This is a genomic window from Eubacterium sp. AF22-8LB, from assembly GCF_003458715.1.
Lineage (GTDB): Bacteria > Bacillota_I > Bacilli_A > Erysipelotrichales > Erysipelotrichaceae > Holdemanella.
The window spans coordinates 1-57,671 of the sequence record NZ_QRVI01000002.1; the positions used below are offsets into that span (position 1 = coordinate 1).

The 57,671-nt window shown below is 34.5% G+C and carries 52 protein-coding genes and 1 tRNA gene (1 of these 53 running past the window's edge); 43 read left to right on the forward strand and 10 right to left on the reverse strand.

Annotation, left to right across the window (positions count from 1 at the left end):
* Nucleotides 1–116 precede the first annotated feature (116 nt).
* Complete coding sequence (gene cls, locus DWY01_RS00950) at nucleotides 117–1,652, forward strand: cardiolipin synthase (protein WP_117992591.1); 1,536 nt, start codon at nucleotides 117–119, stop codon at nucleotides 1,650–1,652.
* 18 nt (nucleotides 1,653–1,670) lie between these two features.
* On the opposite strand, the gene fumC is transcribed toward cls, so the two are convergent.
* Nucleotides 1,671–3,044 carry a class II fumarate hydratase gene (gene fumC / locus DWY01_RS00955; protein ID WP_117992482.1) on the reverse strand — a complete coding sequence of 458 codons (1,374 nt, stop codon included), beginning with the start codon at nucleotides 3,042–3,044 and terminating at the stop codon, nucleotides 1,671–1,673.
* Nucleotides 3,045–3,134: 90 nt separating this feature from the next.
* Between fumC and pulA the strand changes: the two genes are divergently transcribed.
* From pulA to DWY01_RS00990, 7 genes are all read left to right on the forward strand, one after another.
* Nucleotides 3,135–5,243 (forward strand): type I pullulanase, encoded by a 2,109-nt coding sequence (pulA, locus tag DWY01_RS00960; protein WP_199519815.1) that lies wholly within the window; start codon nucleotides 3,135–3,137, stop codon nucleotides 5,241–5,243.
* A 45-nt stretch (nucleotides 5,244–5,288) separates the two neighbouring features.
* Nucleotides 5,289–6,800, forward strand: a complete 1,512-nt coding sequence (locus DWY01_RS00965) for an IMP dehydrogenase (protein WP_117992483.1) — start codon at nucleotides 5,289–5,291, stop codon at nucleotides 6,798–6,800.
* 55 nt (nucleotides 6,801–6,855) lie between these two features.
* Complete coding sequence (locus tag DWY01_RS00970) at nucleotides 6,856–7,989, forward strand: anaerobic ribonucleoside-triphosphate reductase activating protein (RefSeq protein ID WP_117992484.1); 1,134 nt, start codon at nucleotides 6,856–6,858, stop codon at nucleotides 7,987–7,989.
* Nucleotides 7,990–7,995: 6 nt separating this feature from the next.
* Complete coding sequence (gene nrdD / locus DWY01_RS00975) at nucleotides 7,996–9,954, forward strand: anaerobic ribonucleoside-triphosphate reductase (RefSeq protein ID WP_117992485.1); 1,959 nt, start codon at nucleotides 7,996–7,998, stop codon at nucleotides 9,952–9,954.
* Between the two features lie 16 nt (nucleotides 9,955–9,970).
* On the forward strand, nucleotides 9,971–10,777 hold the full coding sequence (proC, locus tag DWY01_RS00980; RefSeq protein WP_199519816.1) for a pyrroline-5-carboxylate reductase: 807 nt from the start codon (nucleotides 9,971–9,973) through the stop codon (nucleotides 10,775–10,777).
* Entirely contained in the window at nucleotides 10,778–12,067 is a 1,290-nt protein-coding gene (locus DWY01_RS00985; protein WP_117992487.1) for a leucyl aminopeptidase family protein, read from the forward strand.
* A gap of 66 nt (nucleotides 12,068–12,133) precedes the next feature.
* Entirely contained in the window at nucleotides 12,134–13,195 is a 1,062-nt protein-coding gene (locus DWY01_RS00990; RefSeq protein ID WP_117992488.1) for a branched-chain amino acid aminotransferase, read from the forward strand.
* Nucleotides 13,196–13,261: 66 nt separating this feature from the next.
* Here the strand turns inward: DWY01_RS00990 and DWY01_RS00995 are convergent, their stop codons facing one another.
* Complete coding sequence (locus DWY01_RS00995) at nucleotides 13,262–13,750, reverse strand: DUF1836 domain-containing protein (protein WP_117992489.1); 489 nt, start codon at nucleotides 13,748–13,750, stop codon at nucleotides 13,262–13,264.
* A gap of 112 nt (nucleotides 13,751–13,862) precedes the next feature.
* Here DWY01_RS00995 and DWY01_RS01000 point away from each other — a divergent pair, with 112 nt between their 5' ends.
* Nucleotides 13,863–14,708 carry a DegV family protein gene (locus DWY01_RS01000; protein ID WP_117992490.1) on the forward strand — a complete coding sequence of 282 codons (846 nt, stop codon included), beginning with the start codon at nucleotides 13,863–13,865 and terminating at the stop codon, nucleotides 14,706–14,708.
* Between the two features lie 28 nt (nucleotides 14,709–14,736).
* Here the strand turns inward: DWY01_RS01000 and DWY01_RS01005 are convergent, their stop codons facing one another.
* Nucleotides 14,737–16,263, reverse strand: a complete 1,527-nt coding sequence (locus DWY01_RS01005; protein WP_117992491.1) for an L-lactate permease — start codon at nucleotides 16,261–16,263, stop codon at nucleotides 14,737–14,739.
* Nucleotides 16,264–16,500: 237 nt separating this feature from the next.
* On the opposite strand from DWY01_RS01005, the gene mraZ reads away from it, so the two are divergent.
* The 9 genes from mraZ (at nucleotide 16,501) to ftsZ (ending at nucleotide 26,280) form a co-directional block, all read left to right on the forward strand.
* Nucleotides 16,501–16,932 (forward strand): division/cell wall cluster transcriptional repressor MraZ, encoded by a 432-nt coding sequence (gene mraZ / locus DWY01_RS01010; protein ID WP_117992492.1) that lies wholly within the window; start codon nucleotides 16,501–16,503, stop codon nucleotides 16,930–16,932.
* A 6-nt stretch (nucleotides 16,933–16,938) separates the two neighbouring features.
* Nucleotides 16,939–17,865, forward strand: a complete 927-nt coding sequence (rsmH, locus tag DWY01_RS01015) for a 16S rRNA (cytosine(1402)-N(4))-methyltransferase RsmH (RefSeq protein ID WP_117992493.1) — start codon at nucleotides 16,939–16,941, stop codon at nucleotides 17,863–17,865.
* A 5-nt stretch (nucleotides 17,866–17,870) separates the two neighbouring features.
* A complete protein-coding gene (locus DWY01_RS01020; protein ID WP_147332140.1) occupies nucleotides 17,871–18,146 on the forward strand; it encodes a hypothetical protein in 276 nt (91 codons plus the stop codon).
* 17 nt (nucleotides 18,147–18,163) lie between these two features.
* The gene (locus DWY01_RS01025; RefSeq protein ID WP_117992495.1) at nucleotides 18,164–20,356 is read left to right on the forward strand and encodes a penicillin-binding protein; all 2,193 of its coding nucleotides are present in this window, start codon (nucleotides 18,164–18,166) and stop codon (nucleotides 20,354–20,356) included.
* A gap of 104 nt (nucleotides 20,357–20,460) precedes the next feature.
* Nucleotides 20,461–21,879 carry an APC family permease gene (locus DWY01_RS01030; protein ID WP_117992496.1) on the forward strand — a complete coding sequence of 473 codons (1,419 nt, stop codon included), beginning with the start codon at nucleotides 20,461–20,463 and terminating at the stop codon, nucleotides 21,877–21,879.
* Nucleotides 21,880–21,933: 54 nt separating this feature from the next.
* Nucleotides 21,934–23,256, forward strand: coding sequence for a M18 family aminopeptidase (locus DWY01_RS01035; protein ID WP_117992497.1), 1,323 nt, complete (start codon nucleotides 21,934–21,936; stop codon nucleotides 23,254–23,256).
* Complete coding sequence (locus tag DWY01_RS01040; RefSeq protein ID WP_117992498.1) at nucleotides 23,241–23,786, forward strand: hypothetical protein; 546 nt, start codon at nucleotides 23,241–23,243, stop codon at nucleotides 23,784–23,786. Before DWY01_RS01035 ends, DWY01_RS01040 begins: the two co-directional genes overlap by 16 nt.
* Before the next feature lie 103 nt (nucleotides 23,787–23,889).
* Nucleotides 23,890–25,149: a hypothetical protein gene (locus DWY01_RS01045; RefSeq protein WP_117992499.1), complete on the forward strand. Its 1,260-nt coding sequence runs from the start codon at nucleotides 23,890–23,892 to the stop codon at nucleotides 25,147–25,149.
* Nucleotides 25,150–25,170: 21 nt separating this feature from the next.
* The gene (ftsZ, locus tag DWY01_RS01050) at nucleotides 25,171–26,280 is read left to right on the forward strand and encodes a cell division protein FtsZ (RefSeq protein WP_117992500.1); all 1,110 of its coding nucleotides are present in this window, start codon (nucleotides 25,171–25,173) and stop codon (nucleotides 26,278–26,280) included.
* A gap of 107 nt (nucleotides 26,281–26,387) precedes the next feature.
* Here the strand turns inward: ftsZ and DWY01_RS01055 are convergent.
* Nucleotides 26,388–26,463: transfer RNA gene (locus tag DWY01_RS01055), tRNA-Gln, on the reverse strand.
* A gap of 189 nt (nucleotides 26,464–26,652) precedes the next feature.
* Here DWY01_RS01055 and DWY01_RS01060 point away from each other — a divergent pair.
* The 6 genes from DWY01_RS01060 to gltX are packed head-to-tail and all read left to right on the forward strand — an operon-like array spanning nucleotide 26,653 to nucleotide 33,864.
* Nucleotides 26,653–28,905, forward strand: a complete 2,253-nt coding sequence (locus DWY01_RS01060; protein ID WP_117992501.1) for a SpaA isopeptide-forming pilin-related protein — start codon at nucleotides 26,653–26,655, stop codon at nucleotides 28,903–28,905.
* A complete protein-coding gene (locus tag DWY01_RS01065) occupies nucleotides 28,898–30,469 on the forward strand; it encodes a SpaA isopeptide-forming pilin-related protein (RefSeq protein WP_117992502.1) in 1,572 nt (523 codons plus the stop codon). Before DWY01_RS01060 ends, DWY01_RS01065 begins: the two co-directional genes overlap by 8 nt.
* Complete coding sequence (locus DWY01_RS01070) at nucleotides 30,441–31,196, forward strand: class C sortase (RefSeq protein ID WP_117992503.1); 756 nt, start codon at nucleotides 30,441–30,443, stop codon at nucleotides 31,194–31,196. The genes DWY01_RS01065 and DWY01_RS01070 overlap by 29 nt, the downstream gene beginning before the upstream one ends.
* Nucleotides 31,193–32,056 carry a SpaA isopeptide-forming pilin-related protein gene (locus tag DWY01_RS01075; protein ID WP_117992504.1) on the forward strand — a complete coding sequence of 288 codons (864 nt, stop codon included), beginning with the start codon at nucleotides 31,193–31,195 and terminating at the stop codon, nucleotides 32,054–32,056. Before DWY01_RS01070 ends, DWY01_RS01075 begins: the two co-directional genes overlap by 4 nt.
* Before the next feature lie 39 nt (nucleotides 32,057–32,095).
* On the forward strand, nucleotides 32,096–32,359 hold the full coding sequence (locus tag DWY01_RS01080) for a GIY-YIG nuclease family protein (RefSeq protein ID WP_199519817.1): 264 nt from the start codon (nucleotides 32,096–32,098) through the stop codon (nucleotides 32,357–32,359).
* 41 nt (nucleotides 32,360–32,400) lie between these two features.
* Nucleotides 32,401–33,864, forward strand: coding sequence for a glutamate--tRNA ligase (gltX, locus tag DWY01_RS01085; RefSeq protein ID WP_117992505.1), 1,464 nt, complete (start codon nucleotides 32,401–32,403; stop codon nucleotides 33,862–33,864).
* Nucleotides 33,865–33,988: 124 nt separating this feature from the next.
* Here the strand turns inward: gltX and DWY01_RS01090 are convergent, their stop codons facing one another.
* The gene (locus DWY01_RS01090; RefSeq protein WP_117992506.1) at nucleotides 33,989–34,822 is read right to left on the reverse strand and encodes an HAD family hydrolase; all 834 of its coding nucleotides are present in this window, start codon (nucleotides 34,820–34,822) and stop codon (nucleotides 33,989–33,991) included.
* A 76-nt stretch (nucleotides 34,823–34,898) separates the two neighbouring features.
* On the opposite strand from DWY01_RS01090, the gene DWY01_RS01095 reads away from it, so the two are divergent.
* From DWY01_RS01095 to DWY01_RS01125, 7 genes are all read left to right on the forward strand, one after another.
* Nucleotides 34,899–35,597 (forward strand): hypothetical protein, encoded by a 699-nt coding sequence (locus DWY01_RS01095; protein ID WP_117992507.1) that lies wholly within the window; start codon nucleotides 34,899–34,901, stop codon nucleotides 35,595–35,597.
* A gap of 18 nt (nucleotides 35,598–35,615) precedes the next feature.
* The gene (locus tag DWY01_RS01100; protein ID WP_117992508.1) at nucleotides 35,616–37,394 is read left to right on the forward strand and encodes an aminopeptidase P family protein; all 1,779 of its coding nucleotides are present in this window, start codon (nucleotides 35,616–35,618) and stop codon (nucleotides 37,392–37,394) included.
* A gap of 11 nt (nucleotides 37,395–37,405) precedes the next feature.
* Nucleotides 37,406–37,876, forward strand: coding sequence for a CpXC domain-containing protein (locus DWY01_RS01105; protein WP_158553625.1), 471 nt, complete (start codon nucleotides 37,406–37,408; stop codon nucleotides 37,874–37,876).
* Between the two features lie 47 nt (nucleotides 37,877–37,923).
* Entirely contained in the window at nucleotides 37,924–38,925 is a 1,002-nt protein-coding gene (gene galE, locus DWY01_RS01110) for a UDP-glucose 4-epimerase GalE (RefSeq protein WP_117992510.1), read from the forward strand.
* Nucleotides 38,926–38,937: 12 nt separating this feature from the next.
* On the forward strand, nucleotides 38,938–39,996 hold the full coding sequence (trpS, locus tag DWY01_RS01115; RefSeq protein WP_117992511.1) for a tryptophan--tRNA ligase: 1,059 nt from the start codon (nucleotides 38,938–38,940) through the stop codon (nucleotides 39,994–39,996).
* Nucleotides 39,997–40,006: 10 nt separating this feature from the next.
* On the forward strand, nucleotides 40,007–40,351 hold the full coding sequence (locus tag DWY01_RS01120; RefSeq protein WP_117992512.1) for a cupin domain-containing protein: 345 nt from the start codon (nucleotides 40,007–40,009) through the stop codon (nucleotides 40,349–40,351).
* A gap of 370 nt (nucleotides 40,352–40,721) precedes the next feature.
* Entirely contained in the window at nucleotides 40,722–41,702 is a 981-nt protein-coding gene (locus DWY01_RS01125; protein WP_117992513.1) for a S66 peptidase family protein, read from the forward strand.
* A gap of 35 nt (nucleotides 41,703–41,737) precedes the next feature.
* Here the strand turns inward: DWY01_RS01125 and DWY01_RS01130 are convergent, their stop codons facing one another.
* Nucleotides 41,738–44,632, reverse strand: coding sequence for a glycoside hydrolase family 2 TIM barrel-domain containing protein (locus DWY01_RS01130; RefSeq protein ID WP_158553626.1), 2,895 nt, complete (start codon nucleotides 44,630–44,632; stop codon nucleotides 41,738–41,740).
* A 92-nt stretch (nucleotides 44,633–44,724) separates the two neighbouring features.
* Here DWY01_RS01130 and DWY01_RS11850 point away from each other — a divergent pair, with 92 nt between their 5' ends.
* Complete coding sequence (locus tag DWY01_RS11850; RefSeq protein WP_256372075.1) at nucleotides 44,725–44,859, forward strand: hypothetical protein; 135 nt, start codon at nucleotides 44,725–44,727, stop codon at nucleotides 44,857–44,859.
* Nucleotides 44,860–44,950: 91 nt separating this feature from the next.
* On the forward strand, nucleotides 44,951–45,265 hold the full coding sequence (locus tag DWY01_RS01135) for a DUF2871 family protein (protein WP_243001931.1): 315 nt from the start codon (nucleotides 44,951–44,953) through the stop codon (nucleotides 45,263–45,265).
* Between the two features lie 130 nt (nucleotides 45,266–45,395).
* On the opposite strand, the gene DWY01_RS01140 is transcribed toward DWY01_RS01135, so the two are convergent.
* On the reverse strand, nucleotides 45,396–47,084 hold the full coding sequence (locus DWY01_RS01140) for an IS1634 family transposase (RefSeq protein WP_117992515.1): 1,689 nt from the start codon (nucleotides 47,082–47,084) through the stop codon (nucleotides 45,396–45,398).
* 386 nt (nucleotides 47,085–47,470) lie between these two features.
* Between DWY01_RS01140 and rplM the strand changes: the two genes are divergently transcribed.
* Nucleotides 47,471–47,908: a 50S ribosomal protein L13 gene (gene rplM, locus DWY01_RS01150; protein WP_003864733.1), complete on the forward strand. Its 438-nt coding sequence runs from the start codon at nucleotides 47,471–47,473 to the stop codon at nucleotides 47,906–47,908.
* A 13-nt stretch (nucleotides 47,909–47,921) separates the two neighbouring features.
* The gene (rpsI, locus tag DWY01_RS01155) at nucleotides 47,922–48,323 is read left to right on the forward strand and encodes a 30S ribosomal protein S9 (RefSeq protein WP_117573786.1); all 402 of its coding nucleotides are present in this window, start codon (nucleotides 47,922–47,924) and stop codon (nucleotides 48,321–48,323) included.
* A 149-nt stretch (nucleotides 48,324–48,472) separates the two neighbouring features.
* On the opposite strand, the gene DWY01_RS01160 is transcribed toward rpsI, so the two are convergent.
* From DWY01_RS01160 to DWY01_RS01170, 3 genes are all read right to left on the reverse strand, one after another.
* The gene (locus DWY01_RS01160; protein ID WP_371412808.1) at nucleotides 48,473–48,664 is read right to left on the reverse strand and encodes a hypothetical protein; all 192 of its coding nucleotides are present in this window, start codon (nucleotides 48,662–48,664) and stop codon (nucleotides 48,473–48,475) included.
* 100 nt (nucleotides 48,665–48,764) lie between these two features.
* A complete protein-coding gene (locus tag DWY01_RS01165; RefSeq protein ID WP_158553627.1) occupies nucleotides 48,765–49,715 on the reverse strand; it encodes a nucleotidyl transferase AbiEii/AbiGii toxin family protein in 951 nt (316 codons plus the stop codon).
* Nucleotides 49,705–50,472 (reverse strand): type IV toxin-antitoxin system AbiEi family antitoxin, encoded by a 768-nt coding sequence (locus tag DWY01_RS01170; protein ID WP_117992517.1) that lies wholly within the window; start codon nucleotides 50,470–50,472, stop codon nucleotides 49,705–49,707. Before DWY01_RS01170 ends, DWY01_RS01165 begins: the two co-directional genes overlap by 11 nt.
* A 149-nt stretch (nucleotides 50,473–50,621) precedes the next feature.
* Here DWY01_RS01170 and DWY01_RS01175 point away from each other — a divergent pair, with 149 nt between their 5' ends.
* The 8 genes from DWY01_RS01175 to DWY01_RS01210 form a co-directional block, all read left to right on the forward strand.
* Complete coding sequence (locus tag DWY01_RS01175) at nucleotides 50,622–50,837, forward strand: hypothetical protein (RefSeq protein WP_371412809.1); 216 nt, start codon at nucleotides 50,622–50,624, stop codon at nucleotides 50,835–50,837.
* A 300-nt stretch (nucleotides 50,838–51,137) separates the two neighbouring features.
* Nucleotides 51,138–52,406 carry a helix-turn-helix transcriptional regulator gene (locus DWY01_RS01180; RefSeq protein WP_117992518.1) on the forward strand — a complete coding sequence of 423 codons (1,269 nt, stop codon included), beginning with the start codon at nucleotides 51,138–51,140 and terminating at the stop codon, nucleotides 52,404–52,406.
* Nucleotides 52,407–52,662: 256 nt separating this feature from the next.
* Nucleotides 52,663–52,878 (forward strand): hypothetical protein, encoded by a 216-nt coding sequence (locus tag DWY01_RS01185; RefSeq protein WP_117992519.1) that lies wholly within the window; start codon nucleotides 52,663–52,665, stop codon nucleotides 52,876–52,878.
* Nucleotides 52,879–53,017: 139 nt separating this feature from the next.
* The gene (locus tag DWY01_RS01190; RefSeq protein WP_243001932.1) at nucleotides 53,018–53,344 is read left to right on the forward strand and encodes a lysozyme family protein; all 327 of its coding nucleotides are present in this window, start codon (nucleotides 53,018–53,020) and stop codon (nucleotides 53,342–53,344) included.
* A 155-nt stretch (nucleotides 53,345–53,499) separates the two neighbouring features.
* Entirely contained in the window at nucleotides 53,500–54,771 is a 1,272-nt protein-coding gene (locus DWY01_RS01195; RefSeq protein ID WP_117992520.1) for a helix-turn-helix domain-containing protein, read from the forward strand.
* 627 nt (nucleotides 54,772–55,398) lie between these two features.
* Complete coding sequence (locus tag DWY01_RS01200) at nucleotides 55,399–56,277, forward strand: ABC transporter ATP-binding protein (RefSeq protein WP_117992521.1); 879 nt, start codon at nucleotides 55,399–55,401, stop codon at nucleotides 56,275–56,277.
* 4 nt (nucleotides 56,278–56,281) lie between these two features.
* The gene (locus DWY01_RS01205; protein WP_117992522.1) at nucleotides 56,282–57,289 is read left to right on the forward strand and encodes a hypothetical protein; all 1,008 of its coding nucleotides are present in this window, start codon (nucleotides 56,282–56,284) and stop codon (nucleotides 57,287–57,289) included.
* 4 nt (nucleotides 57,290–57,293) lie between these two features.
* Nucleotides 57,294–57,671: the start of a hypothetical protein gene (locus tag DWY01_RS01210; RefSeq protein WP_117992523.1), read on the forward strand. It continues 948 nt past the right edge of the window; 378 of the gene's 1,326 nt are visible here — the first part of the coding sequence; its start codon is at nucleotides 57,294–57,296; the stop codon falls past the right edge of the window.

Sequence of the window (57,671 nt, forward strand, 5' to 3'; positions counted from 1 at the left end):
CGGCGACAATAGTTGGGCTTGCCCCTGCGAAGATAGCTAGCTGCCGGGTCCTTTTTTTTACAAATACAGCGGCTTGTCTGCTTTTTTTTTATGTTTTTCTAGCGTATAATACCAATATGCATAAAATTTTGAAATATTGTAAATCAAAACCTATCTATATTATCTTAGCTGTATTACTCCAATTTTTAACACTGTTTTTTTTGGTGAGCTATTTTAGTCAAAAATTCTTTATTGTTTACTATATCTTGATTATATTTAGTCTATGCGTATGTATGCATATCATTAATCGTGACTCCGATTCTAGCTCTAAGCTTTTATGGGTACTGTTAATTATGGCTTTTCCTATTTTTGGAGGACTTGTTTATTTGTTAATTGGCAATCGTAAGATTCCAAAGGCTTTAATGATCAAAGACCGTCAGGCTTATTCTGACTATAAAAAATATGCTCTACAAAACATTGAAATTTTAAGTGATCTTCATGAAGATGATTATGTATTAGATAAAATGACATCTATGGCATGGTCAAACGGATACTTTCCTGTTTATGAAAACTGTGAAGTTACCTACTTTCCTTCAGGAGAAGATCAATATCAGTCTTTTATTGAAGAACTTATTAAAGCTGAAGATTTTATTTTTATGGAATTCTTTATTATCAATAAAGGTGTCATGTGGAATACTATTCTTCAGATATTAATGGATAAAGCCGCTATGGGAGTCGATGTTCGAGTTATCTATGATGATATGGGCTCTTTAACATATTTGCCTAGAGATTATGCCAAATGGTTAAATGATCGAGGCGTCAAAACTCACGTGTTTAATCCTTTAAGACCACAACTAGCCATGGCAATGAACAATCGTGATCACCGTAAGATTTTAGTCATTGATGGTAAGGTGGCCTTTACAGGAGGTTGCAACATTTCCGATGAATATATTAATACGAAAAAACGATTTGGACATTGGAAGGATATGGGGTGTTTGATCAAGGGAGCTGGTGTCGAAATGTTTACCATTTCTTTTTTACAGATTTGGAATTATCAGGCATCTCAATATACATCGTATTCTAGGTTTATAAAAGATCGAACTTTGTTTTCAAATCAAAAAACAAAAGGCTTTATTATTCCATTTTCAGATTCTCCGACTGACGAAAATAACACTGGCTTAAATATGCATCTAAATATGTTAGGATGTGCAAAGGATTATTTTTGGATCACAACACCATATTTAATATTGGATTCCGAAATGATTTCTAGTTTAAAGCTTGCCGTTTCCAATGGAGTTGATGTAAGAATCGTCGTACCAGGTATTCCGGATAAGAAGATGGTTTATCAGGTCACAAAGGCAAACTTTGATACATTAATTAAAGCGGGCGTAAAAATCTATGAATATACACCAGGCTTTATTCATGGAAAGGTTTGTATCATCGATGATTCTAGTGCATTGGTAGGAACAGTGAATATGGATTTTAGATCATACTATCAACATTATGAATGTGGTGTATGGATGCATGAAACGGATTGTTTAGTGGACATAAAAAAGGACTTTGAAGAAATATTCAAAGTCTGTCATGAAGTGACATTGGATGAGTGTGTAAACACCAATCCAGCACTTAAATTGTATCGAAATGTATTAAAGGTATTTAGTCCTATTATGTAGGATCAAATACCTTTTATTTTATTTATGAATCATTTTTGCAGGCTGTACATATTGATCAAATTCTTCACTTGTTAAGAATCCTAATTCTAAAATAGCTTCCTTTAAAGTTAAGTTATTTTTAAATGCATATTGGCTGGCATGACCTGCTTTTTCATAGCCAATCACTGGATTTAAACAAGTTACTAACATCAATGAGTTATGTAGATTTTTATCCATTGTTTCTTTATTCGCTTTTAATCCAACTAGACAATGAATAGTAAATGAATGGATTGCATCTGCCAATAATTGAATACTTTGATCCATATTGTAGGCAATTAATGGCATAAAGACATTTAATTCAAAATTTCCTTGACTTGCTCCAATACCAATGGCTGTATCATTTCCCATTACTTGAACAGCGACCATTGTCAAAGCTTCACATTGTGTTGGATTGACTTTACCTGGCATGATACTTGAGCCTGGTTCATTACTAGGAATATCGATTTCATGAATACCGCTTCTTGGACCACTCGCAAGCCATCTGACATCATTGGCAATCTTCATACAGTTAGCAGCAAGTCCTTTTAATGCTCCACTTGTATAAACCATCGCATCCTTACTTGTTAGGGCATGGAATTTATTTGGGTCTGGTACAAATGGAAGATTTGTCTTTTCTGAAATGATTTTAGTAACCACTTCATCAAAGCCTTCTGGACAATTGATACCTGTACCTACAGCTGTAGCCCCACAGGCAAGCTCATATACATATTTCAAGCTATCTAAGATTTGTTGCTTACTATGCTCAATCATAGAGCGATAGCCACTTAGTTCTTGTGAAAAATATAAAGGAGTCGCATCTTGAAGGTGGGTTCTACCAATTTTAATAATACCTTCATTTTCTTTTTCTAGCTTTTGAAGTTGTTCAATCATCATATCCAATTGAGGAATCAATTCAGCATTGATTTTTTGAGCAACCATAATATGCAAGGCAGCCGGGAAAGTATCATTTGAGCTTTGGGAAGCATTTACTGTATCATTTGGATGTAGAATGTTTTCATTTGCGAGTTCATTTCCTAACATGGAAATAACTTCATTGGCATTCATGTTGGTTTGTGTTCCTGAACCTGTTTGCCACACATGCAAAGGGAATTGATCTAAATACTGTCCATCCTCAATTTTTTGACATACTTCTACAATGGCTTCACATTGTTTCTCACTTATTTTATTAAAGTGTAGGTTGGCCTTTGCGCAAGCCTCCTTTAAAATCGCAAAGCTATGAATCAAAGATGTCGGCATAATTTCTTTACCAATCTTAAAATTTTCAAGGCTTCTTTGTGTTTGGGATTTCCAATATTTATCCGCTTCTACTTGAACCTGTCCTAAGCAGTCTTCTTCTATTCGATATGTACTCATTTTTGTTCACCTCTATGTAGTAGTGTAACATTTTTTATCTAAATTGTCTTTATACATGTTACAATAGATAAAGTGAAGGAGTTGTACCCTATGCGAATGAAAGAGCCTTATGAAGCTTATTTAGATGATTATAATTGTTTGGATGTATATATGTCCAAAAACTTCTTTGGAGGAGAAAGTCGCATCTTCCATATGAAGGATACGAAGAATCGTATTATACCTTTAACGATTCAATCGCGATGTGATCTATATAATGGATTTACCCATTATCAACTGTCTTTAAATGGAACACTCAATGTAGGTGAGGAATATTTAGTGTTTGATGAACATTGTAAGACATGTGTCGCAAAATATTCTCATATTGTAAAAACGGAACGTTTTGCGAAGGAATTTACCTACGATAAAGATGATTTAGGTGTTACTTACACACCGGAGCAGACTACATTTAAAGTTTGGGCGCCTACCGCATTATCTGTAAGCGTAGGCTATGTTTTAAATGGGCATAAGCAAGTTGTAGCTTTAAAGCGTGAAGAGCATGGTGTTTTTGCGTTAACTATTAAAAAGGATTTAAATGGAGTTCATTATTCTTATTTAGTACGAGTCAATGGAGAATATAAAGGGGTGACAGATCCTTATACTTGTTTCACGGGTGCCAATTCACAATATAGTGTGATTGTGGATCCTAAAACAGTAAAACTTCCAAAAAAAATAAAGATGAAGCCTATGGGAAGTGAATGTGATGCGATTATTTATGAAGCAAGTATTCGTGACATGACTTCACAAACAGGAATTGGGGTAAGTCATCCTAAAAAGTTTGTTGGGTTTACCGAAGAAAATGAAATCACCAAAGCCCACAATACAGGTTTCAGTTATTTAAAATCATTAGGAATTACCCACGTACAATTGATGCCTGTGTTTGATTTTGGAAGTGTGGATGAAATCTATCCCAATATATTCTATAACTGGGGTTATGATCCCGTGCAATATCGTTGCTTAGAAGGAGCATATTCTTTGGATCCGAATAACGCAAAGTTGCGTATTGAGGAATTCGCAAAGCTTGTACATGATTGTCATAAGGCGGGAATTCGTGTCAATTTGGATTTAGTATTTAACCATGTTTATGTTAAAGAATATTTTGCACTAGAAAATATGGTGCCTGATTATTATTTCTTGATGAATCGTGTAGGTGAATTCTCGAATGGAAGTTTCTGTGGAAATGATATTGATACACAGCCTTTTATGGCTCGCAAATATTTTATTGATACTTGTAAGCAGATTGTTGAGATGTTTGATGTCGATGGCTTCCGTTTTGATTTGATGGGAATTTTAGATTATAACTTAATGAATGAAATCAGTGCTGAATGTAAAAAAATCAAGCCAGACTTTATGATTTATGGCGAAGGCTGGAATATGCCTAGCTTTGTAGCCGAAGAAATTCGTGCATCGCAATTGAATCAGGCAAAAATGCCACATGTTGGACATTTCTCAGATCGTTTCCGTGAGGTGGTTCGTGGATCGAATCAAGAACTATCTCGTAAGGGGTTTGCGTCTGGACAAGCCGATTTATTTTATCAGGTACAATGCTGCATGGCGGCAAGCTGTTTAGATCATGTGTTTGATAGTCCAACCAAGGTTGTTAATTATGTAGAATGCCACGATAACCATACATTATGGGATAAGAACCGTGTATGTTGTCATGGAGAAAGTCGTGATTTAAGAGAGAAACGTCAAATTCTTGCGAATGCGATGGTTTTACTCGCACAGGGTATTCCTTTTATTCATTGTGGCCAGGAGTTTGGTCGTACAAAACAGAATTTAGGAAATACATACAATCGTTCGGATAACTATAATCGTGTGGATTATCAAAGAAGGGATCATCATATTGAAATTGTAGAAAGAACCAAGGAATTGATTGAAATTCGAAAGAAACATCCTTGTTTCCGTTTGAGCACAACAGAAGAAATTGAGGCGGGTGTTCAATTTGATTCGATTTATGATCAAGTCTTAGTGTATGCATGTCAAAAGGGGGATGATCATTGTGTAGCTTTTTTCAACCCAACTAATATTCCTTATGATTATCATTTAGACCAAGAGGCTACTGTCTTGTTTGATAATGGCACGTGCAACGCATTAAATACGTATGATATTCATATTGCAGCATTTAGTGTTGTTGTTTGTCAATTTGGCTTGACGGCTTAATGGTCAAAACATATAATAGATGTTAAATTGAGAAGGAGATAAACAATGGCAAAATTTTTTGAAGAACCATCTAGAACGTTCAGTGAGTATTTATTGATTCCAGGTTATACGGGTCCGGATTGTACACCGGATAAGGTAAGTTTAAAAACGCCTTTAGTAAAATTCAAAAAAGGTGAAGAGCCTGCACTTTCATTAAATATTCCAATGGTAAGTGCTGTTATGCAAGCTGTTAGTGGTGAAGAAATGGCTTGTGCACTTGCACGTGAGGGTGGAGTAAGTTTTATTTACGGTAGTCAAACAATTGAGTCTCAAGCCGCTATGGTTCGAAAAGTAAAATCGACTAAGGCTGGATTTGTTGGCAGCGATTCAAATATTAGCCCTGAAGCAACATTAGAGGATGTAATTGCTCTTCGTACAAAAACAGGACATTCAACAATGGCTGTTACAGACAATGGTAAGGCTGATGGAAAATTGGTCGGTATTGTAACAAGTCGTGATTATCGCGAAAGTCGTATGGATCATTCGATTCAGGTAAAAGAATTCATGACACCATTTGAAAAGTTGATTGTTGGAGACGAAGATATTACATTGTCAGAGGCAAACGATTTAATTTGGGAGCATAAATTAAACCAGTTGCCTATTGTTGATAAAGAACAACATTTAAAGGCTTTCGTATTCAGAAAAGACTATGAATCACACAAGGACAATCCAAATGAATTATTGGATGACAAAAAGCGCTACATTGTAGGTGCAGGTATCAATACACGTGACTATGCGATTCGTGTTCCTGCATTAGTGGAAGCTGGTGTTGATGTTTTATGTATTGATTCAAGTGAAGGTTATTCTGCATGGCAAGCTGAAACAATCAAATGGATTCGTGAACACTATGGTGACAGTGTAAAAGTTGGTGCTGGTAACGTTGTTGATGGAGATGGATTCCGTTTCTTGGCAGAAGCTGGAGCAGATTTTATCAAAATTGGAATCGGTGGAGGTTCTATCTGTATCACACGTGAACAAAAAGGTATTGGACGTGGACAGGCAACAGCTACAATTGATGTAGCGAAAGCTCGTGACGAATACTTTGAAGAAACAGGCATTTATGTTCCAATTTGTTCAGATGGTGGTATTGTCCATGATTATCACATTACATTGGCATTGGCATTCGGTGCTGACTTTGTTATGTTAGGACGTTACTTTGCACGTTTCAAAGAAGCTCCAAACAAAATCGTAAGTGTCAACGGAAACTATATGAAAGAATACTGGGGTGAAGGTAGTGCCCGTGCTCGTAACTGGCAAAGATATGATGTTGGTGGAGACAAAAAGATGTCTTTCGTAGAAGGTGTTGATTCTTATGTACCATATGCAGGCAGCTTAAGAGACAATGTAGGATTATCTTTATCTAAGATTCGTCATACAATGTGCAACTGTGGATGCCTAACAATTCCAGAACTTCAAAAGAATGCGAAAGTTACTTTAGTATCTAGTACAAGTATAGTTGAAGGTGGAGCTCACGACGTTGTTGTTCGTGACGAACATTTCGACGCAAAACCACAATAATCTCAAAAGGACTTCGGTCCTTTTTTTCTTTATCAAAATACCTTATAATACTTGTATGGAAAAACAGAATGATTTATTGATGGACTCAAGTATTCTCTATCGAAGTACACAAAAATATTATGATAAAATGCTGCAAGATTTAAATTTAAGCTATGCCCAGTTACCTATCTTGATTGAAATCTATGAAAATGAAGGGATTTCTTTACAACAAATTGTACAGGTGGGAGGTTACGACAAGGGGACTGTCACTAAAAATGTACAGAAATTAAATGCATTGGGTTATATTTCGATTCAGACAAGTGTGAAGGATAAACGTGCCAAAGAACTTTATACAACGGCTTTGACCAAAAAACACATCTCCGAAATCTATGGTATTCGAAGAGACTGGTGGCATCATATCACGCAGGATCTAGATGCCAATGAAATTGAAGTATTTTCCAAGTTTTATCAGACACTCTCTACACACGCAAGAAGCTATGCCGATTTAGAGCAGACTAATTTGCAGTTTTATAAATTAAAGAAGCTGTCCCTATCGGATTATGAAGGTCATTTAAGCTGTTCCTTATATACAGGAGGATGCAACTTGAAATGTCCATATTGTCATTCTAGAGATTTGGTTTATTTAAAGGAAAACAGATATCCGATTGTTACTGAAAAGATCAATGAATATTTAGAGAGTCATCGTAAAGATTTAGATGGAATCTATATATCTGGCGGAGAACCATTGATGCATGAGGGTGTTGTTTCCTTTTTAAAATATGCGAAAACATTGAATTATAAAATTAAGCTTCATACCAATGGAATGTATTATGATCGTCTTCATAAAATCATTCATGAAAAATTAGTTGATTCGATAAGCTTAGATATCAAAAATGCACCGAGTGCCTATGCTAAAACGTGTGGCGTAGAAGATATTGATATAAATGAAATTGAAAAATCATTGCGTTTATTAAAAACATCACATATTCCTTTTGATTTATGTGTTACATTAGTCAATGAATTTCATAATGAAAAAAATATCGAGGAATTAGGACAATGGATTCAAGGTGTGCATATGGTAGTTTTACAGCCATTTCAAAATAATGAAACAACCATTGATCATTCCTTGCATAGTCCAGATGAAAAACAGATTTTAAAATATAAAACAATCTTAGAAAAATATGTCGATACCGTAAAGATAAGGGGGTAAACAAGTATGATAGAAGTCGAAAAAAGAGATGGTTCCATCGTAACATTTGATTCTTCCAAAATCTTTTCTGCGATATCAAAAGCCTTTGATTCACTTGGTATGGAAAAGGATGATGCGATTATTAATTTGTTGGTGTTACGTGCTACAGCTGATTTTCAATCGAAGGTCAAGGACAATCGAATCAGTGTAGAAATGATCCAGGATAGTGTAGAAAAAACATTGTCCGAATCGGGTTATTATCCAGTCGCAAAAACCTATATTTTATATCGTAAACAAAGAGAAAATGTGCGTAAGATTCAATCGACGGCCAGTGAATATATTCATTTGGTCAATTCCTATCTCGATAACAACCTGCCTTTAGAAGATGAAAACTCCTTAGCTACATTCTCAGTAGGAGGCTTGATTCTATCGAATTCAGGTATGATCACATCCAACTATTGGCTGAGTGAAGTCTATGATACGCAAATTACCAATGCGCATAAAAATGGGGATTTTTATATTCACAACATTCATATGTTGACAGGGGGAAGTGCAGGATGGTCCTTGGAACAATTGATTTTAAAAGGTCTTCCTTCAGTTAATAAAATGATTTCAAGTTTACCGGCAAAGCATTTAAGCACCTTGTGTAATCAAATGGTCAACTTTTTAGGTATTATGCAAAATGAATGGGCCAGTGCGCAGTCTTTGGCACATTTTGATACGTTGCTAGTGCCCTTTATTCATAAGGACAAGCTTTCTAAAAAAGTGGTATTGGATTGTTTAGAAAGCTTTATATATGGGATAAATATACCATCTCGATGGGGAACGCAGGCACCATTTAGCCAAATTACAATGGATTGGAATGTTCCGGATGATTTTAAAGCTAAAAAGGCAATTGTAGCTGGTAAGGAAGAAGACTTTACCTATGGAGATTGCGCAAAGGAAATGAAGCTTTTACATAATGCGCTTTTTGAAATCTTGCATAAAGGTGATATTTCAGGGCGTGGCTTTCAATTTCCAATTGTTGCCCTCTATTTACAGCCTGACTTTGACTGGATGCATGAAGAGGAATTATTTAAGGCCTGCGCAAAATATGGAACGCCTTATTTTCTAACCAAGGAACAAAAGGATGTACAAGGCTATTTTGGATATGAACCATGTTGCGGAAGTATGGGAACAGTTACGCTAAATCTTGTTCGTATGGCTTATTTATCCAGCTCTAAGGAAGATTTCTTTAAACGTTTGGATTATTTAAGTGATGTGGCATTTCGTAGCTTCCATGTCAAACGCCAGGTATTAAATCAATTATTAGATGCTGGTTTATATCCCTACACAAAGACTTATATATCAAACTTTGATCATTATTATGGTACCCTAGGTATTGTAGGCATGAATGAAGCTTGTCTAAATGCTTCATGGTTAAAAAAAGATTTAATGGATTCAAATGCCCAAGTATTTGCGTGTGAGGTCTTGGATTTTCTTAATACGAAGATTTCAAAGCAGGATCAAAAGATCAATCTAGAAGCAACACCTGCAGAAAGTGTATGTACACATTTTGCAAAGTTAGATCATGAGTTGTATCCAGAGATTCAAAGTTATGGATATTATACAAATTCCACGCATTTAGATGTCGCAAGTACAGATGATGTATTTGAGGCTTTAGATATTCAACAAAAGCTTCAAAATCGCTATACTGGATCAACGTCATTTCCAGTTTTTATTGATCATGGCATCGATAACTGGAAGATGGCAGCCTTGTTAGTAAAGAAAATTTATGAAAACTATAATGTACCTGTATTTACGATTACACCAACGTATTCGGTATGTGAAGAGCATGGTTACATGAGTGGTAAACATTCAGATTGTAGTATATGTCATAAACCGACTGAGATTTATTCTCGTGTATCAGGCTATTATCGAAATTTAGAGGATTGGAATGAAGGAAAACAAAAGGAGTTTTCAAGAAGAAAGACATATTCAATATAAGGGGGGAAACACATTTATGAAAGATACAATTGGCTTTATTGGAGCTGGCAACATGGGTTCAGCCATGATTGAAGGAATTGCGCAGAAGAAGGTATTTAAAAATATTCTTGTGAATGATCATCATCCTGAAAATCTAGAGCGTTTAGAAAAGAAGTATGGTGTAAAGACGTCGATGGATGCCAATTTTGTCGCTTCAAACAGTGATGTTTTAGTTTTAAGCGTAAAACCTAAACATTATAAGGCTTTAATTGAATCCATCAAGGATAGTGTAAAGGATGATGTGATTATTGTGGACATCGCAGCCGGTGTTACTATTTTAGATGTAAAGCATTATTTTGAAAAAGATATCAAGGTAATCAAGGCTATGCCAAATACACCAGCCTTGGTTTTGCAGGCTATGAGTGCGATTAGCTTTGATGATTTGTGCAATGAAGAAGATAAGGCATGTATTCAGGCTTTATTTAATAGTTTTGGAAAATGTGAAGTAGTTGATGAAACAATGATGGATGCCGTAACTTGTGTGAGTGGGTCAAGTCCTGCCTATGTATTCATGATGATTGAAGCTATGGCGGATGCGGCTGTAAAACAAGGCTTACCACGCAAGCAGGCTCTTGTGTTTGCGGCACAGGCTGTACTTGGAAGTGCGCAGATGGTGCTTAAAACAGGTATGCATCCAGGTGCTTTAAAAGATATGGTTTGTTCGCCTGGTGGTACAACGATCGATGCGGTTTGTGAACTTGAAAAAATGGGCTTTAGAGCGAGCATTGAAGCGGCAATGGATGTATGCGCAAAAAAATCAAAGGCAATGACGGAGGTAAAATAAATGAAAAATATTTGTATTGGATTATTTGAGGGGGAAGTTCTTCCTGAAAGCTTAGCTGCTTTTAAAGATGTTAAATTGGATTTAGAATTTGGCAAGATCACAACGATTTATACATTGAATCAAATGGATTGTGAAAAAGTAGTCGTTGTTGGTTTGGGTGATGGAAAGAAGAACATCAAAGAAGCCTATAGTAAAGTGGAAGCCGATGATTATTTGGCATATGTTAATGAAAAAACAGCGTATGCGGCTGGTTTTGGTCTTGTATATGGTGCTTATAGCTATAAAGAAACAAAGGTGTATGAGCTTGAATGTGATAGCTTTAAAGCGGAATTTGAAAAAGGTATGACTGTAGCTCGTATTGTGAATCATGCGCGTGAAATCAGTGATATGCCCGCAAATTATCTAACACCAGATCACTTGGTGGATGAGTCTAAGATGATTGCTGAAAAATACAATATGGAAATTGAAGTCTTAGCACAAGAGGATCTAGAAGAAATTGGGTCCGGTGCATTATTAGCGGTCAACCAAGGCTCTGATCGACCTTGTTACATGGTTGTGCTTCGTTATGATGGTGGCAAAGAAGACGAAGAATATACAGCGCTTGTTGGTAAGGGCTTAACATATGATGCGGGTGGTTACAATATCAAATCGAATATGCATGGTATGAAATATGATATGTGTGGAGCTGCCAATATGCTTTGTGCATTGGAATTAATTGCCGAATTGAAAATTGAAAAGAATATTGTATGTGTTTTACCAATCACTGAAAATAAAGTGAATGGACATGGATTTGTAGATGGAGATGTGATTACTTCATTAAGTGGTAAAACAATTGAAGTCACAAATACGGATGCAGAGGGAAGATTGATTTTAGCGGATGCCTTGACAATGGCACAAAAGCTAGGGGCGACTCGTGTCATTGATATGGCAACCTTAACGGGTGCTTGTGTACGTGCTTTAGGAAGTACATATACAGGAATCTTTAGTAATGATGATAGCTTCTATTTGCCTTTCTTAGGTGCTAGTAAAGCTACAAAGGAACAAATCTGGCGTTTACCGGTTGATGAATATTTCCATTCGGAATTGAAATGCTCTAAGGTGGCCGATATTGTTAACTCGAAGACATTGGGTGGTAATGCAAGCTTAGCGGCTGCTTTCTTAGAGGAATTCATTGAAGACGGTACGAAATGGATTCACTTAGATATTGCAGGAACGAGCGATAAGGATGAAGTAGCTACGGGTGTTATGATTGAGACAATTATTCATTTCTTTGAAAATGAATGTAAATAAATGTAAGATATTGAAATAAGTTACAAAGTGTGATATTATCATCATGTTTAGAAAAGAGGACAAATTATGGAAGTACAATTTGTAGAAAGTAAAAACTTAAAAGAAAAACCAGCCGGACCTTTAGGTTTTGGTAAATACTATACAGACTATATGTTTGTGATGGATTGGGATGCAGGTCAAGGTTGGCATGACGCAAGAGTCGTACCTTATGGACCATTAGAATTTGATCCAGCGAGTATGGTTTTGCACTATGCCCAAGAAACATTTGAAGGTATGAAGGCATATCGTACAAAGGATGGAAAGGTTCAATTGTTTAGACCTGAAATGAATGCGAAGCGTTTTGCGAATTCAAACAAACGTTTAAGTATGCCTACTTTAGATGTAGATATGTTTGTGGATGCAGTAAAGACAATCGTTAAGTATTCAGAAGACTGGATTCCAACAGGTGAAGGTGAATCTTTATATATTCGTCCATTCATGTTTGCGACAGAAGCAGCTATTGGTGTACATGCCGCTAAGCATTACAAATTTATGATTATCTGCTCGCCTGTAGGTGCTTATTATGCAGAAGGTGTAAACCCTGTTAAAATCTATGTAGAAGATGAATATGTTCGTGCTGCCAAGGGTGGTACAGGATTTACTAAATGTGGAGGAAACTACGCAGGTAGCTTAGCTGCTCAGGTAAAGGCTGAAGAATTAGGTTATTCTCAAGTATTATGGTTGGATGGTGTTCACCGTAAATATATTGAAGAAGTTGGTTCTATGAACGTAATGTTTGAAATTGATAATAAGATTGTGACAGCTCCATGTGAAGGTACAGTACTTCCTGGTGTTACTCGTGATTCCATTTTACATATCTTAAAGGATTGGGGATATGAAATTGAAGAAAGACACTTATCTGTGGATGAATTGATGGAAGCTGGTCACAATGGTAAACTACAAGAAGCTTGGGGAACTGGTACAGCGGCTGTTATTAGTCCAATTGGAGAACTTTATTATAAGGGTGATGTTGTAACTGTTTCAGATTTTAAAACAGGTGAATTAACACAAAAGTTATATGATACATTAACAGGTATTCAATGGGGTACGATTGAAGATCCTTATGGATGGACTGTTGTAGTTGACTAATTTAATGAAGGTGTACATTGTACATCTTCTTTTTTTTGGTGCAAAATAAAAAATAGAGATTACTCTCTATTCATGTTCATAGCTTTTAAGTGTATATTCAGTATGTAGCTTATAAATAACGCATTGAATGACGTTATCCATGAGTTCTTGTTCATGGTTGACGTTTTCAAATTCGATAGTATTACGGTTGTTTTCAAATACATCATTTAGGGAAGCTTCAAATCGAGATATAAATAAGTCATAGGCTTGTTCGATAGAAGAATCCTTTACATCTGTATAAATATGAAGTAGTGATGTGATCTGTTGCATAGAGTAGCATCTTTTAAGAATAGTTAAAACTAAAAAGTAAGCTAAATGACTTTTTGTGTAATGTTTTTTTACTGGCGGATGCACGATACCAGTTTTGACATAATTATTGATCATGGATTTAGTGATAAACTTTTCTTCAAAGAAATAGGTATCCTTTAGTTTTTCATTGATATAGGTAATCACTTGGTCCATATATAGGTCGATTTCAGGTAACTCGTTCCATCTTGGAAATGTATAATTTTTCATGATTATAGTGTAACATAAAATAAATTCTTACACAATCTAGAAATTAATACTAGATGTATTGACTTATTGAATTATCTATATTATTGTTTATCTAAAGAGAGGTAAAAAAAGAATGATTCATATTGTTTCTGATTCATCGACTTTATATTCGATTGAACCGGCAAAGAAAAAAGGGTTATCGATTGTTCCTTTGAATATCACTGTGGATTCACAAACATATCGAGATTTTGAGGACATCACAAGTACACAATTATTAACGATGATTGAAGATCATAAGATTCCAAAAACTTCACAGCCAAGTCTTGGTGAAAAGATTGATTTATATAATGAGCTTTCCAAAGATGGCGATGAAGTCATTGATATTGCGATGGCTTCTGGTTTAAGTGGAACATACCAGACGGCTATGATGGCAAAGAATTCTTGTGACCATCCGGAATTGGTTCATGTTGTGGACACACAAACATTATGTGGACCACATCGTTTGATGGTGGATACTGCTTTGGAGATGGCAAATAATGGGGCAAGTGCCAAGGATATCGTGAAGATGGTTGTTCAAAGCCGTATGCAGGAAGGATCATATTTAGTTCCTGTGGATTTCCAATTCTTAGTTCGTGGAGGAAGAATCAAAGGGTTAGCCGCTACTTTAGGTGGTGCATTAAAATTAATTCCAATTTTGAAAAAAGGCGTAGATGGCATAGGCTTAGATAAGTTTGGTGTAAGCCGAACATATAAAAAGGCTGTCAATATGGTGGTTGAAGATTTTAAAAATAATGGATTTACTCCAGCTTATACATTCTATATTTCACATGCCTTTAATGAAGATTTAGCAATGATGTTTGAAAAGAAAATCAAAGAAACTTTTGAAGGTGCAAAGGTAGTGATTTATCCATTATCTAGCGCATTTATTACGCAGGGTGGACCTGGATGTGTTGCAGTACAGGCAATAAAAATGGCTTAAGGAATTTTTCCTTAAGCCTGTTTTTTTTTTAGAAAATCATTTGTCCGAAGTAAGCAACAAAGCTCATTGCGATAATAAAACCGACACCATAAGGTAAGATTATCGATAATAATTTTGAATCCTGTCCTTGTCCATCAACACTGCTTAATGCGATAGCAATCGATTGTGGTGAAAGCATTTTACCAGCAGCAACACCAAGTGAGTTTAATGCGACAATCCAATATGGCTCAGCCTGTAGACTTTGTGCTGCACTTTCTTGTACGGCACCAAATAGTACACCAGAACTTGTTCCAGATCCTGTCACAAATGTTCCAAGACATCCAATCCATGGTGCAAAGAATGGATAGAAGCTACCTGTAATCGCAATTGCAAAGGAAGCAATGGAAGCAATCATTCCAGCATATCCCATAATTTTGGCACATCCTAATACACATAGCATTGTAATAATGGTTTGTGACATTTGTTTCAATGTTGCGACAAATACAACTTTAAAATCTCTAAAAGTAGCTTTTTGAATCAATCCACCTAAAATAGCGGATAAGAAGATCCATACACCTGGTGTGTTGATCCATGTAAATGTCATTGTACTTGGATTGTCTCCCGTATAGATTGTAGTGCTTGTCGCAAACTTTGATAAGTATGTGTTGACTGGCATTACGAGTTTAGATGTTGATAATAAGAAAATAAAGATAAAGATAAAAGGTGACCATGCCTTTAATGCCTTAGAAGCTGTGATTTTTTCATGTGCCTCTAGTTGCATTTTGTATTCAGGTTCTGGTTTTACCTTTGATCCTAAAAGAATTGTACATAATAAAGAACAAACACTTCCTACCACAACACATAACTCAGCGCCGACAAATTTAGCGACGATCATTTGTGGAATTAAGAAGCTCAATCCAGAAACAAGCGTGACAAGTGTGACGCCTTTTAATGCTTTAAAGCCCTTTCCAGTTGCCATGACAATCAAGAATGGACATAGGATCATGAATGGAGCGAGTTGTAAGGTTTGGGTAAAGGCAAGCTGTGTATTTTCAAGTCCGACTAAGTTAGCTAGTGTGACAGTTGGAATTCCGATGGAACCAAATGGAGTGGGTACGCCATTGGCAATTAAACATACTAAGCATGAAAATAATGGGTTAAAGCCTAATGCCACAAGCATGCTTGCAGGAATCGCAATCGCAGTTCCAAATCCGGCCATTCCTTCCATAAAGCCTCCAAAGCACCATGCGACAAGTAATACTAAGATTCGTTTATCACTTGAGACACTGGTAATCATTTGTTTAATGATTTCCATACCGCGTGTACGTAAAGATAAATTATATGTAAATACGGCTGCGATAATGACAACGATAATAGGCCATAAAGCCATCAAGAATCCTTCGCAGGCAGCTGTAAAAGTATTTAGAAAGCTTTGTTGCCAGATTGCGATGGATAAAAGTGCAGAAATTAATAAAGATCCAAATGCAGCTTTATATGTGGGCCAGTTTAATACGGTTAGCGCAAATATCAGCCACAAAATGGGACATAGTCCCAGAATAAAATAGATAAAATTCATATCATCTCTCCCTATATACGTGGGAATTATATCAAAGTGAGAATGATTGTCAAAAGAAATCGCTAAAAATAGGGATGTAAGCGTTTCAAGTTAGCAAATGAGTGGTTATTTTGATGATAACTAAAGATTTAAAAAAAGCAGAACAAATTTCATTATTTTATGGAGTTTTTTAGCTTAATGATGTATTATAGTGGTACAAAGTAGCATATCGTGTCATAGAGTGGGGGGTGAAGACACATGTTCATGGGGGAATATGCGCATAACATCGATCGTAAGGGGCGATTGATCATGCCAGCGAAGTTTCGCGAGGAACTAGGTGAACATGTTGTCGTAAACCGAGGACTTGATGGATGCCTGTATGTATATACGGTAGAGCAGTGGCAGCAAGTGTATCAAAAACTATCAACTTTGCCTTCGACAAATAAAGATGCGCGAATGTATCAGCGTATGATGTTGTCTAAAGCTGCGGAATGTGAAATGGACAGTCAGGGACGTATTTTGATTCCATCCTCTTTAATTGCCTTGGCTGGACTTGAAAAAGAATGTTTGATTATTGGCGTTGCGAATCATTTAGAGATATGGTCGAAAGAACGTTGGGAAGTATTGGAAGAAGAACAGAGTGCATCTTTTGAAGAAGCAGCTGAACACTTATCAGAAATCATGGGGTAATAATGAATGGAACATATTAGTGTATTGTTGAATGAATCAATTGAAATGCTGAACATAAAAGAAGATGGAATTTATGTGGATTGCACACTGGGCAGAGGGGGGCACAGTAGTGAAATCTTGAAACGTTTAAAATCTGGACATTTATATGCGTTTGATTGTGATCAAAATGCGATTGATGAAAGTATGCCGCGTTTAAAGGCGATTGGAGAAAATTTTACCGTGATTCATTCTCCTTTTGAAAATTTAAAGCGTGAGCTTGCCCAAAGAGGTGTCGACAAAGTCGATGGTATCTTTATGGATCTGGGTGTATCAAGTCCGCAATTTGACGATGGCCAAAGGGGGTTTAGCTATCGTATGAATGCAAGACTGGATATGCGTATGGATCAATCACAGGATTTGGATGCATATAAAGTTGTCAATACGTATGATAAGGAAGATTTGATTCGTATTTTAAAACGTTATGGCGAAGAGCCGTTTGCGGTCAAGATTGCCGATAGAATTGTAAAGGCACGTGAGAATGCACCGATTGAAACGACATTTGAACTTGTAGATGTCATTAAGTCGGCACTTCCACAAGCTGTTTTACGTAAAAAAGGACATCCGGCAAAGCAGACTTTCCAGGCGATTCGTATTGAAGTAAATCATGAATTAGAGCAGCTAGAAACAGTTTTACAGGATGGCTTAACCATGTTGAAGCCACATGGACGAATGGCTGTTATTACATTTCATTCTTTAGAGGATCGAATTGTAAAAGAGATTTTTAAAGAGGTAGCCGTAGCTAAAAAAGTTAATAAGCGGCTTCCACAAGTGGGGACAGAAAATTTAGAATATCAGCTGGTGAATCGAAAACCGGTTTTAGCAAGTAGTGAAGAATTAGAAAATAATAATCGTGCGCATAGCGCAAAACTAAGAGGGATAGAAAAGAAAGGATGATGCATATGCAAAGAAGTTTTAGATTAACAAGAATACTTGTTTCAACTTTGCTTGCATTATCTGCGGTCTTCTACTGCGTATCAAAAACATGTGTGAATTCTTGGAATATCTCACTTTCTATGGAAGAGGACCAATTGAGTCAGGAGATAGCTAAAAAAGAACAAACCGTTGAGGAACTTCAAAACGAGGTCAATACATTACAGGAAAAGGGAAGATTACTTGGAATGCTTGACAATCAAGTATCGGATAATGAAAATAATATATATGTAATGGATGACTAGATGGAGTGGTGATGTAAATGTCAGTTCGCAAAAGTAATAAAGAACTGTTAAAAATGATATTGAGAATGACATTAATTGGAACATTAGTAATTGCTAGTGTTCTTTTCACTATGTTCTCTCATAAGCATATATGGTCACAAAAAAATGTCTTAGATCCACGTATCGCTTCTAGTATTGTCACTAAAAAAATCACGGCGAAACGTGGAACTATTTATGATCGTAATAATACAGTTATTGCGCAACAAACAACGGCCTATACGATTGTTGCATATTTAGACAAGGGTGTAGTGGATATCAATGGAAATCCAAACTATGTTAAAAATGTTAAGGCGACGGCTAAAAAACTAAAGAGTGTTCTTGGGGATGAGGTCAATGAGAAGGCGCTAATTAAAATTATGAAGGCAGCTAAAAAGTCGGGCAAATCACAGACGGAATTGGGTGCGGGGACAAAGCGTATTAAAAAATCAACGATGAAGAAAATTAAGAAGCTCAATATTCCAGGGATTGGTTTTATTGATGCAGTGAGTCGTTATTATCCGGCAACGCCATATTCATCAAACTTAATTGGTTTTGCTGCTTATGATGAGGATAAGCAGTCGATTATTGGAAAATTAGGGCTCGAATTATCTTTAAATGAGTTGTTAAAAGGAAAAGATGGAAAGGAACAATATCAGCAGACGGTGGATGGCTCTAAGCTTCCAGGAACGACGAAGGTCATTGAACAGGCTGAAAATGGAAATGATGTTGTCTTAACGTTGGATTCAAGCTTGCAGTCGACAGTGGAAACCCAGCTTCAAAAGACAATGGATAATGAAAAGGCCAAGTCGGCATGGTGTCTAGTGATGGAAGTAGAAACGGGTAAGGTCTTAGCTTGGGCCAGCTATCCTACTTTTGATCAGAATGAACATAAGGAAATTCCTAGCTATCAAGATGCGATTTCTACAAGTACATACGAGTGTGGTTCGGTAATGAAGCCATTTACGTATGCGACAGCGATAGATACAAATGTGTATCCTTATAATAAGACTTTTACAGCGTATCAGTTTTGGTATGACTATGATGCAAATACAGGAAAAATTGTGCGTGTTCCAAATGGTACCAAAACACCATATCCATATATTGGAGATGCTTTGGGGGCTAACTTTGGGGATATTACCTTCGATAAAGGTTTAGCCTTTTCAAGTAACGTAGGTATTTGTGAGCTTTTGGCAAACTATATCAACTACAATCAATTTAGTGAATATCTTGATAAGTTTGGCTTCTTTCAACATGTGGATACGCCTTATGTAGATCAGTCTTTGGGAGTTAAAAATATTGGCTTGCCAACTGATTATCTATCGACTGGTTTTGGTCAGGCAAGTTCAATTACAGCTTTACAATTATGTCAAGCCTATACGTCAATCTTTAATGATGGTACGATGGTACGTCCTTATGTGATTGATTCAATTGTGGATAGTGATACGGGTAATGTGATCAAAAAGTATAAGAAAAAGGCTGTAGGTACGCCGATTTCTGCACAGACAGCTAAAGAAGTGCAGGAATTGATGTCGCACGTTACAGATGATGGTGCGAGTGGTGAACGTTTTAAAGTGGATGGTATTGATCTATTGATGAAAACAGGTACAGGTCAGATTTATAATCAGGATCAAGGTCAATATGATGAGTATTATCATACTTCGAGTATTATGGCGGCCGCTCCTGCGGATGATCCTAAGGTCATGGTTTATTATGGCTTGGTTTCAACGAATATCACGGGGTATTCAGCAGAACCATTTAAAAAAATTATGCGTGATACAATTCAAACCTATGGTATTTCGACTAATCCAACCAATGAAACGCAGGATGCGTATGAAAGCTGGGAAACGTACAAGATGCCAAGTCTAGTGAATCATACAGTGGATTATGCATATGAGAAGATGAAGGATAAAAAGGTGCATTATGAAGTTATTGGAGATGGAAATAGTGTAACGAGTCAATATCCAAATGCGAATGTGACAATCAATTCGAATGATCGTGTATTTGTATTGACAAATGGTTCGAAGATCAGCATGCCAAATATGACGGGGTGGACGCGCAAGGATCTTACGGTATTCTGGCAATTGACGGGTATTAGTATCAAAACGAATGGGTATGGTAAGGTAACCAGTCAAAATGTGGAAGAGGGAACAACGATTTCAACGGACACAAAAATTGAATTAACATTAGAGTAAAGAGCAGCGATGCTCTTTTTCTATTCATGACAAATGTAATATATATTGACAAGAAATGATATATTTGTCACAATTAAATTACAGTGAAAAAGGAGAGAGTAAAAATGAATGATTCACAAAAAATGAAGTGGTACACACTTGCGTTTATGTGCTTTTCTACACTTTGGGGATTTGGAAACGTACTAAACGGATTTATGTACTTCAACGGAATTCAAGTTATCTTTTCTTGGATTTTGATGTTTGTGCTTTACTTCATACCTTATGCATTAATGGTAGGTGAGTTAGGTTCAGCATTTAAAAATTCAGGTGGAGGTGTAAGTTCTTGGATTCACGAAACAACAGGTCCTAAGGCTGCATACTATGCAGGTTGGACTTATTGGGCATGTCACATTACGTACATTGCTTCAAAGGGTTCTGGTGGTTTGAAAGCATTAAGCTGGATGATTTTCCAAAACTCAGAAACTTATGCATCTTTTAACACAAAAGCTGTTCAGTTTGCGACATTAGCTGTATTGTTAGTATTCAGTTATGTAGCTAGTCGTGGTTTAAACCCATTAAAGAAAATGGCTACAATTGCAGGAACAAGTATGTTCGTTATGAGTATTCTTTATATTGTAATGATGTTTGCGGCTCCAGCTATTAATCCAAGCGGTGGATATTTAACTCCGGACTTCAGCTTCAAAAACTTGATTCCAACATTTGACTGGAAATATTTCAGTTCATTGTCAATCTTAGTATTTGCGGTTGGTGGATGTGAAAAAATTTCACCTTATGTAAATAAAGTAGAAGATCCATCAAGAGGATTCCCTAAGAGTATGATCTTTGCAGCTATCATGGTTATCATCTGTGCTATCTTTGGTACAATCGCTATGGGTATGATGTTTGATCCAGCTGTAATCGATGCAAACTTTGATTCATACAATGCGAATGGTTCTTATTGGGCATTCCAAAGATTAGGTGAATATTATGGTATGGGTAATGTATTGATGATTGTTTATGCAGCATGTAACTGTATCGGACAATTCTCTACATTAGTCATTAGTATTGATGCTCCATTACGAATGTTATTAGACAACGAAGATGCTCGTCAATATATTCCAAGTAAGTTATTACACAAAAATGATGCAGGTGCTTATTCAAATGGTATCATCATGGTTGATATCTTGGCAGGTGCAATCATCTTGGCTCAGGCTTTAGTTCCAAATGCAGATACAGTACTTCGTCAGTTAACTCAGTTAAACTCTGTAACAATGCCAATGCGTTACTTATGGGTATTCTTCGCTTATGTTATGTTGCGTAAGAAAACAGATTTATTCCACCGTGATTATAAGTTTGTGAAGAATAACACAGTTGCGATTGTGTTTGGTGCATGGTGCTTTGTATTAACAGCAGCTTGCTGCTTGTTAGGTATGTACAAGGCTGGCGATATGTACACAACATTCTTAAATGTTATCACTCCAGTTGTTTTAACAGCATTAGGATTGATTTTACCAGCAATCAAGAAAAAAGAGGCAAAAAATTAATTTTGCCTTTTCTTCATATTTGTAGATAATAATAGTTGAGGAGATGTTTTTATAATGAATACAGTAGAAATTTCAAATGAATTAATTCAATTTATTGAATCAAGTCCAAGTATGTTCCATTCAATCAAAACAATTCGTACATACTTAGAGGAAGATGGATTTACTTATCTTCCAGAATCAAAAGTTTGGGATGTCAAGGCGGGTGGAAAATATTATACAATTCGTAACCACTCAAGCTTGATCGCATTTAAGGTGGGAAAGGATTTAGATTCTTATCACTTCCAAATGTGTGCAAGTCACTCAGATTCACCTACATACAAGGTTAAAAGTGTACCTGAGTTAGAAGGACCAAAAGAATACTTACGTCTTGATGTTGAAGCTTATGGTGGTATGATCGATAATACTTGGTTTGATCGTCCATTAACAGTTGCAGGTCGTGTCCTTGTAAGAAATGGTTCTAAGATTGAATCTAAATTATTATATATCGATAAGGATATTTTAATGATTCCAAATGTGGCTATCCACTTCAATCGTGAAGTAAATAATGGTTATAAATATAATCGTCAAATCGATTTGTGTCCAATGTTCTCTTGTGGTGCTTTGAAAAAAGGTGCTTTTGACAAGATGGTTGCGGATGAATTAGGTGTGGATGTCAAGGATATCTTGGGTAAAGATTTATTCTTGGTGAACCGTCAAAAAGGATTGGTTTGGGGTTATGAAAATGAGTTTGTTTCAAGTCCTAAATTGGATGACTTACAATGTGCATTCGTTTCATTAAAGGCATTTATGGAAGCTAAAAATGAAAAGAGTGTCAATGTGTATTGCTGCTTCGATAATGAAGAAGTGGGATCTAACACAAAACAAGGTGCTATGTCTACATTCTTAAAGGATGTATTACACCGTATCAACAATGGTTTAGGTAAATCAGAAGAAGAATACTATCAAGCTATCGCGAAGACTTTCTTAGTTAGCTGTGATAATGCGCATGCCCTACATCCAAATCATTCTGAAAAGACAGATGCCGTTAACTATGTGACTATGAATGGTGGTATTGTCATTAAGGAAAGTGCAAACCAGAAATATACAACCGATGCGTTTAGTCGTGCTCTATTTACAGGTATTTGTCAAAATGTAAATGTTCCAGTACAAAGCTTTGCGAATCGTTCCGATATTTTAGGTGGTTCAACATTGGGTAACTTGTCAAATACACAGGTAAGTGTTCATGCGGTAGACTTTGGTTTGGCTCAGCTTGCGATGCATTCTTGTTTTGAAACTGCCGGTGTTAAGGATACTGAATATGCGATTATCGCATTAAAGGAATTCTATGAAACAAATGTGCAGATTGAAGAAGCTGAATCTGTATGTCTAGAGAAGTAATCATTCAAAGAATAGAAAAGTCAGATTTGATCGAGGCCAAAAAGGAGTTAATGATTGAAATCATTCAGAATAAAAAAGAGGATGATTTCGATAAGAAGGTTGATCGTTTATATCGTCAGTTTTCTAAGAGCTCATCATTTAAGAAGCACGCGGAAAAAATGGTGGTTCGTGATGATGAAAAGCTAAAGATTTGTAACATGATGCTTGTGATGAGCGTAACATTGACGTTGTTCTTTTTTAAGGCGGTTCTTACGCAAAAGTTTATGGTCAACTTTAGTATTGATGCGATTATTGGGTGTGCAGCTTTTGTGTTTGCGTTTATGAATGTGAGAACGAAATATCGAACGTTAAAGCGTTATGATTTGGTTCGTGACTTTATCTATTTGGATGTTTTATCTTTAATTTTATGTATATTATTTAAAATATCTTTTCCTGTACAGGTTGATTTTTCATTAGTAATTCTGATTGTGGACTATTATTTGTGTAAGAAAAGATTTAGGGAAAAGGCATTTGAAAAATTAGAAGGGTAGGCTTGTGTCTGCCCTTTTTCATTGTGGAATTTAAAAAGAGAATCTTCTATTTTTAATTCAATTATGGTATTATTGTCTAGTAGTATGTAAAAGGAGACGTCGAATGAGTAAGAAAAGAGTTTATGCGGCTATCGAAATTGCTGATCAAGAGATTCGTCTTATCGTTTTAGAGATATTTGAAGCTCGTTACAACGTTTTAAGAACAGAGCGAGTTGCTTGTTCAGGTGTAGATAAAAAACAAAAGATTGTCGATGAAAGTGCTATTGTTACAGCCATTCGTCAAGCTATAACGAATGCACAGGCAGCTTTAGGATACCGAATTGAGCGCGTATTGTTAGCTGTTCCTAGTGTAAATGTTATGCGTAGCTCACAAAAGGTACGCGTACAGATTGAAGATGGTACAAAGAATATTCGTTTGTTCCATATTCAGCAAGGCTATAAAAATGCCATTCAAAAACGATTGAATGAAGATGTAGAATTTGTCAATGCCAATAAGGTGACTTATGAAGTGAATGGAAATGTAAGTCAAAAGCTTCCATTAAATCAGGAATGTGAAGATTTCATTATGGATGTGGATTTATTGTATGCAGATAAAGAAACAATCTATTCCTATGCACGTTGTGTAGAACAGGCAAATCTAGAAATCCTAGATCTTTGTCTAGATTCTTTTGCGATTGGTCAAGAAACAGCGGCATTAGCGCAAAGTACAGAAAGAGTAACAATTCAGATTGATTTGGAACAAAATCATTCTACTTTAGCTTTATTTAGTACAGGGCGTTTAATGACTTGTACAACTTTGGAATATGGATACTTATGGTTCATTGAAGAAATCCAAAGAAAATATAAGTTAACGGATGATGTTTGTTATAGATTGCTACAGAATATTTTCTCTGGTCAGGAAGATGAAAACAGTGATGTGATCATTTATATTGAACAAAGAGAAGATATGCGTGTCGAAATCACTGCAAATGAATTGGCTAAGGCTTGTTTGCCTCGTATTCGTCAATGGATTCAAGCTGTTAATGATGCTTGTTTGCCAATTGTTCGACAAGGAAAATCAAGATATGTCATTACAGGACAAGGAAGCAATATTCCTGTATTGAAGGATTTAGATAAATCTTTCAATGCCAGTGCAATGATTTATCAGGAACAGGCAATCGGTGCTAGAGATGGTGCATTTGTTTGTGGCTTAGGTATGGCCTATGCTTGGCAGGATATCAATCGTATTCACCATGATGATCGAATCAGTGCTAATAATAATGAATTAGAAGCAAGTATCGATGCAATCAATCAAAAGGCTCATACAGATGAGGGTGGATTTACAAAGAAACTAAAGAATGCTATTTTAGCAGAAGAAGAATAACAAAGAGAGGAAGAAAATTATATGACTGAATTTAATCAAGTAGCAAATATTAAAGTATTTGGTGTTGGTGGTGGTGGATCCAACGCTGTAAACCGCATGGTTGCTGATGGTGTTAAAGGTGTAGATTTCTATATCTGCAACACAGATGTACAAGTAATGAAAAATTCTCCTTGTGACAATAAAATTGTTTTAGGAAAAGAAACAACTAAAGGTTTAGGTGCTGGTGGAAATCCTGAATATGGACGTAAAGCTGCTGAAGAAAGTGAAGGAGAGATCCGCGAATCTGTAAAAGGAAGCGACATGGTATTTATCACTGCTGGTATGGGTGGTGGAACAGGTACAGGTGCTGCTCCATTAATCGCTAAGATTGCTAAAGAAGAAGGTGCTTTAACAGTTGCTGTTGTAACTCGCCCATTCACTTTTGAAGGTCGTCGTCGTGCAAACAATGCAAAAGACGGTATTGAAGAATTGAAAAAATATGTTGATTCATTGATTATTGTATCAAATGACAACTTATTAGATGTAATTGGACGTAAACCAATCGAAGAAGCTTTCCAAGCTGCTGACAACGTATTACGCCAAGGTGTTCAGACTATCTCTGATTTAATTGCCGTTCCAGCATTAGTAAACTTAGACTTTGCTGACGTTCGTAGCGTTATGCAAAACCAAGGACGTGCTTTAATCGGTATTGGTATGGCAGAAGGAGAAGACAAAGCTATCTCTGCTGCTGAAAAAGCAATTCAATCACCATTATTGGAAGCACAAATTTCTGGTGCTAAATCAGCTATCGTAAACATTACTGGTGGCGATAAAGTATCTTTATTCGATGCACAAAACGCTGTAGCTGTTATCCAAGATGCAGCTGGTGGAGATGTTGACTGCATTTTCGGTATCGCAATCAATGAACAATTAGGTGATGCAATCATCGTTACAGTAATTGCTACTGGATTTGAAGAACCAAAAGAAAAACAACGTAAAAGACGTAGTGAACCTGTTGTAAAACAAGTCGCAAACGATGCATTGTTTACAGAACCTAAAATTCAATCACCAGTCAATCCTGGTGTTGTAACAAGTGTTGAAAATAACACAAGTGAAGACGAACAAATTCCTAACTTCTTCTTCAACCGCTAATAAATAAAAATTTGAGCAAGTCAAAAAATGACTTGCTCTTTTTTAATATATTAAGAAATGGTTTCATAGAATAAAAAAAACAGAGGATTTCTCCTCTGCAATAGGCATGGCTGGGGTACTTGGATTCGAACCAAGGAAATGTCAGATTCAGAGTCTGATGCCTTACCGCTTGGCTATACCCCAATGTGCCTATTTATAATACACTAAAGACTACTTCTTGGCAAGTGTTTTTTATCTAAAACACTTGTTTTTTTCTGTATTAGATCAGATAGGTGCAATCGTAAGAAAATGCTTAGAGTTAATGTCTTTTTCACATTGGATTGTCAGAATAGTAGGTGAGAAGAAAAGAGTATATAAACAGGAGGTGAAAGGATGAAAAAGAAGATTTATATATGTATGAGTATTCTTATGGTATTTCTTCTATCTTTGACAATCGTTCATGGACAAGATCTTGGTGTGAATGGATTGAGTGATACAGAAAGGCAGATGATGCAGGAATATAAAAAGGGAAATATCAATAGTGATGAATTTATCGCAATACGTAAAAGTAAGGCAGAAGAATATGGATTAGTTGACTATTGTGATTCAGATTATTTTTTAGATGAAGCTTTCTACACACAATACGCCGATGCCTATTTAATTCATAATGGATTGATGATTTTAGATCGTTATAGCGCAGGGTATAGCGATGTTGCATTATTCACTCTGCCACGCGCAAACACTGTTGCGAAACTGATTCATCATCGTTTTGAAGATAAGAACGGATATGTGATTCCGAATGGACTTTGGCAGCTATCCAATTCGCACTATGCGTTTTGTGCAGAGGGCTTAAATGCCCAGCCAAATGCAGGAGATCCAACATCGGCTCCATATACTGTCGATAATGTCAATCTTAGAAAGTGTTTATATTATGGATATAACGGACCTGGCGACATATTAACAGCACGTTTTGGGGAAAGTGGGGCAGTTGTATTAACGGATGAGCTTGTTTCCAATGCCTTTTGCGGAACTTGTGTCAGTAAGGAAGCACACAATGGCTATCACTGGAAAACGACTGTAAATGGACTTTGGAATGAGATTCTATCAAAGCCAGAGCCTAAGGACTATCAAGCATATATGGTAGATATTGCGGGCAGTGCTAATAACTGGCAGGGCGTAAATAAACCGATTCAAAAGTTAACGTATGGGGTACATGTTCCAAAGGGTTCTGTGCAATTAAAGAAGTGTAGTAGTTTAGAAAGTATGATTCAAAACAATTCTATGTATTCTTTAAAAGGCGCAAAGTATGGCTTGTTTACGGATTCTAGCTGTAAGGATAAAATTGCCGATTTGATTGTAGATGAAAATGGCAATTCGAATGTGGTATCCAATCTAAACCTTCAAACTTACTATGTAAAGGAAGTTTCAGCTCCTTATGGCTATGTTTTGGATACGAATGTGTATTCGCTAGAAGTGAAGGAAAACCAAACGGTTGAAGTACAGGTGCAGGATGTGCCACAGTCTAATTTAGTGTCTTTGGTTTTAAAGAAAAGGGATGAAAAGACAGGGGACAAGCCGCAGGGAACTGGTAGTTTAAAGGATGCGCATTATGAATTTAAATTCTATGGCGGTTTATATGATGAAGATCCTGCCACAAAGAATCAAAAGCCATTGAAAACATGGGTTTTAAAAACAGATAAAACGGGTCAGATCTTAATGAATGATAGCTATAAAGTAAGTGGCGATGACTTCTATAAGGATCTTGATGGAAAGATTTGTTTACCACTAGGAACGATTACCGTAAAGGAAGTACGTCCTCCACAGGGCTATTTATTAGATACACGCATCTATATTCAAAAGCTGGATACAAAGAATAGTCAATCAGCGCATATTGATGTATTTAAATCGTTTTCTGTAGAAGACAAAGTGAATCGAATTAAGCTTGTCAAAGTGCAGGAAGGTACAGATATAGGATTGTCTGGCGTTAAGTTTAAACATACGATGGAAAGCTTTCCATTTCCGTTTGAAGAAACAACCAATGAAAAGGGTGAAATTGAATTGGTTGGATTATCAAAAGGCAAACATACGTTGGAGGAATTTAAAACTTTGGATGGCTATGTCTTAGATATCAAGCCAATAGAGTTTGTTGTATTAGAAGATGGTTCGATTTCAGGCTTGGATTCGATCATTCGTGTTGAAAATAAGGTTCGTCCATACTCGTTAAAAATTGTGAAGAAAAATGAGGCGCAACAGTTATTGGATGGAGCTGTATTTGGATTGTTTAAGGATAAGGAATGTACAGATTGTATCGAACAAAAGACAACGAAGGATGGGGTTGTACAATTTGAGAATTTAAAGAATAAAGAGATGTACTACATTAAGGAAATCAAGGCACCGAGTGGGTATCAGAAAAATAAGGATGTTTATTGTTTAAACACGGATTTTGTACCTGTCAATGGACAATATGATGTCTATATCAACCAAAAAAAGGTGGATGGCTTTTATGTGGATGGCAAGGTTGAAGTGGAGTTTGTGAATCAAAAAATGACGAAGCTTCCACATACGGGTTCAAATAAGACTTTGATGTTAGTTTTACTAGGAATAGGAATGATGTACATAGGAATTAAGAGGAGTAAAAATGAATAAAAGAAATGTAATATATACAGGATTATTGATGTTGGCACTAGTCACAACGCCAGTACACGCAAGTGACAACAGTGTAGAGGTTGTGAATGGCATGGCATCCTTTAATGAGGGAAGTGCAAGTATTGTACTACAGGCCAATGCGAATCAGTCTTTAAGTGGAAAGTCATTTCGCGTATATAAGCTATTTGATGTGAAGACATCCAGTGATAATAGTTCGTATCACTATACATTAAATGCGACATACGCATCGAAAATGAAGGATGTGGTAAGTCAAAAGTTGAGTCGAAATGTGGATGATCAAGATTGTGTGGACTACATGATGTCTTTAAATACAGACGGAAATCAAAGTGAATATCGAACATTTATTGAAACGATTCAAAAGGCGATTTCTTCGTTAGATGCCAATGTGGTACATGTGACCTCTTGTGATGTGAATGGAAATATTACGCTTGATAAATTGGATTATGGCTTTTATTTGATTGATGAAGTAACCAATGTATCGAATATGCATACGGCCAGTTCATTGACTATGGTGAATACGGCAAGTCCAAAGGCAACACTTCAAATTAAGTCGGATTATCCTAGTATTATTAAGAAGATTTATGAGGATGATAATACTATTGGGTGGAATGATATCGCAGATTTTGAGATCAGTCAAAATATTCAATATAAATATGAGACAAGAGTTCCAGATATGAGTGGCTATAAGACATATTATTTTGAATTTGAGGATGAGATGGACCAGGCATTGTCCTTCAAAGAGAATACGATTCAGGTTAAGATCAAGGATCAGATCATTGATAAAGATCTTTATACGGTTATGACAACGGTGAATGGTTTTAAGATCAAATTTAATAATTTAAAAAGTCTCTCTAAAATCAATAAGGATGATCCCATTCTTTTGACGTATGATGCGTATTTAAATGATCGGGCGGCCAATAAACCAAGTAATCAAGGATTTGAGAACAAGGTGCGATTAAACTTCTCAAATGATCCGCAAAGCGATTCAAGAGGACGTACACCATGGGATTGTGTTGTGTGCTATACCTATCGCATTAATGGTTTAAAGACCAATGAGAAGGATGTTAAGCTAGAGGGAGCAACCTTCAAGCTATATCGTGATAAGAATTTGCAGGATCAAGTCAAGCTAAAGAAGGGTGTTTATGGCTATGTTGTTTCGAATAGTCAAGATGAAGATATTGTCTCTGATCGTAATGGATCCTTTATTATCAATGGATTGGATCAGGGAACGTATTATTTAAAGGAAATCAAGGCGCCAGATGGATATCGATTATTAAAGGAAGCGATTGAAATTAAGATTACACCTACGTTTGTACAAGATCGTAATAGCTATACATCAGGTGGTGAGGGCTTGATTCAGCTAGAGGCAACAAGCTTAGATACAGCTTTAAATACGAGTCAGTCGGATGTGAGTATTGCTTTAAAGGTAATCAATCAAACGGGTTCGAAAATGCCTGTGACAGGTTCTTTTGGCACATTGGCCTGTGTGATTACGGGAGCTGGAATCATGGTGTATGTTTCTAAGAAAAAGAAAGATCAATAATATTTTATTTTTTGTTGGATTTTTGATTTGTTTGTTGCCCATATTGTTGAATGTATATTCGCAACGTCATATGGACAATGTAATTTCAAGCTTCTATCAAAAGGAGGATCGTACAAGTCAAAAAAGGTTGGATCAAGAATTGAATAGGTCTCGTTTGTACAATGAAAATCTTTATTTAGGAAAGGAAAAGGAAGACTATGATGACATGTTAAACTATACCTCGACCTCTGTCATGGCAACAATTCAGATTCCTGTCATTGATGTAGATTTAGCTGTATATCATGGAACGAGTGATGAAATATTGAATACAGGTATTGGTCATTTTGAATTTACAAGTCTTCCTGTAGGAGGAAAGAATTCGCATTGTATTTTAACAGGACATAGAGGACTTCCAAGTGCCAAGCTATTTACGAGGTTGGATGAATTAAAGAAAAAGGATCGTATCTATCTTCATGTGTGTAAGAGAATATTAGTCTATGAGGTGATCGATTCATTTGTGGTAGAGCCGGAGGAAGTGTTAAAGCTAGAGATTGAAAAGAATCAAGATCTTTTAAGTCTAGTGACATGTACGCCTTATGGAATCAACACCAAAAGGTTGGTGGTTAAGGCAAAACGAGTGCATGAAAAGCAGAAAAAGAGGGTAAGAAAATCGTATTCAATAAGAGAGGTCTTTTTTATAGTGCTTCCTTTTGTGTTATGGATTGTTTTTAAGGTGGTGAGAAAGTGAAAAAAATTGGTTTAATATTAATGATGCTTCTATGTAGTGTTCTGCCTGTGAAGGCTAGTGAATTAGGTTCAATTACCATTGAATTGCAGGATTCGGTGGATGAATTATCAAAAGAGAATGTAGAGTTTGAAATTGTGCAGGTTGCTAAGCTTGTCGATGGATATTATGTCTGGAATGAGGACTTTGAAGATATCGATGTCGATTTAAACAGCGTTTTAAAGGCAAAAGAAATGGAGCTATTGATCGAAGAAATAAAAAGTAAAAAGTATGAAGGTATTCGCTGTAGGACAGATGAGAATGGAATAGCGCAGCTCATGGATGTTGAGGATGGCTTTTATCTGATTGATCCAGTAAATATGAATGAATACGAAACGATGCAGCCCATGGTTGTCAGTGTTCCAGAATGGGATGAAGAAGATCTAGTGTATCATGTGGTTGTGTATCCTAAGCATAGTCCTTTTGAGAAGTTGATTTTAAAAAAGGTAGATCACAAGACAAAAAAGGAAATCTTAGACTTGATTGAATTTACGAGCTATAGGGATAAGGATTGTAAAGAAGAAATTAAGACCTATAAGGGAAATGGTACGATTTCGATGTTGATGCGTGATCAAAAGATGTATGTAAAGGAAACTAAGGCACCAAGCGGCTATGTTTTATCAGACAAGGTGTTGTGTGTTGAGGTAAAGGATCATGAATTGTATGTGGATAATGAAAAGCTAGAATCCAATATATTTATGTTTGAAAATCAAAAGATTCATGTACCTACAGGAATTGAATATCATGGAAATATATATGTAACACTTGGCTTAGTGGCTTTAGTGATTATTTTACATCTTATCAATAAGAAACTTAGAAAGTAAGGCGATTTATTTGCCTTACTTTTGTGTTAAAATAAATTCATGATCAAAGGACAATATGTATACATATTAGAGTGTAGTGATTCTACTTATTATACGGGTTACACGACAAATGTAATGAATCGCGTGAAGATGCATAATTTAGGTAAAGGTGCCAAATATACAAGGGCAAGAAGGCCTTGTAAGCTTGTATACTATGTGGAATGTACCGATAAGTCTTCGGCCTTGAAGTTAGAGTATAAAATTAAGCAGATGTCTCGAAAAGAAAAGGCAGACTTGATTCGTGGTGTATTGAAAGAAAAGTAGTTTCGTATTATTATATTAAAAGCGAAAGGATGATATGAACTATGAATAAAACAAGAACTCGTTTTGCGCCGAGTCCAACTGGCTATATGCACATTGGAAATTTGCGTACAGCTTTATTTGAATTTTTAATTGCCAAACATGAAGGTGGAGACTTCTTATTACGTATCGAGGATACTGACCAAGAGCGTCAAGTAGAAGGTGCTGTAGATGTTATTTATAAAACTTTAAAGGAATGTGGCTTAAACTGGGATGAAGGACCAGATATTGGTGGAGACTTTGGTCCATATATTCAAAGTGAACGTTTGCCTATGTATAAAGGCTATGCTGAAGAATTAATTAAATTGGGTGGAGCTCACTATTGTTTCTGTAGTGAAGAGGAAATTGAAGCTCAAAGAAAAGAAGCAGAAAGCTTAGGTATTTCTTTTAAATTCAATGATCCTTGTAAGCACTTGAGTGCTGAAGAAATACAGGCTAAATTAGATGCGGGTGAACCTTATGTTATTCGTCAAACAATCAAAAATGTTGGAGAAACATATTTTGATGATGAAGTATATGGTCGTATCGAAGTTGATGGGGATGTATTGGATGAACAAATCTTAATTAAATCCGATGGATATCCAACATACAACTTTGCGAACATCATTGATGATCACCAGATGCAGATTTCTCACGTTGTTCGTGGAAATGAATATTTATCAAGTACACCAAAATATAACTTGATCTATGATGCATATGGATGGCAAAGACCTACCTATGTTCACGTACCTCCTGTAATGAAGGATGAACACCACAAATTATCAAAACGTAACGGAGATGCTTCTTTCCAAGATTTAGTTGCGAAGGGATATTTGCCAGATGCGATCATGAACTATATCGCACTTCTTGGATGGGCTCCAGAAACAGAACAGGAAATCTATACTTTAGATGAATTGATCAAAGTATTTAATATTCACCGTATTTCAAAGTCACCAGCTATTTTTGACATTGATAAATTGACTTGGATGAACGGTGTATATTTAAGAAATATGGATGAAGCAACTTATTTTGAAACCGTACGTCCATACTTAGAAAAAGCAGTACATGGACCATATGATTTAAAAGAAATTGCGAAGATTATTCAGCCTCGTATTGACATCTTGACTCAAATTGAGGAGAGTGTTGATTTCTTTGATACATTGGTTGATTATGATTTAGAAATGTATCGTCACAAAAAGATGAAGACAAATCCAGAAGTTGCACTAAAGGCTTTAAAAGCGAGCAAGGAAGCATTAGAACAATTTGATAACTGGGACAGCATGGAAGCGTTGCATGATTGTTTATTAGCTCTTCCTAAAGAATTAGAAATGAAGAATGGACAAGTTTTATGGCCAATCCGTACGGCTATTTCTGGTAAACAATTTACTCCAGGTGGTGCGATTGAAATTGCGTTTATCTTAGGTAAAGATGAAACATTGCGTCGTATCCAGGTTGGTATTGATCGTTTAAGTGAAATTGTAGAAGAATAAGAAATCGAAGCGTCTAGAGAAATCTAGGCGTTTTTTCTTGTGTTGATCATCATGTATGAAACATGGAATTTATCTTTTCATGATTGATTTGGATAAAACAAAACTCCCTTATGGGAGTTTTAGGTTATATAAGCTTTAATTCTTTAAAGGCATTGTATACACCATCTTCATCAAGAGATGTTGTGATTATATCTGCTTTATCTTTGATTTCCTGTGGGGCATTGCCCATGGCTACACTTAAGTGTGCCTTTTCAAACATAGGAAGATCATTAAAGCCATCCCCAATCGCAATGGTATCTTTAATGTCGGCATTAAAATAGCGAATAACGGAATCCATTCCCGTTGCCTTATTGATGTGAAAGGAAGTGACTTCACCACTTTCTTTTCCTAATGGCGCAAAGGTTGCTGGAATAACGACATAGCGATCCGATAAGTCGTCTTGAATTGTTTTATAAGGTGTTTTGCCATTATCGATGACAGAGACCTTATTGTAGCTTAAGCCTTCTAGACTATCGACAACTGTGATTTGATTTGTAAGAATCGTTAATCCGTGTTTGGCTTTTTCTTCTTCGCTCTTTCCTTTACATTGTTCTTCTACCTTTTTTAACATGGTATCCTTAGTAAATTGGTTGGCATATATTTTTGTGCTGGATTCAAAGTTTGCAGGAATATTACGATCTAACAAGTACTTTGTAAGATATTCACTTTCTTCTTTTGAAAGAGTATTTTCTTCAATAATTTCATGATCACATTCAATGGTAGCTCCACTACCTGCAATAATCGCATCATAGTCAATTTTTAACATATCCCCAAAGATTTCAATACGTTGTCTTCCTGTACACAAAATAACTTTGTGCCCATTCTTCTGAGCTTGAATACATGCATCAATTGCACTGTTGGGAATGTATCCTTCATGGTGAAATAATGTACCATCGGCATCTAAAAATATAAGTTTCATTTTTAACCTCTCTAAATTGGACGAAATAACATTTTTATTCTACAATAGAAACATGAATATTTAAAGGGAGGATATTATGGGTGATTATGTAGTAATTGGGCTAGTGGGCATATTGGTCATTTTAATGTCGATTTTACCGAAGTCAGTTTATAATGCCATTACACACATATTCTCAATGCATAAAAATGGAATTCGAAAAATACGTAAATATAATTCAACGACGGATTCAATTGCGAATCTTTTGATTGGCGTTTCCATTGTATTTTGTATTTTTTATTGTTTTATACCTTTTTATTCCATTTTATATGCCATCTTTTTTATGGTGAGCTATTTATGCATGTTGGCACAAGCCAATCGTGTGACATCAAGAAAGACGCAATCTGTAGCTAGAACCGTTTTGTTCTTGACAAATCTATTTGCGGGTGTCAGTTTTTTAGGAGCCCTTGGCTTTTTAAATCATCACATGTCGGATGCGGTAATTGCTCAGTTTATGATTGATTTTCAAGCGCATAAGGTGTTTGATATATTATATCTGCTACAAAATCGAACTTGGATGTACTGGTTATTCCAAGGCGTATTATTTTTGTTTCCACTCTTTATTATGTGGTCACACTTTAAATATATGCGTTTGGAAAACAGTGTAAAGGCTGTTTATTTTGTAACATATATTATGAAAATGATATTTTTGATTGTAGTTGTCATGTTTATTTCTTATGGTGCATTTGAATTCTTGGATAAAGTTTATCAGGTGAATGCACTAAAGGATTTGGCATAGAGAAGGAAGGATTTAAAAATGATTACAGAAAGAATTTCAAAATTACGTGAAAAGATGAAGGAGAATGATGTACAAGCTTACATTGTACCTACAAGTGACTTCCATGAAACAGAATATGTTTGCGAATATTTCGCATGTCGTAAATATATGTCTGGCTTTACAGGGAGTGCTGGTGTTTTAGTTGTATTACTAGACAAGGCTGCATTATGGACAGATGGACGTTACTTTATTCAGGCCGCTAACCAATTAGAAGGTACAGGCATTGATTTGATGAAGATGGGCCAACCTGGTGTTCCTGAGATTGATGCGTATATTGTTGAAAACTTAAAAGAAAATGATACGGTGGGTTTTGATGGTCGTGTTATGAACACAAAGGATGCATTGGCATATAAATCTGTATTTGACTTAGCCCATTTAAATATGAATATAAATCTAGATTTAGTGAATGATGTCTGGCAAGATCGTCCAGAGCTTCCTAGTACACCAACTTTCCACTATGCAGAGAAATTTTCTGGTGAATCTATGGAAAGTAAATTGGCTCGTTTGCGTGCTTTCTTAAAGGAAAACCATGTGGATTCAATCGTACTAACAAGTGTCGATCAGATTGCTTGGCTATACAATTTAAGAGCCCATGATATTCCAAACTTTCCAGTTGCGCTAGCCTATTCCATTGTTTCTTTAGATTCAGCTGCAATTTATATGGACGCTTCTCGTTTAGATGAATTATCACAAAAAGAATTTAATAAAAATAACGTAAAGGTTTGTGGATATAACGATATTTATGAAGATACAAAGGCTTTAGAAAACTCAGTTTTAATCGATCATTCCAGTGTGAACTATGCGATTGTTTCAAATTTAAAGGCTAAGCCTGTCTTTAAGGAAAGTCCAATCGTATTATGGAAGGCTTTAAAGAATGAAACAGAATTAAAATGTACGAAGTGGGCACACATTAAAGATGGTGTGGCCGTCACAAAGTTCATGTATTGGCTAAAGAATAATGTGGGTAAGGTGGATATGAGCGAAATGAGCGTTCAATCTAAATTACAAGTTTTGCGTAGTGAACAAGAAAACTATTTAGAGGATAGCTTTGATACGATTTGTGCTTATAAAGACCATGCCGCTATGATGCACTATTCTTCTAAGCCAGAAACAAATGTAGCCATCAAAAATGAGGGTATGCTTCTAATTGATAGTGGTGGACAATATTTAGAAGGTACAACCGATATTACGCGTACATTTGTGTTGGGTCCAATCAGTGAAGAAGAGAAATATTGGTTTACAAAGGCTTTAAGAGGGCACATTCGTTTATCTGATGCACACTTCTTATTTGGATGTTCAGGAATAAACTTAGATATTTTGGCTCGTGGACCACTATGGGACAAAGATATGGATTATCAATGTGGTACAGGACATGGTGTAGGCCACTTATTAAACGTACACGAATCACCAAATGGATTTAGATGGAGAGTTTTACCTCACCGCAATGAAATGTGTGTGTTAGACGAAGGTATGATTACTTCAAATGAACCAGGTGTGTATTGTGAAGGTAAGTTTGGAATTCGTCATGAAAATGAAATGGTTGTTGTTAAGGGAAACACAAACAACTATGGTCAGTTCATGCATTTTGAGCCTTTGACATTTGTACCATTTGACTTAGATGGTATTGACGTTTCATTATTGACAAATGAAGAGAAGGCTTGGCTAAACAATTATCATAAAGAAGTATTTGAAAAGATTAGTCCTTATTTAACAAGTGATGAAGTAGACTGGTTGAAATCTGCTTGTAGATCCATTTAATGAAGGAAAGAATGATACCTGTAACATGTCCACATTGTGGGCATGTTTTTGAGATAAAAAGAGATACGGTTGTGATTGCACAAATGGATAGTGTGGCCAAAAAAAGATTAAATGATGGTTCTTACTTTATGCACCAGTGCCAACATTGTAAGAATATGTTTTATTTATACTATCCATTTCTATATCGAGATCCAAAAAAGAAGTTTGATCTTGTCTTAACACAAAATAAAACGATTGATCAATTACCCGAAGATGAACGAGTTGTATTGTGTCATAGTGTGACACAGTTCTTGTTGGCATTTAAGATTTATGATCAGTGTTTAAATCCAGTTTTGATTATCAACAAGAAGAAGATGTTGGAAAGAAAACTGGGTCATTCGATTCGTTTTGATTATTATGATCAAAAAAATGGATGTCTTTGGTTTGAAGATGTCGCTGTATCTTTAACGGAAAAGGAATGTAAAGAGATTCTTATTTTGTAGTCTAAGTAAAATGCGTTATAATAGGCACTAGAAATGAGGTTTAAGATATGAATATTTTAATTGCAGGTGGAACCGGATATATTGGTAGTCATATTTGTGTTGAATTATTAGAAAGTGGTCATGACGTTGTTGTGATCGATGATTTCTCCAATTCTAAACCAGATGTGTTGGATTCAATCTATAAGATTACAGGAAAGCATGTTAAGTTTTATGAATTTAATGTGTTAGATGAAGAAAAGACGGAAGCTGTATTTGCAGAAAATAAATTGGATGCGGTCATTCATTGTTGTGCATTTAAGGCGGTTGGTGAAAGTGTTCAAAAGCCAATTGAGTATTATACAAATAACTTGATGACAACTTTAGTGGTTGCCAAGATGATGAAAAAATACAATGTGCCAAGTATTGTATTTAGTTCAAGTGCTACTGTTTATGGAGATCCAGAAGTGGTTCCTTTGACAGAGGATTGTAAGCTTGGTGAAACAACCAATCCATATGGAGCTACAAAGGCTATGATGGAAAGAATTTTAACAGATGTACAGTTCGCCAATCCAGAAATGAGTGTAACTCTACTTCGTTATTTCAATCCAATTGGAGCACATGAATCGGGATTGATTGGTGAAAATCCAAAGGGAATCCCAAATAACTTGATGCCTTATATTATGAAGGTGGCTACTGGAGAACTTCCTGAACTTGGCGTATTTGGGGATGACTATGATACGCCGGATGGAACTGGGGTTCGTGACTACATTCATGTGGTTGACTTGGCTAAGGGTCATGTACTTGCGATTGAAAAATACAATACGCCAGGTGTTCATATTTGTAACTTGGGAACAGGAAAAGGCTATAGTGTATTAGATATTGTACATGCCTTTGAAAGAGTGAATGGTATTAAGATTCCTTATGTGATCAAACCTAGACGTCCAGGAGATATTGCGACTTGTTATGCAGATCCTACAAGAGCTAAAGTTGAACTAGGCTGGGTTGCAGAAAAGAATCTAGATGATATGTGTAGAGATACATGGAATTTTGCGAAAAAACAATTATTATAAGATGAGGTATTTATGGCAAAAATTATTTTAACGGGGGATCGTCCCACTGGGAAATTACATATTGGACATTATGTTGGTTCATTAAGAAATCGTGTTCTTTTACAGAATTCAGGAGAATATGATGAAATTTATATTATGATTGCGGATGCACAGGCATTGACAGATAATTTTGACAATCCGGATAAGGTTCGTGAAAACATCTTAGAGGTTGCCCTAGACTATTTGGCTTGTGGAATCGATCCTAGTAAGACAACGATTTTTATTCAGTCTGAAATTAGTCAATTAACAGAATTGACATTCTATTATATGAACTTAGTTTCAGTGAGTCGTCTTCAAAGAAATCCAACTGTAAAAGCAGAAATTAAGATGCGTGGCTTTGATGCGAGTATTCCAGTTGGCTTCCAGTGTTATCCAATTTCACAGGCAGCCGATATTACAGCGTTTAAGGCAACGACAGTTCCTGCTGGAGAAGACCAGATGCCAATGATTGAGCAGACACAGGAAATTGTACATAAATTTAATTCCATTTATGGGGAGACGTTGGTTGAACCAAAGATCTTATTACCACAAAACTGTGCTTGTTTAAGACTTCCTGGTACGGATGGTAAGGCGAAGATGTCTAAATCATTAGGTAACTGTATTTATTTATCGGATGATGAAGAAACAATCAAAAAGAAAGTTATGAGTATGTATACAGATCCTGATCATATTAAGGTGAGTGATCCTGGTAAGATTGAAGGAAACTGTGTATTTACTTATTTAGATGCGTTCTGTAAGCCGGAGCACTTTGAAAAGTACTTGCCTGAATATGAAAACTTAGATGCATTAAAGGCACACTATCAGCGTGGTGGTTTAGGAGATGTAAAAGTAAAACGTTTCTTAAATAGTGTAATGCAGGAAGAATTAAGACCTATTCGTCAAAGAAGACAAGAGTGGGAAGCTAAACTTCCAGAGGTTGTCAAGATTTTAGAAGAGGGTACAAAAAAGGCGTATGCCACAGCTGAAAAGACTTTGGATGAAGTAAAATCAAGTATGAAAATTAATTATTTTAAAGATAATTCTTTGATTTAGGGGATAGATTATGGTAGTTGTAGATAAAGAAAATTTTATGGGTGGAACAGGCACTGCACATTTTGAACATGTCATGATGGCTGATGAAATGCATGGTATGAATCGTGTCTATGCCAAGGTTACTTTAAAAAAAGGTTGCAGTGTTGGTTATCATGTTCATAATGGAGATGGCGAAGATTATTTTGTCCTTTCTGGAACGGCAACACTTGATGACAATCATGAGAGAACTTTATATTTAAAACCAGGTGAACACTATTTTACACCGAATGGCAAGGGTCATAGTATTTTAAATGAACAGGATGAAGATTTAGTGTTTATGGCATTGATTATCTATGATCATGAACAAAAAATATAAATAGTTTATTAATTTGTGCAAACAACTTATACAAAATTACGTTATAATACTAATGGTTTTGTGAAAGCGTTTTCGCACATAGAACTATTTCTCTCTATAATATTTCTGTGAGAAATATCCGTCAACTTATTCTCTTAAATCGCGACTTAATAGAGAATACACAAAGAGTAGGAAAGCAGCCTACTCTTTTTTTTTCAAATAAATTCAATTTAACTAAAAAGTACAAAGACAAATGAAGTTAGATTGGTTATAATAAATATGTATTGAGAGCTAATACATGAAACTTCCTTTCTATCTTAAACTTAAGGAAAGCGGCAGGACTTTGTGTCTTGTCGTTTTTCCTTTATAATGGATATGGAGGTTTTTAATTATGAAATATCCTAAGTTTTTAAATGAGAAAAATAATACGATTGGTGTGTGTGCTATGTCAAGTGGTGTCGGACATAAGTTAGACAGCTTTGAAGAGTCTATAGATTATATTAAATCTTTTGGGTTTAATGTTGTAGAAAGTAGTAGTGTTCGTAATGATAGTGAGCCGAGTTGTGATGGAGCAATGCGTGTTCATGAATTGAATTCTTTGGTGAATGATTCGAGTATTGGTGCAGTATGGTTAGCTGCGGGTGGTGATTTTCAGTTTGAAACATTGCCATATATTGATTTTGATTGGATTGAAAAACATCCAAAGTGGTATCTAGGGGCAAGTGATCCTACAAATCTATTGTTTCCCGTGACTTGTAAGTGTGATATAGCTACAATTTATGGGTTTAATGCCGGAAGCTTTGATGTGTATGGAATCAATGAATATTCAAATTTATGCTTGAATTTTTTGAAGGGTGAAAATCCTGTACTTCATTCTAGCTCTAAACATCAGGATGTAAATTTTTATAATGATGGAGCACCTATTTTAAATACGAAAACAGAATATATTGGCAGTTGTGAAGTAGAGGGAAGATTACTTGGTGGATGTTTTGAGAGTATCAATGATATGGCAGGAACGCCTTATGATTATGTAGAAGAATTTAATTCTCGTTATCAATCGGATGGTATTATTTGGTTCTTTGATATTTTTTCAATGAATTCCTGTGATGTATATCGTGCTTTATTAAAGATGAAGTATATGGGTTATTTTAAATACACAAAGGCTATATTGGTGGGTCGTGTATTGTTTAAGAATGTTTCAGATTTAATTGGATATGAAGAGGCTTTTAAAAAGGCTTTGCCTGAAATAGATGTTGTATTTAAGATGGATATTGGACATACCTATCCGCATATGTATGTCGTAAATGGCGCTATGGCTCATGTTCAGATTTCAAATGGTTCTGGAAGTATTGAGTATGAATTAAATGAGTAATGATAAATAAAAACAAGCTTCAGTGAAAGCTTGTTTTATTTCTTGTTGATGTATAACGTACAAGTAAAATCTAAGTTTTTAGATTGATCAATCAAATATTGTGGTTGTACCTTTGCTCCCCAACTATTGATTCCGCCTACGCCCATTTGTTGCTTAGCTATACGCAAATAGGTTGTGTGTGTTTGTGGCAGTTCAAATGTATGCTTAGCTGTATAAAGATGCATAAAGGAATACTTGCTGGCTTGACATTCCATATTTTCTGCCTTGATATTGAATCCAATTGTTGGATTGGATAGGCCACACCATTTGCATTCCACATGATTGCCATGTTCTTGTGGTTTTAAGTATGGAATGTAGTTTGTTTTAATATCCTCAAAGTAGAAGTCGGTTAAGGCATGGTTTCGATCGATGTATGTATCTTTTTCGCCTTTGCCAAAGTACGCAAAGTTTGAGAATTCTTCTTTTAACGCAAATTCTATACCGAATAATGGGAGTGTTGTTCGTTTTGAGTTTTTATCCATATGCATCTGGATTTGAATATTTTGATTGTTGTAGATTGTATAGACAAGCTTACAAGGCTCTTCAATCGATTCAAGCTGCATGGTATACATAAATTGGGCGCATTTTGAATTGCGAACCATTTTAAAATCAGTCACATGCTGGAATAGACTGGCATTCAGCCATGGGGCAAAACTTTGGTTAGCACCACGATCATTATCCGTTAAAGCACGATAGAAAATAGGTCTAGGAGCTTCTTTTAGGAGTTCTTCGTTATTTACTAAAATAGATACTAAGCCTTTTCTTTTGTCAAATAAAAATTCAGTATCGATAAATTGTACGCCAACTGTATTTTGTCCTTCAACCACGAGCATAGCCTGCGCATTGGGTTCATCTTCTTTGACTTCGAATACTTGTTGGTCAAAGGATTGAATGCCAAATGGTGTTTTATAATAAATTGTTTTTGTATAGTAGCCAGGTGTATTGATTTGTTTAAATTGTACGGGCATCGTTTTTGTGGTACCCGGTTCTACACTTGTATTAAAGATACCGGATTGAATGACTAAACCATTTCTTTTTAATTCAAACACAAAGGTATCTTTGCTTAAATCGTAGAACAGGTTTTTATTTTTGATCGTAACGGAATCAAAATGGATTTCCATATCGACATAGCGATAGAGTTGTTTTAACTCTTGGCTTTTTCCTGTTTCTTGGCGATTGGCTAGTAATATACCATCGCCACAGAAGTTAGAGTCGTTTGGATAATCATCAAAGTCTTGGCCATAATAATAGTTACCCTCTTTTTCGATTGCCTGATCTACATAGTCCCATACAAAGCCGCCTTGGTATTGTTCGTATTCATCTTCTAAATGGGTATATTCTTCCATTCCGCCTAGGCTGTTTCCCATTGCGTGCATATATTCACACAACACGAATGGCTTGATGGGATGTGCTTCTAGATAGGCTTTTACACTTTCAGGACTGGCGTACATTCTTGATTCGATATCCGAAGCATTTTCAAATGTGCGATCCTGTGTAATACCTTCATAATGCACGAGTCTTGATGGATCTTGTTCTTTGAAGTAGTCGTGTAGAATCATAAAGTTAGATCCGCTGCCAGCTTCATTTCCTAGTGACCACATTAAAATGCATGGATGGTTTTTATCTCTTTCGTACATGCTTCGAGCTCTGTCTAATAGACAATCGGTCCATTCAGGCTTGTTTTGTGGGATGATTTCATTGGCTCCATGTGTTTCTAAATTCATTTCATCAATCACATAGATACCGTATTGGTCGCATAGCTTATACCAATAGGAATGGTTTGGATAATGAGATGTTCTTACGGCGTTGATGTTTAATGATTTCAAAATATGGATATCTTGTTCCATTTGTTCTAAAGAAAGGCATCTTCCATTTTTTGGATCCCATTCATGGCGGTTGATGCCATGGAAGACAATGCGTTTGCCATTTAATTTCATAATGCCATATTCAAGACTGAATTTACGAAAGCCAATTTGTTCGTGTATGGTTTCTAAAATTTCATTTTGTGCATCGTATAAAACCAATTCCAATTGATATAAATTTGGAAATTCACTACTCCAAAGACTTGTGTTTTCAACAGGGATTTCAAATTGATCTTGCATATTGCCATTCCATACAATATTTCCTTGTGGATCATAGAGCTTGACCTGCAGTGTATGTGCTTGACTATTTGTTAGCTTACAAGTACATGTAAGAATACTCTTCTTTGTGTCTAGATCAATGTTTGTATCCATTTTCAAATCCAGTATATGAAGGCTAGGCTGTCGATAGATCATGACATCTCTAAAGATACCGCTAAAGCGCCACATATCCTGGTCTTCTAGCCATGTGCCTGTGCACTTTTCAAAGATGCGTACGCATAAGATGTTGTCTTTTTCTTGTACATATTTAGTAATGTCAAAACGACTGGGTGTAAAGGAATCTTCGCTGTAGCCAATGAACTTTCCATTAAGCCAGATGTAGATGTTAGATTCTACGCCTTCAAAGGAAAGAATCAATCGGTCATTGATGAAGTCTTGTGGAAGATCAAAGCTTTTTCGATATTGAAAGACTTTGTTTCGATCCATATCCACTTGTCCCGGCTTAACATAGTCCTTACCATCCCAAGGGTAGGTTACATCGGTGTAGTGGGGTTGATCAAAACCTTGCAGCTGGATGTGTCCTGGTACTTGGATGTCGTCCCAGTTTGAATCGTTAAATTCTGTATTATAAAAGAATTTAAAGGTGGAATCATAGTTTTTACTCATATTGAATTTCCATGTTCCATTTAATGAAAATGAGCTTGGTTGTTTATCCTTTCCAATTGTATATATATGGTCACTATAGGCCTGTAGCCGGTTAACTTGAAAGACTCTTGAGTCTTTTAGCCAGTTTAAATCTGGTGTTCGCATGTGTATCACTCCTCGTATGTTGGTAACTTTCATTATAGCTTGAAATAAAGATAAAAATCAATTAGAATAAATGGGAAATTGGAGGTTTGAAAATGTCAGACTTAATTGGTTTTGTGATTTCAATAGCTTTAATTTATATTGGACTAAAGGTTACATTTAAATTCATAAAATGGATTGGAATCTTAATGATCGTTTTATGTATATTTAAAATAATTGCGTTTATTTAGGCATCTTTCTTGATAGGTGTATGTTTATCAAGAAAGGTGCTTTTTAAATGAAAGAATTTGTGAATTATTCTATTATGTATACTGCTTTAGCTTGTATAGTGCATGGACTACACTATCTGTTGTACATACGCACTATTTGATTTTAGGTTTAGATGAAATGAATGTTCATTTTGTGGATGAAAAGGTCAATAAATATTTGATTCTTTATCATATAGGCTTAAATATGACAGTTATGATGTTAGTAGTAAGAGGAATTGTGCAGGTAACACAAATGAATGTTGTGTCTTACGCTCTTTCTGGTATAGCTGGAATTGGACATATATTACTTGGAATCGCATTAATTCTTATCTTGATACAAATCAAACATGCAGGCAAGGACAAGGTTCCTTGTTTTTTGATAATTTAACATAATTTGTTTTTAATCTTTATATAAAGGTAAAATTCATGATGTTTATTTATAATACATGAACTTTTTTTGTTTCATACCTGACTTTAGAGGTTGAATAGTAAAAAATGGTGCAACACTCGATATTTGATTATCGAGTATGCATCATTTTTATTTGTTTATCTGTTAGATAATAATTTGTTATTGGTTGATTTAATTTTTTGGATAGATCTGTTACGAATTCTTTGCTGGTTAATAGATTTATGAATCTTGTTGAGTTGATTCTTACAACTCGGAATTTTCTCATGAAATCGTATATTGTACTTGCTGAGTATTTATTTTCCAGAATCTTGAATTGAAGGATTCGTGATAATAACACGGCTGTGTAACAGATGAAGAAATGCCCTTTGATTCGATTTTCTTTTTGTAGATAGACTGGACGTGTATCAAGTTCGGACTTCATGATGCGGAAGGATTCTTCGATTTGCCAAAGCTGATGATAAGCATTGTATATGTCTTTTGATGACATATTGATTTCAGATGTTACGAGCATATTATATCCGGCTAGTTCTTTGTCTTTGTCTATAGCTTTTTGATTTAGCTGGGGTTTTATACTTTTTCCCTGATCATCTAGAAACTGCATATATTTTGATGATTCACCATATTCTTCTTTTTTGGCCTGGCATGCACGGTGTGCCTTGGCTTTTTCAATCATTCTATTGATTTCCATCAGTTTCTTCTTCGCGAGACTGAAGTTATAGGTAACTGTTCTTTTTTCTTTTAAATTACGAGTTATGACATTCCCGTAATCATCCTTGTATGAATAGGTAAACGTATCGATGCATTCCTTGATTTTATAAACAGGTTCTCCGTTCTGATCAAACACTGTTTCGAATCCGTCATCAAGAAGAACCCATTGTCTTTCTCTTTCAGGAAGGGTTTTTACAGATTTCGAAAACAGATAGCCATCTCCATTATCAATAGCTTCAATAATATTTTTAGCACAGTTAAGGCCTTTATCAGCTATTTGGATGGTACGGCCCTTGATATTGTTTCTTGATTTCAAATCGTGGATTAGATCACGCATGACCGGCTTTTCAGATTCATTGCCTGGGAATATCTTCATGCCGACTGGTAACATCTGTGCGTCTAAAAGAAGGCCCATTCCCACAATAGGGTCCTTTCGATTTTCTTTGGAAGGACCTCTTTTTTGAAGAGTAGATTCCTTATCGATTTCAAAGTAATAGTTTGTACAATCAAAATAAGAACGGCTGGAATCCAGGATAAAATTGTCATCAGTCGCAACGGTTAGTATTTCAACCAGTTTCTCATATTCTTCGCCCATGAATTCCAAGCCCTCTAGGAGTTGATCATAACTGAAGTTTTTTTGAACATATAGCTTTGGAAGAATATCATGAAAAGTCTGATGTTTAGATAAAGGCGCAACGACACGAGCATATACAAGAGCGGAAAAGACATCATATACATCGAACTCGAATTTCCTTGAAGAACTTAAATACCCAAAATGTTCTTTTACATCCAGTATGTTCAAGATTTTCGCAATTGGCACATAACCCAGACATAGTTCTGGTGAAACGTCAGAAATCTGTTGAAAGTTGATACGACATTTTTCTGTCTCCCTTTTAGAATTCAGTTCATTGACTTCTTTCTGAAAATGAGAGATTGGATCATCTATACCCTGTTCGATAAGAGCATCAACGAAACCGATTTTACGAAAACTTTTATGTCGGGTGTTCTTAGTTTCCGGAGAATAAAAACTCTCATAGATGGAAAGATAAAGTCTGTCATTTCGTTTTGTTTTTTTAAGAAAATAGGCCATAGAAAGTGTCCTCCAAATATTACACATTTACACCATAATTATACCAAATAAATAAAAAAAATAAAATAAATTTAAAGTACAAAAACAACGATAAATACTGGAGAATCTCAACTTTTTCTCAGAATAGCCTCTAAACATTCATGGTGCAAACCTCTAAAGACGGGCATTAGAAAAACTATCTCAATTTGATATAGAAATCATTGATGATATACCTTCAATTGATTATAAAAAGATAAAAGAAAACAAGATCAAAGTTTAGCTAAAATAAAGCTAAACTTTTTGCTTTTTTTGATTGACTTTTATATAGATATTGCATATCATATTAGATGGCTAAACTCTGGCCTTTTGAGCCCCGGTAAACGCTCAAATCAAGGAGGAAATTAGATATGCGTCAAACTACTATGGCAAAACCTGCCGATGTAACACGTACATGGTATGTAGTTGATGGAAACGGACAAACATTAGGACGTTTGGCTTCAACATGTGCTCATGTATTAAAAGGTAAACACAAACCTACATATACACCAAATGTTGACTGTGGTGATTATGTAATTGTGATCAATGCTGACAAGGTCGAAATGACTGGAAACAAGTTGAATACTGAAAAGTATTACAACCACTCTGGATACTTTGGAGGTATGCGTGTGCGTACAGCTAAAGAAATGAAAGAGAAATACCCTGTTGAATGGGTTGAAAGAGCAATCAAAGGTATGTTACCTCACACTAAATTAGGTGATGTACAACGTGGACACGTATTCGTATACGCTGGTAGCGAACACCCACATGCAGCTCAAAAACCTGTTGAATTGAAGGTAAGAGGATAAGGAGGAATAGAATATGAAAAAATCTAACACTGTTCAATATCATGGCGTTGGACGTCGTAAAAAATCTGTTGCTCGTGTCTTTTTACGTCCAGGTACAGGTAATATCGTAGTCAACGGAAAAACTTTGGAAGAATACCTTCCATTGGAAACTTTACGTATGGTTGTTAAATCACCATTAGAAATCACTAACACAGTTGATCAATTTGATGTGATTATCAACGTACAAGGTGGAGGATACACTGGTCAATCTGGTGCTATGCGTCACGGAATCACTCGTGCTTTAATGGAAGCTAGTGAAGACTACCGTCCAGTATTAAAAGCTGCAGGATTCGTTACTCGTGACCCTCGTGCTAAAGAACGTAAAAAATACGGTCTTAAAGCAGCTCGTCGTGCTCCACAATTCTCTAAACGTTAGTATTTTACTACTTAAGAGAAAGCAAAAGCCTTTATATAAAGGCTTTTTTCTTTTGCCTAAATATTATGAAATCGTATGCGTAGGCCACAAGTAGGCCACACAAACTTTTAAACAGAAAAACCTCGAAGAATATCACTTCGAGGCATTTTTTATATTTTATTAATCGCATCCAATAACGTTTGATAATCCATATGAGTATATACTTTTTCTGTTAAACTCATGGCTCCCTTATGACCTACAATCTTCTTGATCGTAGTTGGATTCACATCCGCTTTTGTCAGTAATGATATACGAGTATGTCTTGTATCATGCGGAGTGTGCTTCATTTTCATTCGTTCCAAGTACATATCACGTAATTATCTTATCGTACAAGAAATATCAAGATCACTCTTTTATGGGTGGTCTTTTTCTTTCAATTAAAAAAAGCATCCGTAGGGATGCTTAAAGTTTCTTTGTTGTTCTTGTTTTCCATAAAGCCATAGGGTGATTTTTAATTCTCTTTAACTCATCGCCATCATAAAGCAGTTCAGGCATATAATTCTTTTGCTTAAACTGATCTAAGAACATAGACTCATTTTCATTTAATACAAAATATTCATTAAAGAAATCAATAATTTTTTGTTTAGCTTCTGGTAATGAGAAAAATTCTTTGGAATTAATAACAGGAAGTAAAAATCTTTTAATATGATTTTGTGAAATGGAATCAATGTTATTCAAATTGAAGTCAAAATTACCATTTTCATTGCTGATAGCTCTGTAGAATACTGCGCATTTCTTCATTTTATTTATTTCTATTTCATTAAATATATTTGAATTTATCATGTATAAAAAATCATAAAGATCTCTAGGAGTTGAACGTGTCATAAGAGCTACTAGTTTACTTCCAAATATCTCAATTGGATTAATAGCTCGAATTTCCACTTCACCAATCAAACCATAGTCTTTTGTTTTTACAATCACTGGTTCATAAACATGGGCTCTGAGCATATAATTAATTTCAATTTTGATGGTATCAGAATTTCCACCGGCATTAATATAACTTGCTTTAAGACTATCTAGAGCATGATGTTCACGAGTGTCTTTATCAAGTTTATAACCATTTTTCTCTAAATAGTTTACGAGCAACTCTTTGATTCTTTTTCTTTTTTGCATCATTTCTTCCCTCGAAGAATTTGTGGTAAAATCTAAATCAATATCAACTGATAGGCGCGGTAGATCAAAGATTGTTAAATTGATTGCAGTTCCACCCTTTAAAGCTAAATTATTAAATAAGTCAGGCTCCATACGGATATAAGATAATATATCAACTAAACGAATAACTTTTTCATAAGTGTCTCTTATATAATGATATTTATCAGCTTCTTTTTGAAGTTGTCTTTTATTAAAATTCATTGTCATCACTTCCTTTGCTTAATATTGTTAAAATATAATTGGGCACGCAAACATTCCATTTTTTATTTAATGTTGTATTACTTACTTTTTTAGAAGAATTTAGATAACATTTAGAAGAACCTATTTGTGAATGAATATAGTCGAGGGTAGGATTACTGATACTTAAATTATTTTTAAACGTCTCTAAAATATAGCCAGCTCTTTGATATAATACTTTTTTGTTATAAAAATTTAATATCTCAATTAACTTATCTTCATTAATATTATGAATTGAATCAAAAGCACGATAAATTTCTTCAATGCCACCTGCTAAATCTATTTGATCAATACAATCAATCATTGTTCTTTCAATACTTGTTACTTTAACACCATCATAATTTGTTTCAATTTGAAGATCACATTTACTTTGAACAAAATGATAAGCAACGTATTCAAATTCAAAATCGTTGATTCTTCTATGACCAGAATAAACAACTTCATTAAATACTTGATTATTGAAACCACGATATTCTAAAGCAGAGTGATAAGATATATAATTGCTTTTATCTAATTTTGTGGCAATAACATATTTGTTACAAAATGGAGTATTATTTGCGATATCTATCGCAATATAATAATTTTGTTTAATTCTTTTAATATATCCTTTTTTTAGGGAACGAGATAAAAAGGATTCAGCAGTTTTGGGATTTTGAATAATTCTTTGTATGTCTTGTCTTGTAAAGATACCTAAATCTAAAATTTCATTATAATATTTCATATTATATCACCTAGTTAAACATTAACATAAAACCCTTTAAAAAGTAAGTGTTATATGCATATATTTAACTAAATTTCTAAATAGCATTCTTATTTGAAATATCAAAATTACCAGATTTAAGTTGGTCGCATTACTGTGAATTACTATATATATCAGATGATGGCAAAAGCGATTTCTATGAAAAAGAAGCAATTAAAGCAAGTTGGTTAGTTAGAGAGCTAAAAAGACAAATTAGTATTTCATTATTCGAGAGACTGTTGTTATCGAATGGCGAAGCTAATAAAAAGAAAGTTCTTGAATTAGCGTTAAAAGTTAATGAAATTGTCAAACCAGAAGATATAGTAAAAGATTATTATGTTTTTTGAATTTTTTGGGTTTCCAGAAAATAAACCGATAATGAAAAAATATGAAATATTCTCATTATATGGACTATTAAAGAATTCTTCTGCTCATGAAGATCATTCTTGTTTAAATAAGAGGAGCAAATTTGATCATTTAATTTATATATCTCCAGTTCTTAATTAATTATTGCGTATTGAATGAACCTAAATAAACGATTAGAATTAATTATAAGAAATATGAAATAATGTTTGGTTTATGATTTAAGATGTATATATAAAGAAAACTGAACAATTATTTTGAATCGGAAATAAAGGTGAAAAGTAGTGCAAGAAAAGTTTAGTCGTATACTAATAGGTAATGTTTTAAAGAGCATTCGAACAGAGAAAAAGATTCCTATAAAAAAAGTTGCACAGAATATGGATGTGAGCGAAGCAACAATTTCACAATTTGAAACTGGTAAGAATAAACCAACAAATGAGAAGATTGTTTTGTTTACAGAAATATGTGGGCAAACATTTAATTTTGATTTGGATAGAAATCTAATTATGGATCGTGTATATGATATTTATGATTTGTATACAGATTTAAAAAAAGAAGAGTTGAATGAAACTATTAAAATAGTAAAAGATACACATAATATTGCTTGTTCTTATGCTAGATTTGAATATTATTTGATTTTATATATGGATGCTATTATAAATCAAAAAGAAGTGGATACGGCTTTATATAAAGGAATTATTGGATTAGGAAAGAATAACTTTTCGGTTAGAGAATTATCCATTTATTACGATATAATGGCATTAGAGAAGATGTATTTGAATGAAACAAAGGAAGCATTAAGGTTCTTAGACAAGGCGTTATGTAATAATGGTAATCATTTAATGATAAATTACCATTATTGTAGTATTTACTTGGATTTGGGATATTTTAATTTGGCACAGCAGTATATTCATAAGAGTTTAAGAATGGCAGTTCAGCAATTGTCTTTCGATCGATTATATTATTTGCTGTTGAATCAAGGCGTACTTTACATGTATACATCTCGTTATGATGAGGCAAATGAGTTGTTTTTAAAGCTATTAAATGAATCCATTAAAAGGCAAAATGAAATCATGAAATATTGTATTTTATCAAATTTAGTTTTTACTTCGCTGATTCAAAAAGATATAAAAAGCGGATTTGATTATCTAAACAGAATCGATGAACAATTTACAGATGACTTAGATTTAAAAATGTATAAATGTCTTCTATACTATTTTGACCATGAATATACGAAATCAAAAGAGTGTATTGCTTCTTTTTTAAGAGATGTAAAGAATTCAAAATATCATGAGAATTTTATCCGTGCTTTAAAATATATGATGGATAATAAACCTATGAAAGCCATTGCTAATTTTGAAACCTGTTATCAAATCGCATTAAAAAATGGACAATATGATAGAGCAATTTTTGTTTTAAAACAATTGAATGAGTTATATCTTGATCATGGATTACAAAATAAATTAAAAAAAGTGAAAGAATTACAAGAAAAATTCTACAAGATGTCATATGCGAATCAAATAATTGAAGATATAGGGTTAAAACTTAATTAAAAAATTAGGATTGTCTTTTAAAGGCTGTTCGTATATATTGAATTTAGAAGAGCTCTTTTAGAAGAAAGGATATTTGAAATGAAATAATCACTTTATAATTATTGTTTTAAAAATGGAGACAATATAATCATATTCAATGCAAGAATTAATGCATTGGCAAAGCTAAGTCCAGATGAGTATGAACAATTAAAAAATGTGATTTAGATACAAAAAACACCATTACTAAAATTTTATAATAAGAAAGAGGGCGTTTTAAATGAAGAAATATGTGGATGCATTCCTTGTGATTATAGGATTATTAATTATTGTTGGTACAGTAATCTGTTATTTATTCTATAATTTAAATTCAACTACCATGTATGCCATCTGTGGCATTGTTCTAGTAATAATGGTTGTATTACTATATATTAGAAACTATAAGAACAATCATTATGGTGGCAAATTCAAAAATGATTTTCCTGATGCACATTAATCCAATTATTATTGATTTTATGTGTGAATTAAGTTTTCTCAATAAAAGAGTATCACTTGTTTATGGTGATACTCTTTTGACTGTTTATTTCTCGTTTTCATCAATATAGATACACCCAAAATTTATTGGAACATTTAGTGTGTTGGCACAGGATGGTGGATCAAATAGTGAAATGGTTTCTCTAAGTGATGAAGTCATTGCGTATGAAGATACAATTCGAAAATATGCAAAAGAATCTGATATTGAGGATTATGTCTCTTTGTTGCAGGCAATTATGATGCAGGAATCAGGAGAAAAAGGGAATGATCCAATGCAGGCAAGTGAGTCAGGGTATAATACAAAATATCCTAGAGTACCTAATGGAATTACAGATCCTGAGTATTCCATTGAAGTGGGAACACATACTTTTTCTGATTGTTTAAAGAAAGCAAAAGTAAAGGATTCATCCGATTATCAAATAATATAAATATGCTGTATTTTCTTAATTAAATATTGCGTATTGAATGAACCTAAATAAACGATTAGAATTAATCATAAGAAATATAAAATAATGTTTGGTTTATGATTTAAGATGTAAAGTAAACTGACCATCATTGTGCATTGGAAATAAAGGTGAGAAATGTGTCAAATAATATAAACAGGTCATTGATCGGCAATATTTTAAAGAGTATTAGGGTTGAAAAAAATATTCCAATGAAAAAAATAGCATCTGCTTTGAAAGTAAGTGAATCTACTGTTTCTCAGATTGAAACAGGTAAGAATTCAGCAACTAAAGAGAAGATAAATGAAATTTGTCATGTATGTGGTTGTTCGTTTGATTATAAAGCCGATAGAAAAAAGATGATTGATTTAGTTCTATATATTTATACTCAATATTCAAATTTATCAACAGATGAAATGAATTCTACAATAGAAGAAGTTAAAAACAATTCTTTCATTAGCTGCTCTTATGCACGATTTGAGTATTATCTAATTCTATATATGGATGGAATTATCAATCAAAATGATGAAGATGTACAACTGTTTAAAAGAATTCTTGAAATAGGAAAAAGTTCATTTTCAAATAAGGAATTATCTATTTATTATGATATAAAAGCGCTAGAAAAAATGTATTTGAACGATAGTATAAAAGCTTTGGAGTATTTAAATCAATCGCGATTATATGATAATGAGTTTTTAATGAATCATTATCATTATTGCAGTATTTATTTGAATTTAGGATATTATACTTTGGCACAAAAATATATTCGCAAAAGTATAGAGATTGCGATTAAAGAAGTTTCTTTTGAAAGATTATGTTATTTATTATTGAACCAAGGAGTGCTGTATTTAAATACAGAACAATATGTTGAAGCTGAAAATTTGAATCTAAAGCTGTTAAAAGAATCAAAAATTCGGAATGAAGAATTTCTAAAATATTGTATTCTATCTAATTTAGTATTGATTTCTTTACTACAAAAGAATTATGAGAATGGATTTAAGTATTTAGGAATGGTAGATCAGAAATACTTGGAAGACGATTATGATTTAGTTTTGTATAGGATTTTGCTTCATTTATTTATTAAAGATTATACATTAGCAAAAAAATATATACGCCAATCTCTAAGTAACAATAGTATAGGTAAATATTATAAGAATTTCTTTCAAGGTTTAAAATACTTGATTGATAATAAGCGTGAAAAGGCTATTGAGCGTATAGAAAGTTGCTATAATTTAGCTTTGACTGCAGGTGAAGTTGACAGAGCTATGTTAGTTTTAAAACTACTAAATGAGTTATATCTTGATCATGGAGTACAAAATAAATTAAAAAAAGTGAAAGAATTACAAGAAAATTTCTACAAGATGTCATATGCGAATCAAATAATTGAAGATATAGGGCTAAAACTTAATTAAAAAATTGGGATTGTTTTTTTATTACAATTACTTTATATTGAAATCAGAAAGAGCATTTTAATCAATTGAATTGTAATGAAATATATTATAGTTCATATTTTGTTAGCTGGCTTTAGGGTATCATTCTCAAGGTTTAGCTCATGAAGTGACGTCAAATATACTATATTATAATTGGAATTGACATAAGTATACTGCTTATGTATGTATTCAAAATGGTATCCTTCTCCGTCTTAAAACAACGGAAGCTTGGATACTTTTTTGATTTGTCTTATTTATTCGAAATTCTTTTAATGATTCTATTACGTATTATGAAAAACTTAATTAAAAAGTTGATATTGCTTTTTTATTACAATTAATTTATTCTGAAATCAGAAAGAGTTTTTTTTAATGGATATTTGCAATTGCAATGAAACGATCACTATATAATACTTGTTTTTAAAATGGTGACAATATAATCATATTCAATGCAAGAACTAATGCACTGGCTAAACCAAGTCTAGTGGAAATATAGTATTTATGAGATAAATAAAGCGTAAACCGAATTATGGATTTAAGCTATAAGTATTTAAGAGATAACATTTTGCTGTCTCTTATTATTTAGGGAAGGAATATGGGGGGAATATATATATGGAAATACTCAAAGTTGAAGGTGTTTCAAAGCAGATTAAAAATCGCAAGATTTTAGATAATATTAGTTTTTCAATTTTCGAAAATGAAATAGTAGGGCTGATTGGGCCAAATGGTGCTGGAAAAAGTACAATTATGAAATGTATTACAGGACTATATCATATGAATGAAGGAAAAATTACTATCTGTGGACATGATTTAAAGAGCGATTCATCCAATGCGTTAAAAAATATAGGTGTAAGTATTGAATATCCATCTTTATATCCAGAGTTATCTGGACATGAACATTTTAAAATCATGGCAAATTGGAAACATTTAGATTCTAAAAGAATTGAGGAAATGGAGCAATTCAGTGATTTAAAGGATGGCTTATATCGAGCCACAGAACATTATTCGATGGGAATGAAACAAAGATTAGTATTGGCTTTGGCTATGATGGCTAAACCTAAATTGCTTATTATTGATGAGCCTACGAATGGTTTAGATCCACAAGCTATATTTGATTTAAGAAATAAGCTTTTAACTATACGAAATGAAGGAACAAGTATTTTATTATCTTCTCATCAGCTAAGTGAACTCGATAAATTAGCTGATCGAGCTTTATTTATTAAAAGTGGAAAATTGATCAAAGAGAAGAATATGGACGAACTTCGTCAAAATCATTCGATTTATCGACTAGAAGTTTCTAATCCGAAAAATGTATTGCTTCTTTTAAAAAATTCTTTTATTAAAGAGCATGTTCTTTATATGCAATGTGATTCCAAAGAAGAATTTTCTAAATCCTTGCAAATACTGATTCAAAATGATGTTTTGGTTTATTCCTTAGCTGAAGTGCATCAGGATTTGGAAACATATTATAAGGAACTATATAAGGGTTAAGCGTATGTTATTAAAAAATGAATTAAGATTTCTTTTTTCAAAAAGAAATATTTTAGTATTGATCCTTGTTTTAATTGGCGTTTTATCCGTGTATTTTTTTAAATACAATACTGAATATGAACAATATGCATCCAATCAAATCATGTATTATTATGAAATGATAAATGAAGAAAACCAAAGAATCAATATTCTTCCAAAAGAAAAACTGAATGCCTTTTTTAGAGAGGACAGTATTTATTGTCAAAAGTTATTAAGTGATTGGAAAAATGACGAGGATGCAAAAATTATTGCAAAAGATATGTATGATAGGGATCAAAATATTTTAAAATATATTGATTCAGGTATGGATTTGTCAAATTTTAAATCGATTCTTCAAAATAATAAACAAGACTTAAAAAAACGAATCCAAATGGAAAAAACATATATTGAAAATGAATATTATGACTTTGTATATCAAAATAAACCGACGGGTTGTTATTTGATGGTGCAATTTTTAAAAGGAAACAATCTTTTCTTTTATTTATTCATGATTTTGATTCTAGTGTGGAATGTGGATATATGGTCTAAAGATTTAGAAAACAATACATTTCGATATTTATTTACAATAGGGAAAAGTCGTAAATATGTATATATACTTCGCGCGTTGTTACATATTTTTATCACTGTTTTTTTTAGTATACTATTTTTCGTTGTATTGTATTTGATTGGATATATAAATTGTGGAAGTGGCATAGAGTTATTGATTGGAACAACACCAGTGATTATTTACTTGTTTCATCATATTCTTTCTGTACTTGGATGGGTTTTGTTTAGTGCTTCATGTATACAATGTTTATCTTTGTTGACGAAAAATAAAGGAATGAGTCTAATGTTGACGGGGTTATTATTTGTTTTTATGTATACATATTTGCATATTGAAACTTTATGGGCCTATACATCTTTGTTTTTTATAGGCGCAATATGCATACAGTTCATTTCATGTCTCTATTTAGAAAGATTGGATTTGGGTTAAGTTTATGGGTTTAGAAATAAAAAGTGTATTAAAGAATAAAGTGAGTGCTGTTATCTTTTTCATTTTATTGGTATTGAACATGGTGCAAGTACCAAATTATATGGGACATGAGTATGATGTGGAACAGAATATGAATATTTTTGAAACACAGATTCAACAATACCAAAAAGCTTTATCAGATATCAATCTACAATACATGGCCGTAAAACATATGGGTGCAGAGGAAAAGGTGTATTGGAATAGTTATCAGGATTATTTAAGCTGGGCTATTGATAATGCCAAAGCTGGATGGAATTTATTTAACAAATATGGAAAAGAAGTTTTTAAAAATAAAGGATTAATAAAAAGATATAATGAAATTACATTATGGGATAAGCTGTAT

Bases quoted from the DNA above. Each gene is read 5' to 3' on its own strand.
- DWY01_RS01025 (WP_117992495.1), top strand. From the start codon at position 18,164: ATGTCAGTTCGCAAAAGTAATAAAGAACTGTTAAAAATGATATTGAGA.
- galE (WP_117992510.1), top strand. From the start codon at position 37,924: ATGAATATTTTAATTGCAGGTGGAACCGGATATATTGGTAGTCATATT.
- DWY01_RS01035 (WP_117992497.1), top strand. From the start codon at position 21,934: ATGAATACAGTAGAAATTTCAAATGAATTAATTCAATTTATTGAATCA.
- DWY01_RS01000 (WP_117992490.1), top strand. From the start codon at position 13,863: ATGATTCATATTGTTTCTGATTCATCGACTTTATATTCGATTGAACCG.
- DWY01_RS01095 (WP_117992507.1), top strand. From the start codon at position 34,899: ATGGGTGATTATGTAGTAATTGGGCTAGTGGGCATATTGGTCATTTTA.
- pulA (WP_199519815.1), top strand. From the start codon at position 3,135: ATGCGAATGAAAGAGCCTTATGAAGCTTATTTAGATGATTATAATTGT.
- cls (WP_117992591.1), top strand. From the start codon at position 117: ATGCATAAAATTTTGAAATATTGTAAATCAAAACCTATCTATATTATC.
- DWY01_RS01120 (WP_117992512.1), top strand. From the start codon at position 40,007: ATGGTAGTTGTAGATAAAGAAAATTTTATGGGTGGAACAGGCACTGCA.
- DWY01_RS01140 (WP_117992515.1), bottom strand. From the start codon at position 47,084: ATGGCCTATTTTCTTAAAAAAACAAAACGAAATGACAGACTTTATCTT.
- DWY01_RS01080 (WP_199519817.1), top strand. From the start codon at position 32,096: ATGATCAAAGGACAATATGTATACATATTAGAGTGTAGTGATTCTACT.
- DWY01_RS01100 (WP_117992508.1), top strand. From the start codon at position 35,616: ATGATTACAGAAAGAATTTCAAAATTACGTGAAAAGATGAAGGAGAAT.
- fumC (WP_117992482.1), bottom strand. From the start codon at position 3,044: ATGAGTACATATCGAATAGAAGAAGACTGCTTAGGACAGGTTCAAGTA.
- rsmH (WP_117992493.1), top strand. From the start codon at position 16,939: ATGGAACATATTAGTGTATTGTTGAATGAATCAATTGAAATGCTGAAC.
- DWY01_RS01185 (WP_117992519.1), top strand. From the start codon at position 52,663: ATGAAGAAATATGTGGATGCATTCCTTGTGATTATAGGATTATTAATT.
- DWY01_RS01165 (WP_158553627.1), bottom strand. From the start codon at position 49,715: ATGAATTTTAATAAAAGACAACTTCAAAAAGAAGCTGATAAATATCAT.
- DWY01_RS01105 (WP_158553625.1), top strand. From the start codon at position 37,406: ATGATACCTGTAACATGTCCACATTGTGGGCATGTTTTTGAGATAAAA.
- DWY01_RS01170 (WP_117992517.1), bottom strand. From the start codon at position 50,472: ATGAAATATTATAATGAAATTTTAGATTTAGGTATCTTTACAAGACAA.
- DWY01_RS01125 (WP_117992513.1), top strand. From the start codon at position 40,722: ATGAAATATCCTAAGTTTTTAAATGAGAAAAATAATACGATTGGTGTG.
- DWY01_RS00970 (WP_117992484.1), top strand. From the start codon at position 6,856: ATGGAAAAACAGAATGATTTATTGATGGACTCAAGTATTCTCTATCGA.
- rpsI (WP_117573786.1), top strand. From the start codon at position 47,922: ATGAAAAAATCTAACACTGTTCAATATCATGGCGTTGGACGTCGTAAA.
- DWY01_RS11850 (WP_256372075.1), top strand. From the start codon at position 44,725: ATGTCAGACTTAATTGGTTTTGTGATTTCAATAGCTTTAATTTATATT.
- DWY01_RS01005 (WP_117992491.1), bottom strand. From the start codon at position 16,263: ATGAATTTTATCTATTTTATTCTGGGACTATGTCCCATTTTGTGGCTG.
- DWY01_RS01205 (WP_117992522.1), top strand. From the start codon at position 56,282: ATGTTATTAAAAAATGAATTAAGATTTCTTTTTTCAAAAAGAAATATT.
- mraZ (WP_117992492.1), top strand. From the start codon at position 16,501: ATGTTCATGGGGGAATATGCGCATAACATCGATCGTAAGGGGCGATTG.
- DWY01_RS00990 (WP_117992488.1), top strand. From the start codon at position 12,134: ATGGAAGTACAATTTGTAGAAAGTAAAAACTTAAAAGAAAAACCAGCC.
- DWY01_RS00965 (WP_117992483.1), top strand. From the start codon at position 5,289: ATGGCAAAATTTTTTGAAGAACCATCTAGAACGTTCAGTGAGTATTTA.
- DWY01_RS01045 (WP_117992499.1), top strand. From the start codon at position 23,890: ATGAGTAAGAAAAGAGTTTATGCGGCTATCGAAATTGCTGATCAAGAG.
- DWY01_RS01060 (WP_117992501.1), top strand. From the start codon at position 26,653: ATGAAAAAGAAGATTTATATATGTATGAGTATTCTTATGGTATTTCTT.
- DWY01_RS01130 (WP_158553626.1), bottom strand. From the start codon at position 44,632: ATGCGAACACCAGATTTAAACTGGCTAAAAGACTCAAGAGTCTTTCAA.
- DWY01_RS01065 (WP_117992502.1), top strand. From the start codon at position 28,898: ATGAATAAAAGAAATGTAATATATACAGGATTATTGATGTTGGCACTA.
- DWY01_RS01200 (WP_117992521.1), top strand. From the start codon at position 55,399: ATGGAAATACTCAAAGTTGAAGGTGTTTCAAAGCAGATTAAAAATCGC.
- DWY01_RS01020 (WP_147332140.1), top strand. From the start codon at position 17,871: ATGCAAAGAAGTTTTAGATTAACAAGAATACTTGTTTCAACTTTGCTT.
- proC (WP_199519816.1), top strand. From the start codon at position 9,971: ATGAAAGATACAATTGGCTTTATTGGAGCTGGCAACATGGGTTCAGCC.
- rplM (WP_003864733.1), top strand. From the start codon at position 47,471: ATGCGTCAAACTACTATGGCAAAACCTGCCGATGTAACACGTACATGG.
- DWY01_RS00995 (WP_117992489.1), bottom strand. From the start codon at position 13,750: ATGAAAAATTATACATTTCCAAGATGGAACGAGTTACCTGAAATCGAC.
- DWY01_RS01040 (WP_117992498.1), top strand. From the start codon at position 23,241: ATGTCTAGAGAAGTAATCATTCAAAGAATAGAAAAGTCAGATTTGATC.
- ftsZ (WP_117992500.1), top strand. From the start codon at position 25,171: ATGACTGAATTTAATCAAGTAGCAAATATTAAAGTATTTGGTGTTGGT.
- nrdD (WP_117992485.1), top strand. From the start codon at position 7,996: ATGATAGAAGTCGAAAAAAGAGATGGTTCCATCGTAACATTTGATTCT.
- trpS (WP_117992511.1), top strand. From the start codon at position 38,938: ATGGCAAAAATTATTTTAACGGGGGATCGTCCCACTGGGAAATTACAT.
- DWY01_RS00985 (WP_117992487.1), top strand. From the start codon at position 10,778: ATGAAAAATATTTGTATTGGATTATTTGAGGGGGAAGTTCTTCCTGAA.
- DWY01_RS01030 (WP_117992496.1), top strand. From the start codon at position 20,461: ATGAATGATTCACAAAAAATGAAGTGGTACACACTTGCGTTTATGTGC.
- DWY01_RS01090 (WP_117992506.1), bottom strand. From the start codon at position 34,822: ATGAAACTTATATTTTTAGATGCCGATGGTACATTATTTCACCATGAA.
- gltX (WP_117992505.1), top strand. From the start codon at position 32,401: ATGAATAAAACAAGAACTCGTTTTGCGCCGAGTCCAACTGGCTATATG.
- DWY01_RS01070 (WP_117992503.1), top strand. From the start codon at position 30,441: ATGTTTCTAAGAAAAAGAAAGATCAATAATATTTTATTTTTTGTTGGA.